The organism is Dyella sp., from assembly GCF_035486915.1.
GTDB lineage: Bacteria > Pseudomonadota > Gammaproteobacteria > Xanthomonadales > Rhodanobacteraceae > Dyella_B.
In genome coordinates this window covers 1-51,690 of record NZ_DATHMR010000057.1, presented here as the reverse complement: position 1 = coordinate 51,690, position 51,690 = coordinate 1, and the positions used below count along the sequence as shown (strand labels likewise).

The following is a 51,690-nucleotide window of genomic DNA, read 5'->3' as shown; positions in this document are numbered from 1 at the left end:
AACAACGCCTATGGCGACTGGTACCTGGGCTTTAGCATTGTTGCTCACATCGGTGCGGTTCCAGCGCCGGCTGCTCCGCCTGCACCGCCGCCGCCGCCGCAACCGGATTGCTCCAAGCAGTTCCGCAATGGCGTGAATCTGTGCGACAACAAGTGCCCGGATCTGCCGGAAGGCACGATCGTGGGTCCGGATGGCTGCCCGCAGAAGGTTGTAATCGATCTGAAGGGTGTCAACTTCAAGTTCGACCGTCCGAAGAAGGGCGAGACCAACATCGAGCCGACACTGGCCGTGCCGAGCAGCGACTCGCTGGCGATCCTCGACCAGGCTGTGGATACGCTCAAGCGCTATCCGCAGGTGCACGTGACGGTGGCCGGTTACACCGACAGCGTGGGTACGGCTACTTACAACCAGGGCCTGTCGGAGCGTCGTGCGAAGATCGTGTACGACTACCTGACCTCGCACGGTATCGACGCAAGTCGTCTGGAAGGACCGATCGGTCATGGTCTGAACGATCCGATCGACACCAACAAGACGGCAGCGGGCCGCGCTCGCAATCGTCGTACAGAACTGCAGGTTCAGCAGTAATTGGACTTCAAGCAATAGGGAGAAGCCCGGCATATGCCGGGCTTTTTCTTGCGCTTAAATACATGGTTAAGAACTGTATTGCAGTGTAGCTAACGTGTTGCGTAGCTGAACAAAGCTTCACCGGTAACGCGTATGGCATGAAAGACTGGCGTACGAATCTCTTAACGGTTTTGCTACACTTCGCCGCGCTTGCTGCTAGGCACATCAAGCAGGGTAGCGATTAAGTCCCCCGCAACCTAATTGAGTTCTGCCGCGCGATTTCCGTCTGGGGTTGGAATGGACGCGAACACTAATAATCCGAGGAGACACCTGATGAAACGTAAGGGCCTGTATTTTTTGATCGCTCTTGCCCTGGGCGGCGTAGGTGCCGTTCACGCGCAGGACAACACCGCTGCTCCGGCCAGCAGCAGTGACACCAGCAGCACGAGCAGCACCAGCGCCCCGGCTTGGCCGAATGGCTTCGATGATCGTTGGTATATCGCTCCTTATGTGGGCGGCTACTACAACGACACGGACCGCAATACCCGCAGCCGTCAGTTCTTCTACGGCATTGGCGTGGGCAAGTTCATTTCGTCGAACGTGTCCGTCGAACTCTTTGTCGATCGCACCAAGCGCAAGGCAGACAGCGATGTGTTCGGTCAGGGCAACAACTGGTCGAACAACAACTACGGCGTGGCCGCACGCTACTTCTTCGGTGACTGGAACTCCTGGCGTCCGTACCTGATGGGTGGCGTGATGGGTAGCTATCACCACAACCCGCTCGACAAGGGCTGGGATCCGGCCGCACAGGCTGGCGTGGGTATCTCCAAGTCGATCACCGACAGCGCTGAGTTCCGCGTGGAAGCGGCTTACCGCTACGACTGGGACGACAAGACCCAGCCGCAGAAGAACGGCTACGGCGACTGGTATCTGGGCTTCGCCCTCGTTGCACACATTGGCGCCGTGCCGGCTGCTGCCGCTCCGGTTGCTCCGCCGCCGCCGGCTGCTCCGGACTGCTCCAAGCAGTTCCGCAATGGCGTGAATCTGTGCGACAACAAGTGCCCGGATCTGCCGGAAGGCACGATCGTGGGTCCGGATGGCTGCCCGCAGAAGGTGGTGATCGACCTGAAGGGCGTGAACTTCAAGTTCGACCGTCCGAAGAAGGGCGAGAGCAACATCGAGCCGACGCTGGCGGTGCCGAGCAGCGACTCGCTGGCGATCCTGGACCAGGCGGTGGATACGCTGAAGCGTTATCCGCAGGTGCACGTGACGGTGGCCGGTTATACCGACGGCGTGGGTACGGCGACGTACAACCAGGGTCTGTCGGAGCGTCGTGCGAAGATTGTGTACGACTACCTGACCTCGCACGGTATCGACGCGAGCCGTCTGGAAGGTCCGATCGGTCATGGTCTGAACGATCCGATCGACACCAACAAGACGGCCGAAGGTCGTGCTCGCAACCGTCGTACGGAACTGCAAGTACAGCAATAAGAAACACAGGAAGGGAAATGGGAAAGCCCGGCTTCGGCCGGGCTTTCTTTTCTGTACATGCCTTGGACTCGATGGCGTGCATCGCGATGGAATTGGCTAAACCGCTTGAGGCGTTGACGACTTACCAGATCTTTACGCGGTTATCCGGAGACAGATAAAGCTTCTGTCCAGGTTGCACATGGAACGGTGCATACCACCCGTCGATATTGCGCACAGCCTGCGCACGAATGTTGTCCGGCGCATGCACATCCGTCGACAGACGTTGACGCAGCTCGGCATCGCGAATCTTGACGCGCCAGCTTTGCGCGTACGCAAGGAAGAACCGTTCGTCGCCGGTGAGGCCGCCGATCACCGGAGCGGGCTTGCCGTGCAGCGATCGATGATAAGCAGCGTAGGCCACGGCGAGCCCGGCAACATCGGCGATGTTTTCGCCAAGCGTCTGCTGACCATTGACGTACAAGCCCGGCAATGCCTCGTAGTGGTTGTATTGCTCGACAAGTTTCTGCGTCGTTGCCTTGAAATGAGCGGCGTCTTGCGGCGTCCACCAGTTTTCCAGTTTGCCCTGGGCGTTGAACTCGGAGCCGAGGTTGTCGAAGCTGTGACTGATTTCGTGGCCGATCGTCGCGCCCGTCGCACCGTAATTCACCGCCGCATCGCCATGCGGGAAGAAAAACGGCGGCTGCAACACGGCAGCGGGGAAATTGAGCGCGTTTTGCACCGGAAGATTCACCGCATCCACCAATTGCGGCGTCATCCACCATTCGCCGCGATCAACGGGTTTGCCGAGTTTCGATAGCTGGTAACGATAACGGAATTCGATCGCACGCTCGTGATTGCCCAGCGCATCGCCTGCTTGAACGACCAGCGCGCTGTAGTCGCGCCATGTATCGGGATAACCGACACCAACGCGTAACGTAGCCAGTTTTGCCTTTGCTTTGGCACGCGTGGCGGGAGTCATCCAGGCAAGCGTATCGAGGCGTTCGTTGAATGTCGCGATCAGGTTTTTCACCATGTCCTGTACTTCGACCTTCGCCTCCGGCGGAAAATACTTCTGCACGTAAACGCGCCCTACTGCGTAATCCAGATCGCTGCTGGTCGCATCCACGGCACGCTTCCAGCGCTCCGGTTGCGCGGGTACGCCTTCCAGCGTGCCGGAATAAAACTTGAAGTTGAGATCGGCGAATGCCTTGGGCAATAACGGCGCAGCCGAATCGATAGCGTGATAACGCAGCAGCTGCTTCCATGTATCGATGGGCTCGCTACCCACCAACGCGGCAATCGCCGTCGTTGCGGCCGGTTGCCATGCATCGATCTGTTTTTGATCGCCAAGACCGGCGGCGTTGAAGTATGCGGCCCAGTTCATGCCTGGTGCTTTCTGCGCGTAGTCGGCCATCGTCCACATGTTGTTGGCTTTGTGGATGTCTTCGCTATCGACAAGGCTTTCCTGTGCCTGTGCAATTTTTGTCTCCAGCGCCATGATGGCTGCTGCCTGCGTATCGGCGTCCGTCGTGCCGGCCAGTTTCAGCAAAGCCCCGACATAGGTCAGATATTTTGCGCGATCCGCCGCCATCTCCGGATCGTGCGACAGGTAGTAATCGCGGCTGGGCATGCCTAGGCCGCCTTGCATCAGATACGCGATGTTGTGCGACGGATCTTCCAGCCCTTGCGCGATGAAAAGTCCGAACAGGTTTTCCGTCTGAAAATTGGTCGCGTTGATCGGATCGACGTCAGCGCGCATTTGACTGCCGAGTACACGCGCAAGGTCGTCACGGGTCTTGATCGCATCGATCTGATCCAGCTCGGCTTTGATCGGCGCAAGACCGCGTTTCTCGACACCGGCCTCGTCCATATAGGCGGCATAGAAATCGGCAATCTTGCGATTGCTGGTGCCGGCCGCGGGTTGTGTTTTCGCCATGTTCTGGATCAGGTCGGCCGTGCGCTTGGCGGTCAGGTCTTCCAGTTCTTGTGTGGGCCCGGTCGCGGAGCGATCGGCAGGAATTTGCGCTGTTTTTACCCAAGCACCATTGGCGTAGCTGAAAAAGTCGTCACCCGGTTTCACCGAATGATCGATATAGGAAAGATCGATACCGACATTCATGTTGCTTGCAGCGGTTGTTTGATCGGCACCGGAAACAACGGACGCTGCGAGGAGGGCCGCAATACCGCTCATGACAGCGACGGCCAGAAGACTGCGAATGGGCTGCATAGCGGGAACCTTATGGTGTGAGGTCGATCGGGAAACGATAGTTCGAGATGAACGCCGTGGCGCTATGACTTATGGGCTAAGGCGACCTTTGATGCACAGTTACGGCACAGATACTATCTTCATACGCACCCGACAACCTGTCATAGCGATCGATGCCCACCGCCGCCGGCTACTCCGGGACACCACTTGCCAAGAAACTGGGCATCAAGGCATCGATGCATGTCGCGATCTTTGGCGCACCACGTGATTATCCGGCATCGCTGGAACCGCTTCCCGAACAGGTTGTGTTTGAAAGCAAGCTCGGCCCGCAGGTAGAGCTGGTTCAGCTGTTCGTCACTGACAAAGAAGAACTGGCCAAAGCACTTCACGTGTATCGAAAAACCTTGAATCCCGACGCATCCGTATGGGTGTCCTGGCCGAAGAAAGCGTCGGAGGTGGCCACCACCGTCACGGAAGATGTCATACGCGAGATCGCCCTTCCCCTGGGCTTCGTCGATATCAAAGTCTGCGCCGTCAGCGAGATATGGTCTGGACTCAAGCTGGTGGTGCGCAAGGAACTTCGCTAAAAAAAGCGGCGCGATGTGAATCGCGCCGCTCAACGTCACTTGCTGTCTTCCAATTTCTTACACGATCAAAATTGCTTGCGGCGCGTAGCGACATCGTCGGGTGTGACGGTGCCCTGCTTGTTGCCGAAGTGGCCGATGACGTAATTGCTTAGTTCGGCAATTTCAGTGTTTGAGTAAGCATCGCCAAACGCGGGCATGAAGATATTGGGCCCGGCGAAACGCATGTCCGAACCATGTAAAAGAATTTGCGTGACATTGGCACCCCGAACATCATTCACGCCACGCGTGCCCAGCAACGATGCATAAGGTGTCTGCTGGCCTTGCCCGTTCCATTGATGGCAGCTTGCGCAAGCACCTTCGAATAGACGCAATCCAGGATTGTCAGCACTGGCACTGTCGCCACCGGGCGCTGCGTTGTTGGAAGCCATGGCGGGCGCTGCCTTCGCATCAACGGTAACGGGGTCCTTGCCTTCGCGCGCAGGCACGCTGCGCAGATAGGATACAAGCGCTGCGGTATCCGCAGGTTGCAGGAAACGCAGGCTGTTCTGCACGGCTTCGGCCATGGGGCCTGCCGCGGAACCACGCCCCTGGGCATGACCGGTTGTTAGATAGGCAGCGATCTCGCCGTCGCTCCACGCACCGATGCCGTGCGTCTGATCGGATGTGATGTTGTAGGCACGCCAACCCTGTAATTCTTCACCCGCCAGTTCGTTGCCGTGCTCCAATCCAAAACCCAGGTTGCGTGGCGTATGGCATTCACCGCAGTGCTCCAGTGCCACAGCCAGATACTTGCCGCTATTCCAGTCTGGCGATTTGGATGAATCGGCGACAAAGCGCTGGCTCTTGAAGAACGCCGCGTTCCAAAAGCCCATCGCCCAACGTTGGTTGTAGGGGAATGACAAATCATTCGTCTTATTGGGTTCCGATATCTTGGGAAGGCTGAAGAGATACGCCTTGATCGCCAGCACATCGCTGCGGCTCAACTGCGTGTACGACGTGTACGGAAACGCCGGATAGAGACGCTGGCCATCCTTGCGTACGCCTTCGCGCACGGCACGCACGAAATCGTCATCGCTCCAACTGCCGATGCCTGTGGCGACATCGGCCGTGATATTGCTGGAATAAATGGTGCCGAAAGGCAACTTGAAGGGAAAGCCGCCGGCAAAAGCCTTTCCGGAACCCGCCACGGTATGACACGCCGTGCAATCGGCTGCTTTGGTGAGGTATTCACCGCGCGCCAGCACATCGGCTGATGGTGGCGCTCCGGCGATAGCAGGCGCCGTGCCATCGGATGTGTCTGTGCGATTCAAATAAAAGTATGCACCTACGCCAAGCACTGCGAGCAGCACCACGATGATGAGGAAGCGGGTCATGTCACGTCCCTCCCTTCTTGCGCGGAGGCCGACGCCACCGATTTGAGCGCGTCGGAACTCTGCGCCAGCAGATTGCGGTCCACCGGCAACGTGTAAAGCCGCACACCGGTCGCCGCAAAGATGGCGTTGGTCAATGCAGGCGCGGCGATGGCGGTGCCTACTTCACCCAAACCGCCCGGTGGTTCACCATTGATGACACGATGTACTTCAACGGTCGGTGCTTCGTTGATGCGAAGGATTCGATAGTTGTTGAAGTTGCTTTGTTCGAAGCCACCATTCTTGACCGTGATGCTGCTGTACAAGGCTGCGCTCAAACCGAACAGGACACCGCCTTGCACCTGTGCTTCGATCGAACTGGCATTGACGGCAATACCGCAATCCAATGCGACCACTGCGCGTCGCAGACGCACCTCACCTTGCGGCGTCACCTCGGCCTCCACAATCGCACACACATGACTGCCGAACGGTTCGCCCAATGCGATGCCGCGTGCTGTTCGCGCCGGCAGTGGCTGTCCTCCCCAACCGATTTTCTCGGCGGCGAGGTTGAGCACGGCGAGCGCCCGCGGACTTTTGCCCAGCAACGCACGCCGGTATTCAAGCGGGTCTTTATTCGCGCGATGCGCCAGTTCGTCCATGAAACTTTCGATCACGAACAAATTGTGCGTGGACCCGACACCACGCCACCAGCCCACGACGAGACCTGGCGGCATGTTGTGGCGAATCCACTCTACCTTGTTGTGGGGAATGTCGTACGGGATATCGGCGGCGCACTCGATGGCATCGCTGTCCATGCCATCCTTGCCCATCGCCCCAGGCGCGAAACGCGCAAGCACGGAGCCACCGCTGGTGCGATAGCCGTACCACACAGGCTTTCCGTCGGCGTCGATGACCGCTGAAATGAGATCGTGATACATCGGACGAACGATGTCGCGGTGAATATCTTCTTCGCGCGTCCACACGACTTTGATGGGATAGGAAACCTGCTTCGCAAATGCAACGGCTTGCTGCACCCAATCGGTTTCCAGCCGTCGACCGAATCCACCGCCCAGATATTGGTTGTGAACAATCACCTTATCGATCGGAAGACCGGTGATCCTGGCACCCTCCTCGGCCGCACGCATGGGTACTTGCGTACCCGTCCAGATTTCGCATTTGTCGGCCGTCACCCAGACGGTGGCATTCAGCGGCTCCATTGTTGCGTGTGCGAGCATGGGCGATTGGTATTCCGATTCCACGAGCGTGCCTGACGGCTTGGGCCCCGTGTCGCTCGCCACAATGGACTGACCGTTGTGCGCGCTATCGGCCAACGCATCACGCAATTGTTGCGTGTTCAGCGTGGCATTCGGGCCGTGATCCCAGGTGATGCTCAAGGCTTGTACGCCTTGTTTGGCAGCCCAGAAATGTTCGCCGACGACTGCAACGGCATCGTCGATACGAAGCACATCGATGACGCCGGGAATGGCACGCGCAGCTTTGTCGTCTACGGCAGAAACCTTGCCACCCAGGGTCGGGCAAGAGACAACTGTCGCGACTTTCATACCTGGCACGCGTACGTCGATGCCGAATTGCGTTGCGCCCTTGATCTTGTCTATCGAATCGACGCGCCGCATCGGCTTGCCGAGCAACTTGAAATCTTTTGGATCGGTGAGTTGTACCTTGTCGGGCATCGGCAATTTTCCCGCAGCCGCCGCCACTTCACCGAATCCAACACTGCGTGCGGAAGGTGTGTGATGAATCACGCCGCGGTCCACTGTGCATGTCGAAGGATCCACCTTCCACTGCGAAGCCGCCGCCGTCACAAGCATCGTGCGCGCGACGGCACCTGCTTCGCGCAACACCTGCCAAGTGGCTCGCGTACTGGTTGAGCCACCCGTGATCTGACCACCGAGCGCGGGTATACCGTAAAGCTCGTCGCTTGGCGGCGAGTGCTCCACGGTGATTTGATCGAGGCCGACACCGAGTTCTTCGGCGAGCAACATGCTGCAGCCGGTGTAAATGCCCTGCCCCATTTCCACCGTAGGCATCACCAGACGCACGGCACCGCTGGTGTCGATGCGAATGAAGGCATTCGGAGCAAACGGGGGATTTCCATCGGCCATCGCTGCCGCTGCGTCGCCAGGTTGGCGACGCGCATTGATCATCGCCGATGCGGTGCCTGCGCCACCCAGCCACAAAAACGCGATCGCCAAGCCGCCGGATTGCAAAGCATGTCGACGGCCAAGATCGACCACATCGCCATCGCGCGGAGTGCCTGATGTCGTGCTCATGACGCGGCTCCTTCGGGAGCACTCACTATCGTCTGCAGGATTTCCAACTTGCCTGTCGCGGCCTGTTTGATCGCTGCACGTATGCGCACATAGGTGGCGCATCGACAGATGTTACCCGCCATGGCTGCATCGATATCCGCATCCGTCGGGTTGGGGGTGCGCTGCAGTAACGCAGCGGCCGACATGATCTGTCCGGACTGGCAGTAGCCACACTGCACGACATCGACATCCAGCCACGCCTGCTGAATCTTCTGGCCGCTGGGTGTATTGCCCACTGCCTCGATGGTGGTGATGGCCCGGTTGCCAATCGCGCCCACAGGAAGCACACAGGAGCGCACTGGCTGGCCATCCAGATGCACGGTGCATGCTCCGCACTGGGCGATACCACAGCCGAACTTGGTGCCTGTGAGGCCGATGACGTCGCGCAGAACCCAGAGCAACGGCATGTCCTCGGGAACGTCCACCGGATAGGACTGGCCATTGATCGACAATGACAACATGGAGACCTCCGCACTGCGTCGATGAGACACGTGCGCGCCCTGGGCCTTCACGAAATCAGCACAGAACGCGGTAACCGGTCGGACTTGCTTCACACAGCCCGCCCGAGGTTTGCATGGGAGCAAACCCGTCGTAAAAAGCCGGTATATCAGAAGCGGCAGGCAAACGATAGGATGATCCACGTAGGCTGCAAAGCGATCTTGAAAACGCGGTCCTTCGCGCCAACGATGGCATAGAGCGTTATATACCTCGCACCATGACGTTCTGGTTTTTGTCTCCCTCTTCCGGCTGGCGACAGGACTGATGAATTCGGCACATGAGTTGAGCACGTTGATCCACGCGCTGCGCATGCTGCATCGCGATGCATCGTCCAAGGCTGCCCTGGCTACGCTCACGCGCACGCGCGGTTCCACCTTCCGTCGCGCCGGTACGCGCATGCTGGTCTTCGATGATGGCCGCGTCGTGTGCGAACTTTCCGGCGGTTGTCCGCAACGCGATATCGTGGCCAGAGCCAAGGAAGTCATTGCGAACGCAACGCCACGAGTGGTCAAGTACAACGCGCAATCGGGTCTTGATGTACTCATGGAGATGGGATGCGGCGGCGAACTGGAGGTTCTTATCGAGCCGCTGCTCACCATTCATGACACCGATTTCATCGATACGCTGACAACGTGTTTCGATCGGCGCCAACCCATTCATATGGCAACGCTGTTCGCTATCGATGAAGAGGTTGTCATGCCGCGGCGGCTGGTATGGAATGAGCACGCCACACTGCATGATTCCGTGAATGAGCAAGCGCTAGCCCAGACGATCATTGCAAACGTCGCGTCTATGAACTCGCCAAAGACGACAACGTTACGCCTACCTTCTGCGCAGGGAATCGCGGATGTTCTGGTCGAAGCGATAGCACCGCCCCATGCGCTGGTGGTTATCGGAAGCAGCGCCGCGGCGCGCGCCTTATTGCCCCTGGCAAGTGCGTTGGGCTGGCAGACAACGCTGGTGGATCACGATCCGGCAAGGCTGAACGTTTCCGACCTTCCGGAAGGATTGAAAACCGTTTGTGCCTCTCCGTCGAGGCTTACGGATGCACTGCCCCTCGACTCGCACAGTTCCGTCGTCGTCATGACCCATAATCTCGAACACGACGTCGCCTATCTGGGCGCATTGAAGGATGCTCCCGTTGCTTACCTTGGCGCATTGGGTTCGAGAGAACGCGTCGCGCGCATGCGCGACAACACGGCGCTGGCAGGCTTGCATGTGCACGCACCGGCGGGCCTGGATATCGGCTCGGAAACGCCCGAAGAGATTGCGCTGGCAATTGCCGCGGAAATCATGGCGGTGATCAATCAGCGCAGCGGCGGTTCCTTGCGCGACAACGACGGGACGATTCACTGATGTCGCAACAAAGCAGCCACGCATCGTCACCGGTGATTTTGCTGCTCGCTGCGGGTGAAGGCAGCCGCTATGGCAACGTCAAGCAATTGGCTAGGATCGAAGGTGAGCCGATGGTGCGGCGTGTGGCGCGCATTGTGCTCGAAACGGCATTACCCGTTGTCGTCGTCACCGGTGCTCATGCGGAAAAAGTCGAGGGCGTCATCGATGATTTGCCGCTTCATATTGCTCGTTGCGCCGACTGGCAGCTCGGCATGGGTCAATCGCTCGCCACCGGTGTTCGTTTTCTCGATACACACTTTCCAGAAGCCTCGGCCGTTTTGATCTGTCTGGCGGATCAGCCGCTCTTGAGCGCGGGCTCGCTTCAACCATTGCTGCAGCGCCACGCGCAGGCACCTGAGCGCCTTCTGTCTACGGAACGCAACGGGGTTTGCGGACCTCCAGTGCTGTTTCCCCGGGACTGTTTCGCGCAATTGATGACTCAGTCGGGTCCTCGTGGCGCTCGCGATGTGCTGGAAAATCAGGCAATGCGCGTAGAGGCCTTTGCTTCGGGAGAGACCATGGATGTCGATACGCCCGAGGACCTTGAGCGCGTGCGGCAGTGGCTTGCTGACGTCAGTCTTCGCACCGGGATGCATTGAGGCTGGCATCGGTAGACCGTCCGTTCATCTAGGAAGGGATACCTTCGGCAGGACGAGCGTCGCCTCGGTGTTCATGGTTTTGCCCATCGTTGTACATGCTTTCGGTTGACGAACCCAGCATGGCTGGTAAGGCGAAGTGATGATCAGGCAGCAGATACCAAGGCTCGTGTCATTGATGGCGCTTGTTTTCGCGCTCGGCGCCTGCTCGTCCATCCGTGACGATTACGTCAAGAAACCTTCGACGGCGCTCCCTCCGGCGACAACGACACCGCGCGGTAGCTATATCCAGGCAGCAACGAACCAGCACCCGGAGGACTCTGGTTTCCGATTGCTGATCAGCAGCACCAATGCGTTGATGAGCCGCGTTTCCCTGGCCGATCACGCGAAGCAATCCATCGATCTTCAGTATTACATCTTCGAAAACGACGCGACCGGGCGGCTCATCATGCAGCGCTTGCTTGCCGCGGCCGATCGTGGCGTGCGCGTGCGTCTGTTGATCGACGATCTTGACTTGAAACACGAAACGGGCGTGCTGGAAGCGCTCAATTCACATCCCAACATCAAGGTTCGGCTGTTCAATCCATTCACAACACGCAGGCCGTCCATGCTGTCGAAGGCGTTTCAGCTATTGACGGACTGGGACAAACTAAATCGCCGCATGCACAACAAGTCGTTCATTGTGGACAACAACGTTGCCATCGTGGGCGGCCGTAATATCGGTGACGATTATTTCCACGCGGGCAACGAGACGCATTTTCGTGATATGGATGTTCTTGCGATCGGACCGGTAGTCAAGCAAGCCTCCGATGCCTTCGACGCCTACTGGAACTGCGATGCCGCCTATCCTGTCACCGCGTACAAGGGTCATCACACAAGCACCTACAATCTGGACAAGCTGCGCGCTGAGCTTAATCACGATGCGCGCACGTTCGCACAGTCCGATTACGCGCAAGCGGCCGTAGACAAGCTTCCCAACGGCCCGACCGATGACAAACCCGGAGGTTGGTTCTGGGGCCCAGCCACGCTAGTTGCCGATCAACCCGAAAAAGTCACCGAAGAAAGCGGCGATAAGTCACTGCGTATCGGGCCGCAGATAAAAGCGCTTACCGATCAGGCACAGCACAGTCTGCTGCTGGTGTCGCCCTATTTCATTCCAGGGGATTCCGGCGTGCGTTATCTGAATGCGATGAGTCAGCGCGGTGTGGCCATCAAGGTGCTGACCAATTCGCTTTCGGCGACGGATGAGCCAGAAGTGACCGCGGCCTACTCGCAGTACCGCAAGCCGTTGCTCGCAGACGGCATCACGCTGTACGAGCTTCGCCCGCTGCCCAACGAGGAAAATCCGGCCAGTGCAGAAGGTCGTTCCTCCGGCTTCAGCCTGCACGCAAAGACTATCGTCGTGGATCGACGCTATGCCTTTATCGGCTCGATGAACATGGATCCGCGCTCGAAGCTGCTTAATACCGAGATGGGCGTCATTATCGATTGCCCGCCGCTGGCCGACGCGGTCGCGACGCAATTCTTCGACAAAGCGACGTCACCCCAGAACTCCTATCAGGTCGTGCTGGTTGGGCACGACGCAACGCATACCGGCCATCTGGAATGGCATGCCGAGAACGACGGCAAGCCCGTTGTGTTCCATAGCGATCCGGACGTGTCGGTGGGACGTCGTGTAGAAGTCCTGTTCCTTAAGATGCTGCCTATCCAGAGCGTGCTCTGATGCGATCAAGATTGCACAGACCTTTCGATTTCTTGCGCACTGGATGCGTGCCGCGGCCGTCACAATCCGGTAAAGTGCGCTTGTTCATGCATGTTTCGCTGAACAATTCGCTTGCGCTGTCGCAGCGCAACAAATTTGCTGAGCGATCTGCGGGAAGCAGGGTCCAACGCACAGGTAAAGCAAAACAGGCTCGGTTTGAATCGATCGACGCCTTGGCGACAACGGGACAGACTACAAGACGCTTTTCGCGTAACCACGACTATCACGTTTGTCGACGGTGACTCCACTGACCTGGTGATGGTCGTGTACAGCATCAACCCGGTGCCCTTGTCTGGGGAGATTTTTCGCACCGGTAGCGATTGGCTTGAGGAGACTTACAAACTTCGCAATTCGTGGAGCGCCAGCTCCGTTCATTTCCGGGGAGGTTCTTGCAATGAGCAACGAACAGACAGTCGCGCGATTCTCGAATCCGGCGCCGCTGGGTTTGGCCGGATTTGCATTGACGACGTGGTTGCTGAGCATGATCAATGCCGGTTGGTTCACCGGCGATAGCATGAATATGGTCCTGGCGGTCGCACTCGCCTACGGCGGCACCGCGCAGATCATCGCCGGCGTGATGGAACTGCCACGCGGCAATACCTTTGGTGTCACCGCCTTTGTCAGTTACGGCGCGTTCTGGTGGTCGTTCGCGCTATTCGTCCTGTTTCTTCACGACAAGGTACCCGGTGCATTTGTCGGCTGGTACCTGTTTATGTGGGGTATTTTCACGTTCTACATGTGGATCGCTTCGCTACGCGCCGCGCGCGCGTTGCAATTGATCTTTCTCGCTTTGTGGATCACGTTCTTCTTGCTTGCAGCAGGCGAATGGACCGGCATGGCTGGTTTACATACCGCCGGCGGTTACGTGGGTTTGATCACGGCTTTGCTAGCGTTCTATTTGTCGGCAGCCGAAGTAATCAACGAGACGCACCATCGCGTGGTTCTTCCCGTTGGCGCTCCAGGTGCTTCTCGATAAACCGGCGTGAATGCTCGCGCATTCACATCCCTACGGTTTCATGAAGGGAGACATCCATGAAACGGCATGCATTATTCCTGGCCCTCACCGCCCTTGGGCTAACCGTTACGGCCCCAGTTTTTGCACAATCGCAAAGCAGAGACGCGCAGATCAAGGCGCTCAAAGCCATCGTCGAAAAACAGCAACAGCAACTCAACCAACAACAGCAAGATCTGGCGACGTTGCACGCGGCACTGACGCAATTGCAGAGTCAGCAAACGCAACAGCAAACGCAGATTCAACAGACTCAGCAAGTGCAACAGACGCAGGCAGCCGCCATTGCCGCCGTACCGCCGCCATCCAAACCATCGTTTACCGCGGGCAATGGTTTGTCGGTTTCTTTCAATGGCTTTATTGACGCCACGGCGTTCTCGCAGACCAAGAACTACACCTTCGGCAATGGTCAGAACGCGGAATATCCGATACCGGGATCGAAGGGTTCGCTGAGCGGTGTCGATGTGCGCAACACACGTTTCATGTTTGATTTGACGGGTGCCAAAATCGCTGGCGACTGGACCGGCGGTGCGCACCTGGAAATGGATTTCTTCGGTGGCAATAACGGCACCGGCGCGTATTCGCAGCAACAACCGCTACCGCGCCTGCGTCAGGCGTACATGGTGTTGGAAGATCCAGTCACCGGTAGCACGGTAAAGATAGGCCAGATGTGGGACTTGATGTTCCCGTTGGACGACCTACCCGATTCGCTGAGCCATATCGCGTTTCCGCTGGCTTATGGCGCCGGCATCATTGGCTGGCGTTTCCCGGGCGCCATCTGGTCGCAGGATCTCAATCACGGTTCGACCGGGCCCGCGTGGCGTTTGGACGTTGGCGTGTTTGAAGGCAATTGGAACGGCCCAGGCAGCAATATCAATTACCTGACGGCAGGCAATGCAGGTTTCCGTCCGCAAGTGGAAGCGAAACTGCATGTCGAACAGGAAAAGGAATGGATGTTTTTTGCTGCCGCGCATTACAGCCAGATCGATCTTGCCGGTGTAGGGGGAACAGAGCCGACGCCGGTCAAACGTGAATTTGGCAGCGAAGCGTTCGAAGTTGGTGGGCAATGGACACCCGGACCTTGGGTGTTCAAGAGCGTGCTTTACACCGGCCGAGGCATCGGCGAGATTTTTGGCGACCTCTCCCAGTTCGGCGATATCAAGGATGACGGTGGCTACGTATCAGGCGGCTACAAGTTCACGCAACACTGGAGCGCGAACCTGTTCTACGCGCTCAGCAAACCGACTGCGAGTGACGTGATTCGCTGGATGGGCAATGGCTCAACCGGTTTGTTGAAAAATCATATGTACGCGGCCAATGTGGAATACACCGTCGGCGACTATTCGTTCGCGCTGGAATGGATTCACTCGATCCTCCTGACGACGACCAATGGTGACAACCGCATCAACACTAGCGGCAATCAGGTTAATCTGAGCGCCTTCTACAAGTTCTGACGATGTGACACGAGCTGGCCACGGATGGCCAGTCGTCACTCAACGGGCAGTTGCTTGCGCCGATGTGCTGGCTGACGGCGCACCGCTGGACGCATCGGCGCCGTAACCACCGCCCAAGGCGTCGATCAAGCGAATGGACAGATCAGCCTGCAGCGTCTGCAACGCAGCCAACTGCTGCTCGGTTTGCAGCAGTTGCTGACGGCTGATCAGCGGCGTCAATGGCCCCGTCACACCGCCCTTGTAGCCTTTGAAAGCATCGTCCCAGCTTTTCTGGGCGTCGATGTGCGCACGCTTTTCCAGTGCAATTTGCGTGTGTACCGAATTCAGTGCGGAAACAAGATCGGAGACCTGATTGATGGCGCCGATCAAAAGCGTGTTGTATCGCGCGACGGCTTCATCGTAACCCGCATTCGCGGATGCAAGATTGGCGCGCAGGCGACCGCCATCGAAAATCGGCAGGCTGAGCGCGGGGCCGAATTCGTACTCACGCGCTGGCAGCTGCAGGACGTTGACGTTGCCGACTGCAACAAATCCCGCCAGTGCGCTCAAGCTGATGTTCGGAAGAAATTGGGTTCTGGCTGCCTTGATGTCCAGCGATGCCGCTTCGACACGCCAGCGTGCGGCGACCAGATCGGTGCGGCGGCCCATCAGGTTTACCGACAGTGCGTCGGGCAAAACAAGCTTGCCTCCATCGAGCATCTGCGGCCGTCCGATATCCAGCCCGCGGTCAGGCCCCTGCCCCAGCAATACGGACAAACTGCTGCGTGCCGCATCGATGGCGCGATCGGCCTGCGCCTTTTCTTGCTCGGCGCTCGCTGCTTGCGAGTCGGCTAGCGCTTCCTGTTGCGGCGTGCCAAGGCCGCCCTCAACCAGTCGGTGCGTCAATGCGAGATATTGCGCCGTGCGCTGCTGCTCGTGTTCGGCGACATCCTGTACTGCGAAGGCGTAGCCAAGGCTCACGTAAGCGCGCGCAACATTCACCGAAAGTTCGATACGCGCCGCATAGGCATCGAGTTCTGCGGCGCGACTGCGGCCAAGTGCCGCTTCCCATGCATCGCGCTTGCCGCCCCACAGATCCAGATCCCATGAAAAACCCGCGGTAACGGTCTTGCTCCACGCGAACGAACCGATGGCGTATTCGGGGAAAAGCGGATCTTTGCCTGAAAGCCTCGCACCAATGACATTGGCATCCAACTCGCCTTGCGGCGCTCGTGCTGCGTCGAGACTTGCGGCCACTGCTTCAGCCAGCTTGGCACGTGCCTGAGCCTCGTCGAGGCTCGGATTGGTGTGCAGTGCCTCGTTGATCAGTTCCGATAGCTGCGGATCGCCGAGATCCTCCCACCAATCCTTTTTCGGCCACGCCGTGGGGCTTAGAGTGACGTTGGCCAAGCTGCGCTCAGTCTTCAAACTGTTCACATCGAGTCTTGCACCGGTGGGATGCAAGCCGCCCGGCGTCACGCAACCTGCCAGTGCGACGCACAACGTCGTTGCCATGGCTATGGGTCCGAAGCGATGCATGTCAGTCATTGCCGGATGCATCCGTGGTTGCCCGTGATGCGTCGCCATGCTCTTTGTGCCCGTCCGGATGCACGATCAGCGTGGCCGTCATGCCTGCCACCAGCACGGTGCCCGCAGGCATATGATCGGTGTCGATGCGTATTCGCACCGGAACGCGTTGTGCAAGACGCACCCAGTTGAAGGTGGGATTGACGTTGGCTAGCAGGTCCGCACCCAACGGATCGGCCGAATCGGTGATACCGCGCGCAATGCCTTCCACCGTGCCATTCAAATGCGTGCCGCCGCTCATCAGGCGGATATCGACCGGGTCGCCAACGCGAATATGCGGCATTTTGGTTTCTTCGAAATAGCCATCGATCCAGTAGGAGTGACTGTCGATCAGTGCGAGGCGAGGCGCGCCTGCCGTCGCATAGTCACCCACGCGCACAAGCAAATTGGTGACGTAGCCATCCACCGAGGCGCGCACGTTGGTCCGGTCGAAATTGAGCTGCGCGGTTGCAAGTTCGACTTCGGCCTGTTTTACGGCGGCCAGCGCCAGCTGCTGACCGGCCATGGCCTGCTCTTGCCCCGCTTGCGCCTTGTTCAAGCCGGCGCGTGACGCATCGGCTGTTGCTGCCGCATTGGCACGATCTTCCGTGGATACGACATCCGACAGCGCCTGACGGCGTCTGGACTGCGCAGCGTACATATCGAGGTTGGCGCGGCTTTGTTCCGTGCTGGCTTTCGCTGCATCGATATCGGCACCCGCCGCACGCAATTTCGCCTGGGCCGCCGCAAGATTGGCCTTGGCCTGATCGAGCGCATCCTGATAACGCGCCTGGTCGATGACAAAAAGCACGTCGCCCTTCTTTACTGTCTGGTTGTCGACGACGTTTACCTGAGTCACCAAACCGGGCACGTCCGGAGCGATGCGCACGATATAGGCCCGGATACGCCCGTCTCGTGTCCAGGGCGAAAAAAAGTAGTGCCGCCAAAGCGCCCAGCCGATTAGCACGGCCAGCAGCAACACAAAAGCAGTTAAAGCAACACGGATGTACTGGGCAGTTTTCATAGAGGTCACAGTCGGGACATTCGCCATTAATACAGCAGCAGCGCAATGCTGCCGAAGATGCACGCGATCAGGGCCAACCGGAACAGCGCCGGATGCCAGACATAGCGATACAGGCCAAATCGGCCGATCACCATGTCGATTAAAAACAACAACAACAGCGAAATCAGAAACCAGACCAGCAATCCGGGGATTAGCACGCCGTCGATAGCGATTTCACGTGGCATGACTGACTCCATCGCTTTGGTTTTTTCGTGGCATATAGTCGACAAGCACAGATTTGTCATCCAACAACGCCAGTCGAATCAGGTGTAAATGCACAAGCAACGGCTGCGTGCCTTCGAACTGGTTCAATTGCGAAATCGAACCGATGAGTGCATCGCGCGCCTGTATGTAAGCGGGCGTTGTCGGGTTTTCGTACAGTTTTGCCAGCGCACCGATGGCCGGCGCAATCGCACGGTGAACGCCCTCTGGCCATTGCCGCTCGGCAAGGTCATAGCGCAGCTGGATCAGCGCACGCCCGGTCTCGTGCACGGAAAGCGCCCACGCCAGTAATGAACGGGATGCGTCGCTCCCTCGCTCGGTCTGCGCCACGATCTGACTGAAGAGGTCGTGATTTGTGCTTTCAAAGCGATCGAGCAATCCAGGCAATGGAGCTTCAGCAGCCACGCACACTTGCCGACGCAGACGTTCGAATTGGCGGCGAAGAAACCATGGACTGCCAATGGTCGAGGGCACAAAGGTGAAGGCGATCGATGCCGATCCGACACCGACCAGCTGAGCAACTGTCTCGTTCAAGAAGCGAACCGGGTCGTACACCATCGGGTTTTTCAGGGCGATGAGATTGGTAAACCCGATCAGATACCCCGTACCGATGCCCGTCGTCGACGGCCGTGCCATCAGCAATGCACCGATCATCAGGAATGGCGCGCAACCAGCGACCAGCAATCCAAAGCCATCCATATTCGTGAGCACGTAGAACTCACATAGGAAGCTCGCGGACGCACCCAGCACATAGCCGATAAGAAAAGAGTTGACGGCCTTGATCGGGTTTGGGCTCGATGCGAACAATCCGGCAAAGACAGTGGCGATCACCATGGCTGACGCACCAGAGGGCCATGCCAAAACGATCCAGAATACAGAGAGCGCCGCCATCGTCATCGAAGCGCGAAGTACCGCGAGCCCTGCACCATAGATATCGTTGCCACGCGTGAAACGGATTCGCACCGCGGAGCCAGTAATGCCACCCGGAGTCTGCAGTAGCGCGGCCGTATCGGTAAATGCGTACAGTTCATCGGCGAAGCGATGCACCAGGTCTGCGCCGGTGTCGAAATCCTGGATGTCCTGATCGGTTTGAAGGCTTGCGCGCATGACGGCTATGTGATCAGCGATCGTGTGACGAGCCGCATCCAGTCTTGGCAGGATGCACTTTGCCGACGTATCGGCATCGATCGGTATATCGAGTGCCTCGCCCAGCGGCGCATAGAGTTCAATCAGCGCCTTGGCAGGTACGTTGCGCCCATTGCGCTGAAGCCGATTGATCAGATGATGCAAGGATTGCAGGCTGGTCGAAGCTGCCATGAAGCGCTGATTGAAAAGCAGGATGTGACCGCTACGTGCGCGTGCCTCGGGATCTTCGAAGATCACGGAGCTTCGCATATCCTCCAGCGTTACCGCATCGCGCACAAAGCGCAGATGCGCATTTTCAATATCGCCGCGCGCTGTCTGGCCGGTCACGGCTCGCTCTACGAACTGCATGAAGTGAGCAAATTGCTCTCGCGCCGTCCGTCGCATGATGGCGCGGATGTGGCTAGGGAACACCACGTCGTTGACGACACCGGATACCAGAATGCCGAGCAACACTTCGCTGACGCGCGCCACCGCCGCATCGAATACGGCGGGCGGATTGTTGACGACGGGAATGACAATGAGGGCCGCGGTATAGCCCGCCAACACAAAGCCATAAGCCTTGAAATTGCGATTGAGCGTTGCCCCACCCGCGCACAGGCCGACCCATAGCGACAACGCCCCAAGAAACAGTACGCGTTCCTGCGGGAAAAGACCCACGATGACCAGCGCAGCCAACGCGCCAACGAGCGTTCCGATTGCACGGTAGAAACTCTTCGCCAGCACCATGCCGGACTGCCGGTTGGCAACAAGGATGGTGGTGAGCATGGCCGTGGAAGGCTGGTCCAGCGCAAAACGCATCGCCAGCCAGCCGGTGAGGAAAAAAGCCAGCAAGGTCTTGGCGACAAAAAGCCAGATTTGGGTTTCGTCACGCAAAGTCGTGACGACGACATCGCGCGTCGTGGGTGTCACTGCATTGACATCGGTTACGGACATGACGATGACCGCCTCAATCTGCCAATCCGCTCAAGAACTTTTTCAGAAGCTTTTCAAGCTGAACCTGTTCGGAGACAGCCAGATGACGCCCCTGCCTTACCAGCAACCCACAAATATCCGGCAGAAAACTTTCGATCAGCGCCAATCCTTTTGGCGTCAAACTCAGTTCAACCTTGCGCCGGTCGTCTGCACTAGCATTGCGGCTGATCAATCCTTGATCGGTCAATTCATTAGTTAGCCGCGTGATGTTCGCCGATTTTTCGCCCGTTGCATCGGCCAGCTCCGAAGGCGACATCGTACCGCTGGCCGTGCCATACAGCATCATCAGCAGGTTGTACTCCGGGTGGTTCACGCCATACGGCTTCAACAACGCGTTCGCTTCGTCGTTTAGCAACATATGGATGTGCTTGATCAGCCGCACTAGCACGCCGGGTCGACGCGGAAAATCGGGGTAACGGCGGCAAGTGACGGCCAGGCGCTGCTCCGTGGACGCAAAATCGCTCATGGCCGCACCCCTTATTATTCAGTTATATATATTTTATAAATGTATTATATAAAAGTAAATAAGCCGATGCTGCCTCAAGGGCAGGCATCGGCTGAGTAGTCTGACGGATTTATTCAGGCGGCTGCGGACAACGCGCTACGCGCCTGCATCGCCAATTCAAATGAGCGCTTGCGCGCAGCATGATCGAATATGTTGGCCGTCACCATCAATTCGTCCGGTTGATGGCGTTCGATAAACGCGGCCAGCCCTTCCCTGACGGTCTGCGGATTACCCACGACGGCGCAGGCCAGCGCACGTTCGACGCCGAATTTCTCGGTAGACGTCCAGTAGGTCTCGATGTCGTCAATCGGCGGCGGAATCAAGCCAGGCCGGCCACGGCGCAGATTGATGAAGCTCTGCTGCTGCGTCGTGAACAGCCGCGTCGCTTCTTCATCGCTCTCGCTGGCCACCACGTTCACGCCGAGCATGGCGTAAGGCTTGCTCAGGCGTGACGACGGCTTGAAATCGCGCCGATACAGCCTTAGAGCCTCATCCATCTGATCAGGCGCGAAGTGCGAGGCGAAGGCAAATGGCAGGCCCAACGCTGCGGCAAGCTGCGCACTGAACAGACTGGAGCCGAGCAACCAGACAGGCACATCCAATCCGGCGCCCGGCACGGCGCGCACGGCTTGTCCCGGCACGGCGGGCTCGAAATACGCGAGCAGTTCCTGCACATCGTTCGGAAACGTTTCTGCGCCCTCGTAGTAACGGCGCAAGGCGCGTGCTGTGGGTTGATCCGTTCCCGGTGCGCGCCCCAGCCCCAGATCGATGCGACCCGGATACAGCGAGGCCAGCGTTCCGAACTGTTCGGCCACCTGCAATGGCGCATGGTTGGGCAGCATGATGCCGCCTGCCCCGACGCGGATGCGCGACGTTCCACCTGCGATGTGCCCGATCAATACCGCCGTGGCCGCGCTCGCGATGCCAGGCATGTTGTGGTGTTCGGCAAGCCAGTAGCGCGTGTAGCCAAGCTGCTCTGTCCAGCGCGCCAGGTCGAGTGAGTTGGCGAAAGCCTGCTGCGTGGTGCTGCCTTCGGTAACGGGAGCGAGATCGAGTACGGAAAAGGGAATCATGGCGAAGACTCGTTGACCAGCTCCCTATGTGGGGGCTCGTCGCGAGGTTTCTATCCCTCCTTGCGAATCGTTTAGAAGGCCTGCTGCTGCGGATATTCGCCGGTGAAGTCGTTATCCCAGAGGAAGTTGGTAAACGACACCGTTACCGACATCTCCAGACCTTCTACAAAGTGCCAGCATCCGACCGGCAGGAACAGCACCTCACCGGGATTCAGCACGCAGGAAAGCACTTGTACGTTGCGCATACGTGGGTAACGTGCCAGGTCGATCTGACGGCCGTCCACATGGGTAAAACAATGCTCATGGTTATAGACATGCCCGATCTCGCACGCAGGCATCAACAAGATGCGCTTGCGCCCCATGACCTGGGCCATGAAATTGTTGGTGAGATCGTGATGGAACGGGGTGATCGTTCCCTGCGGGCCGAACCACAGGAAGCCTTGTGTCGCGCCTTCGCCGGTCAGGTATTCGGGAATCTGCACGATGTCGTCCCATAATTCGGCGAGCGCGGTGCGGTTTTTTCCTTCGTTATAGGCCGTCATGTAGAAATCGTTGCTGCGGCCTGCGTTGCGCACCAGCTCCACATAATCGCCAAATGACATCGTTTTACGATGCGCTGTCTTGCGTAGCTCGTATTGCGCATCCGAATCGCGACCGAACTGAATCTCCACGTCGCGATCGCCGCAGCGATCCTTGAAGTAATCGAGACTCCACTTGGACATCGCAGGCCAATCTTCCATCATCCCGGTGATGATGACGGGACGACCGGCGGTGTAATACGCGTCGAGAAACTCATCACGCGAAAGCTTGTGGCGGCGAGGCACCTCGGCCTCGCGCAGGCGATTCATGCGACGCTGCGCGTCCAAGATCCAATCGTGTTTGGCCAGGCGGTTGCGCAGTCGTTGCGCGCCAACGATGTAAGGGCTGGCCATGGCCCGTTGCAGCTCAAGCACGGCTTCGTCGTGCGGAATGCCTGCACGCATCATCTGCTCGTAAATGTCCTGCGGCGGACCGTCGAGCAAAAGATTCTCGGCGATCCAGCGACGCCACTCGTTGTCGACGTGAACCACAGGTCTCAATTCGATGGTTGCCATGACATCCCCTCACCATGCCGCACGGCGGTTTTTCACCGAGCTTAGCGCAGTCTTCGATATCGGGAAGTGGATGCCGTCACCGGATTTTTGCCTCGGCCAAGCCGGCCCCACGACTGACCGCACAAGGTGAAATTACTTCATATAAATTACATAATTAATTGATATATATAGAAATATATTTCTAGAATTTACTTTAAGTATCAAGTTTGACGTGCGGTCCACTTCAGCCATGGAACAGTCGCCCATTACCCCGCCGCGGGCCCGCGTGAAAACACCTCTATCGGAATGCCAAGGTGAATGTGTCAACCGAAAGCAGTTTGCACCGCCATGTTCAACGTACTGCCTTTGCGTACTTTGAATACGAAACCAACCCCGACAACGGCCTTGTGCTGGACAAGAACGCACCCGATTGGCCCGCGAGCATCGCGGCAACCGGTCTGGCGCTGGCGTGCTATCCGATTGCGGTCGAGCGCTCCTTCATGGATCGGCGCACCGCAGCGAAGCGCACGCTGGCGACGCTGCGCTTCTTCAAGGCAAGTCGTCAAGGAGAAGACGAAGACGCGACCGGCTATCGCGGCTTCTATTACCACTTTCTCGACTTCCAAACCGGCAAGCGCGCGTGGCACTGCGAACTTTCGAGCGTCGATACGGCATTTCTGATCGCCGGCATGCTCGCCGCAGCGGCCTATTTTCAGGACGACACGTCAGAGGAACGCCAGATACGCGAACTGGCCGACGTGCTGTATCGCCGCGTCGAATGGGATTGGTTGCTGGACGATGCCGATCGCATCCGTCATGGCTGGAAGCCGGAGAGCGGCTTTATCCCTTTCGATTGGAAAGGGTACGACGAATCGTTGTTGCTGCACGTGCTGGCCTTGGGCTCGCCGACTCATCCGGCACCCCCTAGCGCCTATACCCATTGGGCTTCCACCTTCAGCTGGAAGAAGTGCTACGACATCGAATACCTCTACTCCGCGCCGCTGTTTACGCACCACCTCTCGCATGTATGGCTGGACCTGAAAGGCATCCAGGATGATTTCATGCGCAAGCACGACATCGATTATTTCGAGAACAGCCGCCGCGCCACACGCATACACCGCGCATACGCCATCGACAATCCGCTCGGCTTCAAGGGATACGGTTCGCACGGCTGGGGTATTACGGCAAGTGACGGCCCTGGGCCCGCGACACGGGTCATCGATGGCGTGCAGCGAGAGTTCTTCGATTATGTGGGACGCGGCGCTCCCTACGGCGTGGACGATGGCACGCTCGCACCGTGGTCTGTTGCTACATCCCTACCCTTTGCGCCCGATATCGTCGAGCCAGCCGTGCATTACTACGTGCACAAGCTCAACCTGCACGATGTCCATCGCTACGGATTTCGTTCCACGTTCAATCCGACGTTCGGCGAACCAGGTAGTCCATGCGGCTGGAAATCAAAGTGGCATTGCGGCCTGAACATCGGTCCTATCGTCACGATGATCGAGAACTTCCACACGGGCATGCTGTGGCAACTGATGCGCGGCGTGCCGTGCATTACCAATGGCCTTCGCAAGGCCGGCTTCAACGGTGGATGGTTGGATGAATCAGCTGCCTAGCGCGGCATCGACAATCTTCTGCGCCTCGTCCAACAACGCCTTGAGATGCGCGTCGTCCTTGAAGCTCTCCGCGTAGATCTTGTAGATCTCCTCCGTACCGGAGGGGCGCGCAGCGAACCAGCCGCTGGCAGCGATCACCTTGATCCCGCCAATTGCAGCGTTATTGCCAGGCGCGCGATCGAGCACCTGCTCGATCTTCTCGCCCGCCAGTTCCTTGCTATGCAGCTGATCGGGAGAAAGCTTCGACAGCTTCGCTTTCTGCTGTGCGTTCGCCGGCGCCTCGATGCGATCGGAATAAGGCTTGCCCAACGCCTGCGTCAACTCGACATAAAGCTGACCTGGGTCCTTGCCTTCGCGTGCTGTCATCTCGGCGGAAAGTAGCGCCGGAACGATGCCATCCTTGTCGGTGGTCCAGACACGCCCATCGCGGCGCAGCAATGACGCGCCGGCACTTTCTTCGCAACCAAAACCCAGCGAACCGTCGAACAGACCATCGGCAAACCACTTGAAGCCGACTGGTACTTCATAAAGCTTGCGACCAAGGCGCTTGGCCACGCGATCGATCAGCGACGTGCTGACCACGGTCTTGCCGACGCCTGCCTGCGCGCTCCAATGCGGACGTTGGCGGAACAGGTAATCGACCAGTACGGAAAGATAGTTGTTCGGCTGCATCAAGCCGCTGCTGCGTGACACCACGCCGTGGCGATCATGATCGGTATCGCATGCGAACGCGACATCGTAGTCGTTTTTCAGGCCGATCAAACGTTGCATGGCATAGGGCGATGAAGGATCCATCCGGATCTTTCCATCCCAGTCCACCGTCATGAAACTGAAAGTCGGATCGACGGTTTCACTGACCACGGTCAAGTCGATGCCATAGCGCTCCGCAATCGGCTTCCAGTAATGCACGCCCGCGCCGCCGAGCGGATCGACGGCCATATGCACGCCTGCATGGCGAATGATGTCGAAGTCGATGATGTTGGCAAGATCGTCGACATAGTGCGTGAGGTAGTCGTGCTCTTGCACGATGCTCGCGTGACGCGCTGTCGCAAAATCGATGCGTTTGACGCCTTCCAATTGCTTTTCCAGCAATGCATTGGCGCGCTGTTGAACCCAGCCCGTCACATCGGTTTCCGCGGGCCCGCCATTGGGCGGGTTGTACTTGAAACCACCGTTGTCGGGAGGATTGTGCGATGGCGTGATGACAATGCCATCCGCAAGACCTTCCGTGCGGCCACGGTTATAGACGAGGATAGCGTGAGATACAGCGGGCGTAGGCGTGTATTCGTCACCGGCCGAAACCATCACCGGAACGTCGTTGGCGACCAGCACCTCCAGCGCACTTTCGAACGCCGGGCGCGAAAGCGCATGCGTGTCGATGCCGATGAAAAGTGGGCCGGTAATGCCCTTCTGCTTCCGGTAATCGCAGATGGCCTGACTGATGGCCAGCACGTGCCATTCGTTGAAACTGCGGTCGAATGACGACCCGCGGTGACCTGAGGTGCCGAAGGCCACGCGCTGCGATGCTTCCGACGGGTCAGGACGCAGATCGACATAAGCATCGAGCAACTTGCGCACATCGACCAGCATGGATGAGGGGGCAACTTTCCCGGCGTTCTTGTCGACCTTCGCGTTCACGTACTGTCCTCAGGCATCCATGGGTCCGACCATTATGAGCGATGGCCTGCGAAACACTGTTAGGTGCGTGTGTGCAACGCCCGAAACAGTCGTCGTCCGTTCAGGCAGCCGGTGTCATGGGTGTACGCGCCAAGAGCGACGCGAGTTCCGGCAGATCGCCGATGCGGGAAATGGTGTGATCCGGCGCGGGCTGGATGGTCGCCATGTCGGCCTGCGCGGCATAGTGTCCCTGGCGCACGAACACCGTGGTGAGCCGATCGCCTAGCTGGCGTTTCATCGCAGCCAGAATATTGGGTTTGTCGTCCACCATTACATAGTGGCGCGCCGGGTAGCGAGCCTGCATGACATCAAGCGCTTGTTGCTTGTGTATGAAGATCAGCACCTCGCCACGTATCACCTGATAGATGCCGGCACGCTCAACCTTGTGCGGCTGAAACACGATATCGCCATCCGAAAGAATGACTGCTTTCCCCAGCGTGTTGAGATGCTCGATAGTCGACAACGCTTCCGGAAACACCAGCTTCTCGAAAGGATAGTGGAACAGCCAGGACGACATCGCCAGCAAGCCGGGACGGTCGTCATTGTCGCGACGAAAGCGCTGCAAGGCGCCGAGGTAATCCGCGTAACCCACCGTATCGCGCAGTTGTTCGTAGAGCGACCAATAACGGTCGCATTCGTCCTGCCCGAACAATTCTTTCATTTGCGCCCGAAGATCTTCAGCGAAACGATCGTTGTCGAGCAGCGTGTTATCGACGTCCAGCAGAAACACAGTAGAAGGAGTGCTCATACGTTTACTTACAGGTGAAAGTCGACACGATGTTCGCCGCCGTCATCGACCAACGGCAAGCGATCATTATTGATGAGTTCGCCATTGAGAAGAATGCGACGCGGACCCGACTCTTCCGATGACGCGTGCACCGCAATCTGATAATCCGTCTCGCGATGACGGTAACTAAGATTGTAGCCCTTCCAGTCCGACGGAAGAACCGGGTCGATGTAGAGCACTTCGCCTTCCACGCGCAAACCCAGCAGCGACTCCATGATGAGGCGATACATCCACCCTGCCGAACCGGTGTACCACGTCCATCCGCCGCGTCCCTGATGGGGCTTGCCAAAGTACACATCGGCAGCCATCACGTACGGCTCGACCTTGTAGACATCGATGTGATCGCCGCCGCTGCCGTGCGTGATGGGGCTGATCATATGCAACAGCTCCCACGCTCGGCGCGCATCGCCCATGGTGGCAAAAGCCATCGTCGCCCACACCGCCGCGTGCGTGTACTGACCGCCGTTTTCGCGAACGCCCGGTACGTAGCCTTTGATATAGCCGGGGTCCAGTGGCGTCTTATCGAACGGCGGGTCCAGCAGTTGGATGATGCCTGCTTCACGCTTGACCAGATGCTTGTCCAGCGACTCCATCGCTTGACGTTGCCGTTCCTTCGATACGGCATTGGATAGCACGGACCAGCTCTGTGCGATGGAGTCGATCGTGCACTCTTCGTTTTGCTTGGACCCCAATGGCGTTCCATCATCGAAATACGCGCGACGGAACCACTCACCGTCCCAACCGTGCTCTTCCAGGCTGGCAGAAAGTTTTGCCGCCTCGTCTTCGCATCGCTTTGCAAACGCTTCGTCTTGGTGACGACGCGCCGTTTTGACAAACGAGGTCAACACGTCGTGGAGGAAGAAACCCAGCCAGATACTTTCGCCTGTGCCCTTTTCACCCACACGATTCATGCCGTCATTCCAGTCGCCCGTGCCAATCAACGGCAAACCGTGCGGTCCACGCGCCATGCTCCTTTCGATGGCGCGTACACAGTGCTCGTATAGCGTGGCGCTCTGCTCTGAGCGCACAGGCAAGTCGTAATACGATTCTTCTTCGGGCTTGACAGGGCGCCCTTCGATGAAGCCGATGCGTTCATCCATCACGCCCGTGTCGGCGGTGATATGCACGTAACGGCTGGTGGCGAGCGGCAGCCACAGGTAGTCGTCGGAGCAATGTGTGCGTACACCACGATCCGACGGCGGATGCCACCAATGCTGTACGTCGCCTTCGAGGAATTGATGCGCAGCACTCAGCAACAGGTGCTGGCGTGCGTTGTACGGGCTGGCGTGCACCATCGCCATGGAGTCCTGCAACTGATCGCGGAAACCGAAGGCGCCCCCCGATTGGTAGTAACCGCTGCGACCCCAGAAGCGCGATGCAATGATCTGGTACATCAACCAGCCATTCGCCAAGGCATTGACGGACGGATCGGGCGTATTGACCTGCACTTTGCCGAGCGTCCAGCGCCAGTGCATACGCACTTCTTCCAGCGTGACGCTAGCCGACGACGAGCCGCGATAACGCTTGGCAAGGTCCGTAGCGCCTTTCGCATCGTGTGCAGCGCCGAGGCGGAAGATCACTTCCCGCGTGTCGTCCTTGGCCAGCTCGAACGGCACCTGTATCGCCGCGCATGGATCCAGTCCGGGACCTAGCCGGCCGGACAGCCCCGCACGCGCCATCGCTTCGGGTGTACGCAGACTGCCATTGCGGCCAAGAAATTCGGTGCGGTCGCCGGTGACGCTGCGCGTTACCGCGTCCGTATCAAAGAACGCCACCCTGCCCTGGAAGTCGGTGTTGTACGCATTGCGCGCCAACAATGCGCCCGTCACCGGATCGGATTCGGAAACGATATGCATCGCGTATTTGGTGCGCAAATCACCAAGCACCCATTCCACGTAACCCGTCGCGGACAACCGCCGCGCACGACCGGACCGGTTATGCACGCGCAGCACCGAGAACTTGATGGGCGCATGCAAGGCGACATACACCCACAGCTCGGAATGAATGCCGTCTTCCTCGTGTTCGTAAACCGAGTAGCCAAAGCCATGGCGCGTGATATACGTACCCTTTCCACGATGCGGTAACGGCGTCGGCGACCAGTAGTGTCCGTTTTCCTCATCGCGCAGATAGATGGCTTCGCCGCAGGTATCGCGAATGGGATCGTTATCCCACGGCGTCAGTCGGAATTCGTGTGAATTTTCAGCCCATGTGTAGGAGCTTCCCGCCTCGGAAATAACGCAACCGAAATCGGGGTTGGCCAGTACGTTGACCCAAGGCGCGGGCGTGGGATGGCCGGGGTGCAAGGCAATGACGTATTCGGTTTTGTCGGCTGTGAAGCCGCCATATCGGTTGGTCAGCTCCAACGTGTCGAACAGCGCTTGTGTGTCGTCTTGCGCCGCTGTCTGCTCGCTGCGTGGCGTGCGCGAAATCGTAAGACGCGGCAGCTGCGATTCCACGCGACGACGCTCGATCTGCTCGGCCAGCGTGCCTCGGTTGTCGTAAAGAACGATGCGCGCCACCGATTGCACCAACACGCGGTCTTCGACGGACAACTGTTGCGATGGACGCACAAAGATGCCGCCCGGACGGTCAACGAGATTGGCTTCCGTGCCCGATGCGATAAGGCCGAGAATAAGATCCTGCAACTGCTGACGATAGCCGGCCAGATCCTCGTTCCAGATCACCAGATCGACCGCAAGCCCCTTGAGGCGCCAATACGCATGCGCCTGCACCAGTTGCCGCACAATGTCGATATTGGCAGTATCGCCAATGCGCAGCAGGACGATCGGCAAATCGCCGGAAATCGCCTGCCCCCACAAGCCGGATTGACCGCGCCGGTTGGCGATCAGCACGCTCGATTCGGCGCGAAGCAACGTGTTTGCATAAAGAATGGAAGCCGCCATGCGCTCATAGAGACGCGCGTCCGCATGCGTGGCATTCAACTGCTGCAACAGCACTTGGCTGTGCGTCCAGGCAAGATCGAACACACGATCCGACAGATGACGATCCCGGTACTTCTCGGCAAGATGCTGACACGCATCGCGACTGTCGGCCATGCCCGTGACAATATCGACCGTCGCAGAATGTTCTGGCGGCAAAGTAATGCGCGCGCGAATGGCGATGATGGGATCGAGCACGGGGCCGACGGTGTTGGACAGCGCGTCATGCGACGGCAAGCGACCCAACGCTATCGGCTTGGCGATACTTCGGCCGCGACCGATGAACTTCGCTCGGTCCGTTTCATACGAGATGAGGTCCACATGTGCATCGTGCACCGTCATGACGTGACACATCCATGGCACGCGCTCGTCATTGGAACGCGGCCGGCGCGTTCCGATAAGCGCCTGCGCCGACTCTATCCATTCGGTTTCTACGAATAGATTGCTGAATGCGGGATGCGCCGCATCCGCCGACGCTGGCGCGATGACCAGCTCGGCATACGTCGTGATTTCGATGGTGCGCGGCTTGCGCCCACGATTGGTCAGCCGAACGCGACGCAGTTCGATGTCGTCTTCGGGGGAAACTACAATTTCCGTATGCGCGTCGTAATTCTCCATCCGCACGCGGAATTCCGCGCGCGCATCGGAGAAAATGGCCTCGAAATGATCGGGCTTAGCCAAGGTCGGCTGATACGTCGTCGACCAGAATTCGCCGGTCTCCACGTCGCGCAAATAACAGAACTGTCCCCAATTATCGCTGGTGATGTCTTCATGCCAGCGATTGATCGCAAGGTCGCGGCAACGACTGTAACCGGCGCCGGAACTGCTCACCATCACGTGATAGCGGCCATTCGACAGCAGCTGCACGGCCGGGCGCGGCATGTTGGGGTCCTGAAAGACGCGCAGTGTCGTATCGGCCGATGGGTTGACGGGATTCATCATTTGCAGGCCGGTTGCACGAAGATATTCGGACGCTGCTTTGGGGACGCGTTCTTGCAACAGCAGCGCGTTCGCACGGAATTGAGGGTCCGTATCGAAACGCTTCTGCATCGGCTGATCCAGCAGCATGTAAGCCAGCGATAGCAGGCTCATGCCCTGGTGATGCGCCATGAACGAGCAGACAACCACCGACGTCTGCCCATGTGGCACGCGCGCTGGCGTGTAATCGATGGCTTCGTAGAAACCAAACCTCCCCAATCTTCCTTCGGAGAGCAATCGCTCGAGGTTGGCGCAGGCGTAAGAAGGCGCCACCATCAGTGCCATCACCGAGGCATAGGGGGCAATGACAATGTCTTCGCCAAGCCCACGCTTCAAGCCGAGGCCAGGTACGCCGAATGCGCGATATTGATAGTTGAGGTGCACATCGACGGTGTTGTAACCCGATTCGGAGACGCCCCAAGGCACGCCCGTCTGCGTTCCATATTCGATCTGTCGGTCGACGGCAGCACGGCAAGTGCGATCAAGTAGCGTGCCCTCATAGCTGGGCATGACGAGCGTCGGCATCAGATACTCGAACATCGAGCCCGACCATGACAGCAGTACGGGCTCACCGCCCGTCGTCGTCAGCAAACGGCCCAGTGCAAACCATCCCTCCTGCGGCAACTGGCCTTGCGCGATGGCCACATAGCATGCCAAGCGCGCTTCTGATGCAAGCAGATCGTAGCAACCGGCATCGAGACGGCGCTCGTCCACGTTGTAACCGATCGACAGCAGTTTCTTGCGATGTTCATACAGAAAACTGAAGTCCATCACGGCCAGATCGGACACAACCGACGCCAGATGCATGATGAGTTCGCGACGAGCCAACGGGCCTGCCGATTCATCGCTTGTGCCTGAACTGGCCGTCGCTATCAGCACCTGACGCAAGGTGGGAATGTCCGGCAGTTCCGGATAATCGGTCGTCCAGGCAAGCGCAAGTTCCATCTCCTGTCTTATGTCCAGGATCTGTTCGCGCAACCGTTCGTACCAGAAGTGGGTTTCGGACGCTTCGTCGCCTTGAAGCTGCGGCCGCAATTCCTCCACTTTCGTTTGAAACTCCAGCACATAAGCGGCCATGCGTTCAAGCGAATGCGGCGGATTTTCCAGCGTTTCCAGCACATGGGTGCGAAGACTCGTGAGTGCGCTGTTGGAACGTCCGCCCGGGGCCACCTCGCGCAGGATCGTCAGCGTATCGCGCAGTCCTTCCAACAGGCTCACATCGAACATCGGCGCATCGAGCAACGCCAGCAGACCGGGGCGTAGCGTTAATAAGTGCGCGGCCAGGTTTCCGCTGTCCACCGATGAAACGTAGTGCGGCGCGAGCGGACGTGCCGTGGTCGTGTCATACCAATTGTAGAAATGACCGCGATAACGCTCCATACCTTGCAGCGTCTGCAATGTCTTGCTGACGCGGTCGAGCAACCGCCCTGTGGTGATGAAGCCAAAATCGTGAGCAGCCAGACAGGACAACAGCCCCAGGCCGATATTGGTGGGTGAGGTCCGGTGTGCCACGACGGTCGTGGGGACTTCCTGCATGTTGTCAGGCGGAAGCCAATTGTCGTCCGCACCGACGTAGGTTTCGAAGAAGGCCCAGATTCGCCGCGATAAGCCGCGCAAAAACTGCAGCTGCTTTCCCGATGGCGTGAACACCACTTCTCTGCGCTGTTCGCTGGACCAGCGTACGAGCGCCGGTGCCACCAGCCAAAGCAGCACGATCAACGCTGCCGGCGCCCACGCGTGCGTGTGATTGTGCCGCAGATGCCATATCCATACCCCTGCCACAACGGCCAGCACGGGGTTGATCCACATCACGCGATAGATGCGTGACATGGAGGAATCGGCATCTCTTTCGACATCGCGCGATGTTCGCCACTGAAGCAAATTGCGGCGACTGACCAGCATGCGCCACAAGGTTCGAAGGATGGCATCGAGGCTGTAATAAGCCTCATGCGGCAACGCCATCAGTCCGAATGCCGCTCGCATGAAATGCTGCCCGGTGGAAATCATCGCCACCTGCAGATGCGAACGCATGGAGATGTCGTAAGGCTTCTGCACGAGCGCCAACAGCGATGAAAGCAGCGGCAACGTGAAGAGCAGCGCGAGAATCGCTATCGTCCAGGTTATCGGCTGCGCAAAGCACAGCCAGGCAACCAAAAATAGTGCGACGAAGGATGGCGCGACGAGGCTACGGCGCAAGTTATCGAGAATCTTCCAGCGCGACAGGTGACTTAGCGTATTCGCTTTCCAATGCCCTTCCGGCGTTGGAACGCGCGGCCACATCCACGGCAGCAGTTGCCAGTCGCCGCGAATCCAGCGATGGCGTCGCTGATAATCGCTGATATAGCCAGAAGGGTATTCTTCATACAGCAGAAGATCGCTCAGCAATCCTGATCGCGCATAACAGCCTTCGATCAAATCGTGACTGAGGATCGTGTTGTCGGGGAAGCGGTCTTCCAATGCCTTGACGATGGCATCCACTTCGTAAATGCCTTTGCCAATGAACGAGCCTTCATTGAATAGGTCCTGGTAGACATCGGACACCATTCGCGTGTACGGGTCGATGCCAACCTCGCTTCCGAACAGCATGGCGTAACCGGAACGCGCCGAACTGGGAAGGCTGATGCCGAGCCGTGGCTGAAGAATGCCGTAGCCGCGCACCATGTGCTCTTTCTTTTTGCTATAGATCGGCCGATTGAGCGGGTGCATCATCGTACCGATGAATTCTTGCGCGGCATCGCGCGGCAACTGGGTATCCGCATCGAGCGTGATGACGTATTTCACCTTGCGCAACACGTCGGCCGCCCCGATGGCCACCTCAAAAGGCGATGTATCGCCCGTACTGAGAAGATTGTTGAGATCGGTCAACTTTCCGCGTTTGCGCTCATGTCCCATCCAGACCTTGTCGGCTGCGTTAAAGCGACGTGGGCGATGCAGAAAATAGAAGCGATCGCCGGTACCCGGCGCATATTTCGCATTGAGCGATTCGATGTGATGTTTGGCGAGTTCTAGCAGTTCTTCGTCGCCATCCGCATGCTCCGAGGCGGCGTCCTTGTAGTCACTGAGCAACGCGAAGTGAATATGTTCGTCGCGATTGGCGAGGAAGTGCACCTCCAGTGTTTCCACCATGTCTTCCACGTCTTGCGTGTTTCCAAGCAAGGTGGGCACGACAACCAGCGTGCGCCCCGTCTCCGGGACACCGTGCGAATAATCCATGCGCGGCAACATCGCGGATGTTGTCGTGACGGTGACAACCCAGTTCACCAGACCTAACGCAAACTGACTGGTCGCCAGCAACGTGGGCGCAACAAGCAGTATCAGTCCCCAAAGAGGAAAATCATTCTGCGCCGCCACACGAATAATCGGCGCGGTAAATGCCAGCGTCAGCACGACGATCATGCCTACATAAAGCAGCAACGGGACACTGAATAAAGCGCGCCGCATCGACATCAACGTGTGAAAGCGATAGCCCGCTTCCCGCTCCAGAATGGGAAGCCCTTTATCGATAAGGTAATACCCGACGTGTGCTCCAATACCGGGCACCGCGCTGCTCGATGCACAGTTGTGCGCGAGCTCAAGGGCAACCTTGGCGACCTCGACCTCGTTGCGATCGCTGGACCTTGCAAGACGCTCCACCACGTGGCGGTACTGATCGCGCGTTGCAAAATCCATATCCGCGTAGACGCCAGCTGGGTCCTCCCGTAAGGTTTGCTCGACGATACTCAGCCGCTCGACGAAGGTGTGCCAATCGATCGCACCCAGGTGGCGAAGGCTGGTGATGCTATTGCCTATCGATACCTGGTTGGCAGCCTGCTCCTGCGCTTCAAGCTGCAGCTCGTGCTCGATACTGGACCCGGTTTCGGCGAGTCGTTGCTCCACCCACGTCAGCGGCAGCGCAAGCACGGCGCTCTGTCCTTGCAGGCGGCGGGCAAGCTCCGCCACGAAGGCGCTGGTCATGGGTGGTTTCGAGCGCGCCATATCGGCCACGCCGATCACCACACTCTTCGGATCTCGCTCAGCGATTTCGGTAACGATATCGGCCCACTTGCTGGCCTGATCGCGATAATTCCAGTCAGCCAGCACGCGTGCCGCGGCACGCCGCAGGTTTTCGATCAAGGCGAGGCGAAGCATGATCGGAATCGCCCATAGCTCGCCGATGGTTAGCGGCTGCACCGTCTGATACGCGTCCATGAAGCGGCCGAGGCTTTCATCGTCAACGCGCCCGTCGCCGTGCGAGATGATTTCCAATGCAAGGACATAGACACGCGGCACACCATCCGGATCGTCTTGTGCAAGACGAGGCAATTCCCGGTTGTAGCTCTTAGGCAGATGTCGCTGCGTAATGCGAATCTGCTCTTCGATCAGATAATAGTTATCCAGCAACCATTCGCCCGCAGGCGAAATTCGGCGATTGCTCTTGGCGGCAGAGGTAAGCGCCTCGCACGCTTGCAGCAGTATGCCTGCGTTCTCATCGAGTCGCTTGAGCAAACGGTCCGACGACGAGCGTGGACTGAGTTTGTGCTGCTTGGCGAGCGTAATGCCGTGCTGCTCCATCTGTTCGGCACTGAACAGCTCCGCACGCAAGGTCGGCTCAATCGCTTCTTCGCCCGCCACGGACTCGGCGTGTCGAGCCGCCGGATGGGTGTGGAATGCGGTTTGCAGCAAAGATGGCTTGTCGATCCTGAACATTGCTCCCGTCCGGTTTTCGATACCACCTTCCGACAGGAACGGTGTAATGCCCTGTCGTTCATCACACGCCTTGGGGCGGCGTGCGACACGGTGCGCTGAAAGTGAAAAAAATAGACTTCAGCGCGTGAAATCTAAGTACGCAGCATGTTGTGACGACCGAAGAATCGGGCTGCGCCGCCGCCTTCAGATAGGCCAGCGTACAGCATTCGGCGATACGCCTGTGCAAGGACTTGCGTCCAAGCCGCCCAAAGCCTGAAGATCGGCCTAGGGATTGACACCGACTGTCACCGACAAAGGGGATAGACATGCGATTGCTTCGAGTAATGGGCTGTCTGGCATCTCTTGTTCTGGTTGCTGCATTCCTCCAGACGCCCGCAATTTCCGACGTTTCAGCCAAGACGGCGCATGTAGCGCAGCCGTCAAGCGACACCTTGGCGACCATCCAGAAGCGCGGATCAATACGTGTTGGGGTTGCGGTGAATGCACCCTGGGTGTTGCACGACAAGAACGATCAGTGGATCGGCCTGGATATCGACCTGATGCAACAATTTGCACAGGACATGCGCTGGAAGATCGAGTTCGTGCCAACCACGTGGTCAACCGCCATCGACGACCTTCGCGCCGGCAAATTCGACGTGATTGCCGCCGGCCTCAGCGTCACGCCACAACGCGCGCTGCTGCTGAAGTACACGCAGCCGTATGCGAGCTTTGCGCTGGGTCTGGTCGTCAATCGTAAGTCGCTGGGCAAGGATGACTTGCTTACCCTTGAAACGGGTGCAGGCAAACACCGCGTGGCCGTGCTGTCGGGTACCGTCACGGCATCCACCGCCAAGGAATACCTCGGCAACAGCGAATTGGTGGAAATCAACGACGAGAGCAAGGCCATTCAAGACCTGCGCAACGGCACACTGGATGGCCTGATTGCCGAGCAACCGCTGCCAGATGCCCTCGCCCACTCCTATCAGGATCAACTGCGCACGCTCGACGTGAGCGCATACGGTAAGACCGCACATGCGTTCGGCCTGCGTCGCACCGATCAGGATCTCGTCGACGTGCTCAACGCGTGGTTGGTCTACGAAGATGCCACCGGCTGGATTCAGTCGCGCGAGCAATTCTGGATTCATAGCGCTGCCTGGATCGAACTGATGTAAGCGCGCTAGAGCGCCGTGCCGCTTTCGATGAAAGTGGCACGGCGATGCGCTCAATCGAGCGCAATCAGTAGAAACCTTTCTGCACCTGAAACCAGAATCGCGCCGACCTGCTGGAATTGTCTCCTACCAGAACCGGCCGGTTGCCTACCGGCGCCGCAACGTCGGTGCTTATCACCCACTCGTCCGGTGCAGCCCAATGCAGGCCGATGCCCACGCTGTTGAGCCGCGCGCTGTTTTGACCTGGGAAAAAGGGTTCCTTGTAGGCCTGCACGTGACCGCTATCGACGAATATCGACGCTTGCCACGGACCGGGCATCGGTGCGAAGGCGAAGTCGTGACGATATTCGATCGTTGCCAGATTGCCTTCCGCACCGGATACGGCGCCTACGTCGTAACCGCGCACGGTATTGGGACCACCGAGATAGAACTGCTCGGACGTATCGAGATTCTTGTTGGCGATCTGTCCGGAAAACCCGAAATAGAACGCGTTGGTGACATCTAATTGCTGCAGGCGTGACACGGAGTAATCGAACTTGGTGTAGCTGCCAGCGGTGCGTGCACCAATGTAATCGATGAATTCCGAATAGAGATTATTGAAATACAGACGCCCGTACGTGCCGCTGATATTGAAATTGGTCACACCCGTCGAATCGCGCTGATCGCCTGCGACAGTTGCCGTCCATGAATTGGAGTGACGGTTTGTTTCGATATCGGCCACATCGATATCGTCGCGCAAACGCTTGTGATCGAATTCGATCTGCGCATACAGGTTGCCGCGCGTATTGCGAATAAAGGGCTGCGACAGATTGACGCTTGATACCTGCGCTTTGCCGTGCGCATGCAGATCGGAAAGGCCATTTCCCAGCTTGTAATCCAGGTCGGTGGCAGCCAAACCCAATACCGTACCCTGCCCATCCAAAAGATACCGGTAACCGACGCGGCCGTAACTCATGCCTGCACCGGAGCTGACACCGCTGAAATCCAGCACGTCACCTTGATGGAACAGACCGTTTACCGCGAACGAAGCGCTTAGGCGTACGCGATCGGTGTAGCGGTTGCCATAATCGTCAAGGCCCACAGTGCCCGTGTAACGCGGCGCAGAGGTCACGTCGACGACGAGATCGGAAGTGCCCACTTCAGTACCTGGCCGCATGACGGAATTCACGATGGCGCCGGGTACGTCAGTCAGTAGCAGCAAGCTCCTTTCCAAAGAATAATCGCTAATCGCCTGCCCCGATTGCAGCGGCGCAAGCGTGGCGTTGAGTACGTGATTGGCCACCTCGCTCTGGTTCTGCAGCACGACATTCCCGTAGTGAGCTTCGACGACCGCGATGCGCACAACACCGTTCTGAAGCGTTTGAGCGGGCACATAGGCCAGATCCAGTGGATAACCGTCGTCGTGGTAGGCCTGGGTAATGCGATCGGCCAGGGCGTCCAGATCGTCCAGAGATAGGTTTTTACCTTCCGACGATGCAACCAGCGCATGCAGCTGTGCAGTGGGCAGCAGGGTGTTGCCCGTAATCTCGATTTGCCGTACGAGGAAGGTTCCGTTGCTAACGGCCTTGTTGCGAGGCGGCCGCTGTACGTTCAAATTGAGATTCGATGACGGGATGGGAACATTCTGTGGCTGGTTCTGCTGCAGTATCTGGCCACTGGTGGGCGGCGTGACACCCCGAGTTTGGGCGCTCGCGCACGCGGCGCCCAGCACAAGGGAAAGCGCAATACAAAGCGGGCCGAGCTTCGGTATAGCGTGTGGCATCCGGGTCATACGGGGCTCCAGGACAATGTGTTGTCATCGGGCGCCCCAATGTGCGCCACGTTATCGACCTGCTCAGGGAGAAGCATCCGCAGGCAACTTCACGCCTCCGTTGATGACGTTGATGGGAAGACCGGAACGGAAATCCGAACGAATCACGTTACGTTCGACCGGGCGATGGCGTTTCTTCTGGTTACCAGTGAAGACGCCGACTGCACCCGTATCGGCCACACCGTATGGCGTGGCAAGCGTTGTCGGATCGAGCGCGCCATCGATCTGTGCCAGCCAACTGCCCTGCACGCCTGTGCCCAACGAGCCCAGGCCCGTCACATCGGCATCCGTGGTGGTAACCGGATCGGTGATGACGTAGTCCTCAGCATACGGTCCGGTTGCGGCGATGCCGGACACCGTCACGAGTTTGTCATTGCCCACGTATGGACTTCCAAACAATGCCGACGAATCCGTGAAGTTCACGGGGAACCCTGGCAGCACGCCTGTGCTGCTCAGTGAGACGGCATCGTTGTCGGTACCGTTGTAGGTGCGGTTGGTACCCAAAGCCGAAATGTCGATCGGCAACGGCGTAATGTTGGCGGTCGTCGTCGTCGTCGTGTCGAAGATATAGTTGCCGGCATCCGCGCCGCTGGCGCTAATGCCGTAAATCGTTACCGTCTTGCCATTGCCAACGTTTGGATCGCCAAACAGCGACGATGAATCGGTAAAGCTCACCTGATCGCCAGGCAGGATGCCAAACGGCGTGAGCGAAGTGATGTCGTTGTCGTTGCCGTTGAACACCTTGTTGGTGCCGGTCGCATTGAACGAGATCATCAGCGGCGTAATGTTGGCCGTTGTCGTCGTCGACGTATTGAGCAGAACATAGTTGCCCGCATCGGCGCCGCTATCGGCGATGCCATCCACCGTCACGATCTTGCCGTTGCCGACGTTCTTGTCGGAGAAATCAGCCGACGTATTGCTGAAGCTTATCTGGTCGCCGGGTATCACACCGGTGCTGCTCAACCCGACCGTATCGAGCGTGTTGCCGTCGTACACTTTGTTGGCACCCGTGGCATCGACCAATATGCCAAGCGGCGTGATATTCGCGGTTAAGCCGGTAGGCTGCACCAGGATGTAGTTGCTCGCGTCAGTGCCACTCACGGTCATGTCGGCCGTAACTGACTTGTTGGTTCCCACGTTCTTGTTGTCGAACGTACCCGCGGTGTCGTTGCCGAGCGCGACATTGTCGCCCGCGAACACGCCGTTGAGCATCGAGCCGCTAAGCGTGGCGTCGGTGGTGCCATTGTAGACGCGACTGTCGGCGGTCGTGCCTGTCACGTACAGCGTGGCTGGTGTGATCGTGACCCAGTCATCGCCGCCTGCGAACGTGTAATTGCTGGACAGTGCAGAACCGTTGCCCGTCAGCGTAAAACCACTCAGACCGCTAGCCGAAAACGGCTGTTGCACACCCACATTCTTGGTGTCCAGCATCCCCGTTCCTGTCAGCGTCAATGTCTGGCCGCCCACACCCGTCAGCACACCGTTGGTACCGAAGAGGCTGGCATCGGCATCTGCCGTGGCGTCATACACGCGCGTGCTGGTGAGATTGAGCACGGCTGGATTGATGGTCGCCGACGTTGCGGCAGTCGTATTGAACGTGTAGTTGCCCGCATCGGGACCCAGGGCGGTAATTCCGTTCACCGTGATTGGGACGTTGCTACCTGCATTGGGGCTGCTGAAGTTGGCGGAAGTGTCGGTAAAGCTTAGAACGTCGCCACCTATGAGGCCCGAACCTGTCAACAAGACCGTCGCGTTGGTCGTTGCATCGTACGTCCTGTCTTCACCTGAGGCGCTCACCGTGACGGCAAGCGGCGTGATGGTGAACGTGTCAGTGCCGCCAATGAGCGTGTAATTGCTACCCAGCGCCGAATTGTTGCCCGTCAGCGTGAGATCGTTCAAGTTGAATCCCGACGCATTGGTATAACTGCCTACGTTCTTGCTGGACGTGAGACCCTGCCCACTCAAGGTCAGCGTATCGCCATTGATACCGTTCAATACGCCGCTGGTGCCGAAGAGATTCGCATCGGCATCGGTATTTCCGTCATAGACGCGCGTGCCCGTCAGATTCAGCACATAGGGCGTGATGTTGGCCTGCGTGGTCGTGGTGGTGTTGAAGGTATAGTTCGAAAGATCCGTGCCGCTTCCGACAATACCGGTGACGTCGATCGGTACGTTATTAGCGGCGTTCGGTGAAGTGAAGTTGGCCGCGGAATCCGTGAAGGTGATGGTGTCGCCCGGGAGCACCGCAGTACTACTCAACGTGACAACCGCCGTGGTATTGCCGTCGTAAACCTTGTTATCGCCCGTGGCGGTGACAAGGATGGAAAGCGGCGTGATGTTCACCGTATCCGTGCCACCCACCAGCGTGTAATTGCTGGCCAGCGAACCCGCGTTACCCGCCAATGCCAGCGTGCCCAGATCGAACGCGGGCGAGCCTGTGTATGTACCGATGTTCTTGCTGTCAGTCGTTCCACTACCGGTCAACGCCAGTGTCTGGCCAGCAATACCCGGAATCACGCCGTTGGTACCGAATGAACCGGGATTGATCGTAGTCGTGCCGTTGTAAACCTGCGTACCCGACAAATTGATGATCGCCGGCGTAATGTTCGCGCTGGTCGTTGCCGTGGTGTTGAACGAGTAATTGCCCGCATCCGCACCGCTGGCCGTGATGCCGTCCACCGTGATGGGTACGCCGATACCCGCATTGGCCGTACTGAAGTTGGCGGACGTATCGCTGAAGTTGATCGTATCGCCCGCAATGATGCCCGAACCGTTCAGGCCGACCGTGGCCGTTGTCGTGCTGTCATACGTCTTGTTGGTGCCGGTTGCATCGACGACGATCGGTTTTGGCGTGATATCCGCAGTGATATCTGCCGGCTGTTGAATGATGTAGTTGCCGGCGTCGGTGCCGCTGATAGTCATGTTGGTGCTTACGTCGATGCCATTGCCGGCATTCTTCGTGGCGAACGTACCATCCGTGTCATTGCCGAGCAGGACGTTATCGCCAGTAAACACACCTGTCAGTGTAGAGCCACTCAAGCTCGCAATCGTGGTGCCGTCATAGACTTTGTTTGAGGCTATCGTTCCGTCGACAGTCAATATCGCAGGTGTAATAGTCAGCGTATCGGTGCCGCCAATAAGCGTGTAATTGCTGGCCAGCGTCGACCCGATGCCCGTCAGGCCGAGATTATTGAGGTTGAATTGAGACGTACCCGTGTAGGTACCCACGTTCTTGCTCGAAACGATGCCGGCCCCATTCAGCGTCAAGGTCTGGCCCGCGATACCCGTCAATACGCCGCTTGCACCGAAGAGGCTCGCGTTGGCGTCGGTGTTTGCATCGTACACGCGCGTGCCGCTCAGATTGAGAATGACCGGCGTGATATTCGCGCTCGTCGTGGTTGACGTATTGAAGGTGTAATTGCCCGCAGCCGTGCCGCTGGCAGTAATACCCGATACGTCAATCGGGATATTGTTTGCCACATTGGGACTGGCGAACAATGCAGATGTATCGCTGAAGGTGATGTTGTCGCCGGCGATGATGCCACTGCCACTCAAGGTGACCGCAGCATTTTCAGTAGTGTCGTAGACCTTGTTTTGACCCGTAGCCGAAACGATGATGGAAAGCGGCGTGATATTCGCCTCAAGGCCCGTGGGTTGAACGATGGAATAGTTACCTGCGCTGGCGCCGCTTAACGTCATAGCCGTTGTAACGCCGATATCGTTTCCGACATTTTTAGTGGCAAACGTACCACTGGTGTCGTTACTCAAGGTCACCGTATCGCCGGGCAGCGGCGACGAAAGCGTCGCTCCGGTAATGGTAGCGACCGTGGTCCCGTTGTAGATCTTGTTTTGCGCCTCTGCCCCACTGATGGTTAGCAGATAAGGTGTGATCTGCAGCGTGTCCGTGCCGCCGATCAAGGTGTAGTTACTGGCCAATCCGCTTCCGTTGGTGAGCGACAGTGTACCGAGACCGAAGTTACCACCCGTGTACGTGCCCACATTCGGGCTGGTTACCACGCCCGAGCCGGTCAGGTTCAATGTTTGACCCGCCACGCCCGCGACGACACCACTGGTGCCGAACAATGCTGCGTTCGCATCTTCAGCCTGATCATAGACGCGCGTACCGGAAAGATTGATCACACGAGGCGTGATGTTGGCAACCGTCGAGGCGGTTGTATTGATCAGAGTGTAGTTGCCGCCATCCGTGCCGCCTGCCGCGATGCCCAGAACACTGATGGGAATGGCGGTACCGACATTGCTCTGGTTGAAATTCGCCGATGTGTCGCTGAAGGTGACGGTATCGCCCGCCAGTACACCGGTACTGGAGAGATTGACATTCGCAGTCGTCGTCGCGTTATAGACTTTGTTCACCCCCGTGGCGCTGACCGAGATGGCCAGCGGCGTGATGTTTGCCGTGATCGTTGTCGGCTGCTCGATGATGTAGTTGCTGGCATCGATACCGCTAATGGTCATGTCGGTACTGACCGGCTTGTTGGTTCCCGCGTTCTTGTTGTCGAACGTGCCGGTGGTGTCGTTACCGAGCGTGACGCCATCACCCGCAAATACGCCACTGAGTGTCGCGCCGCTGAGGTTGGCAACCGTCGTGCCGTTGTAGACTTTGTTTGCCGCGACCGTGTCTATCACGGTAAGAATGGCAGGCGTAATAGTGACCCAATCGGTCCCGCCCACCAGCGTGTAGTTGCTGGCAAGCGTGGCACCGATGCCTGCAAGCGTGAATCCGCTCAAGCCTCCGCCGGCAAATGGCTGCTCGTTGCCGACATTCTTGGTCGACAACGTTCCCGTACCGCTCAGCTGCAAAGTCTGACCATTGATACCGGACAGCACACCGGCATTACCGAAGAGTGCCGAGGCGGCATCCGTGTTCGCATCGTAAACGCGCGTACCGGTCAGGTTGAGGACAACCGGGTTGATGACGCCGTTATCGCCGACGGCTGTTGTGGGAAGAATGTAATTGGCCAGATTCGTGCCGGGATTCGGACGGTAATCAGGCGACCCCAATGTCGCATCCACTTCCAATCCTGTACCGGCATTGGGTGTGGCGTAGCTTGATGAAGATTGCTGCGGAATCGTGGCGCCTTGCCCGGTCACGAAGCCGCTGATCGTGTAATCCGCTGCACTTAACTGCGCTGCATCGGTGCCGTCGTAGGTCTTGGTTGGGTTACCTGTAATCGTGACCGTCAGGGGTGCTGGCGTAATGTTGGCCGTCAAACCCGGCTGCGAGATAATGTAGTTGGATGCAGAAGCACCACCAATGGTGAAGCCGCTGGTCGATACAGCCAGACCGTTACCCACGTTCGTCGTACTGAATTGTCCGGTGGCACCCGTGGAGGTTAACGTGACGGTGTCACCGGCATAAAGGCCGTCCAACGTCGCACCCGTCGTGTTGAGGCTATCGAGTGTGGTGCCATCGTAAATCTTGTTGTTTGCGATAACACCGGCGATCGTCAACATCGCTGGCGTGATGTCCGCCGTCAAGCCCGTCGGTTGCACAAGCGCATAGTTGCCGGCTTCCGATCCGCTGATGCTGAAGGTGCCGGGCGTGACGGACAGGCCGTTACCCACATTCGATTGTGAGAACGTGCCGGTGGTCGCCGGCGCCAGCGTCACGTTGCCGACGTCCGTAGAAACAAGGCCAGCCAGCCCTGCCGTGCTGACATTGAGCGTGGCCGCTGTCGTGGCGTTGTACACCTTGTTGTTGGCCGATACACCCGTGATGTACAGCGGCGCTTGCGTAATCGTACCCGGACCTGTCGCTGTCGTTGGCAGGAAATAGTTGCTGAGCAGCGTGCCTGCGTTGGCAGTGTAGTCGCTCGATGCGAGATCGGCGGTGACACTTTCGCTACCCGCATTCGGACTTGCGTAATTGACCGACGATGTCGGCGTCGCCGTCGCGCCCTCGCCATTGACGAAACCCGTGAACTGAATGTTGGCCGAGGTAATCGTAGCCACCGTGGTACCGTTGTAGACCTTGGTGGGATTGCCAATGATGGAAGCTATCAGCGGTGCCGGTGTGATGGTTCCCGTGCCAAAAGCCGTGATGGGGAACTGATAGTTGTTGAGATTGGTGCCGGGTCCGGGCGTGAAGTCTGCTTCGATCATGCTGGCCGTCACCGGCTGCGCCCCGACATTCACCGTTGCGTATTGTCCGGTAATCGTCTGATTTACCGTCGCGCTATCGGTGCCCTGGAAACCGGACAAGGTGAAATCGGCGGCGGGAATCGTCGCAACATTGTTACCGTCGTACACCTTGGTGGGATTGCCGGTGATCGCTGCGCTGAAACTAAACGAGATCGGCGCGGGCGTAATGGTACCGAAGCCACTCATCAAGCCTGGCAGTACGTAGTTGGTCAACAGCGTGCCGGAACCCGCCAAGTAATTGGACGCGCTCAACGTTGCACTAACCGGCTCCACGCCCGCATTTGGCGAACCGTATGTACCGCTGGTCTGCGTTACCGTAATGCTTTGGCCAGGCAGCAATCCTGTAAGCGAATAATTGGCGCTGTTGAGTGTGGCGTCCGTGGTGCCGTCGTAGACCTTGGTCGGGTTGTTGACGATGGAACCCATCAACACGATGGGGTTGATCGTCCCCGAACCCGTCACCGATGCAGGGAAACTGTAATTGGAAAGCGACGTGCCCGATGCAGCCGAGAAATCGGATGCCTCAAGGTTCACCGTGATTGGAATGTTCGTGCCGGCATTCGGCGAGGCGTAGTTAGCCGAACTATTCTGCACCACAGTGGCGCTTTGACCTGCGACGAAACCGCTGACCGTGAAATCGGAATTAGGCACAGTCGCGGCGATTGTCGCGTCGTAAATCTTGGTTGGATTACCCGAGAGCGTGACAGTCAACGGCGCAGGAGTGATATCGGCAGTCAAACCGGATGGTTGGCTGAACGTGTAGTTGCTCGCCGCGGTACCGCCGATGCTGAACCCTGTGGCGCTCACCGCCAGATTGTTGCCAACGTTCGATTGATTGAACGTCCCTGCGGCACCGGTATCCGAAAGCGTCACGTTGTCACCGGCAACAAGGCCGCTGAGCGTGGCGTTGGTAAGGTTCAAGGTATCTGACGTGGTCGCGTCATAGACTTTGTTGTTGGCGATGACGCCGGAAACAGTCAGCGCTGCCGGCGTGATGTTTGCGCTGAGGCCTTGAGGCTGCGTCAGCATATAGTCGATAGCCTTGCTTCCCGTGAGCGTGTATCCACCCGCCGTCACCGCAAGACCATTGCCCACATTAGACTGACTGAATGTACCGGCCGCACCGGATGTCACCAGGGTGACATTGCCAGCATCGCCCGAAATGATGCCGTACAGACTGGCGTTGCTGCTGTTGAGCGTGCCCAATGTCGTGCCGTTGTAAACCTTGTTGTTGGCTAGCACGCCGCTGATCAACAACGGGGCCGGGGTGATGGTGCCGGGTCCGGTGGCCGATGTCGGCAGAATGTAATTGCTGAGAGTCGTGCCGACATTGGCGGTGAAATTCGTCGATGCGAGCGTCGCGGTAATGGTTTCCGTTCCCGCCGTAGGCGAGGCAAACGCAGACGGTACGTTATTGGTGTTGACGACCGCTCCCTGCCCTGCAACGAATCCCGCGATGCTGTAATCCACCGCAATCGCTGTCGTGCTCGTCGTGCCGTTGTAAACCTTGGTCGGATCATTGGAGACCGTAGCGGTCAGCTGCTTGGGCGTAATCGTGCCGACCGCGGCGCTGGGCGTCGCGCCGGACAGCGTGTAACCGTAAGCAGGCAAGCCACCGGACGTGGTGACGGCGATGTTGGATATGGAGCTTGGTCCAGTCACAGAGATGTTCGTACCCGCGTTTGACGTCGCATAGGCACCTGTCGCTGTCGAAATCACATTGCCGTTTACCAATCCCGTCGTCGTGAAATTGGAACCGGCAAGCGTAGCTACCGTCGTGCCGTCATAGATCTTGCTCACGGTGCCCGTCAGACCCGTAATGCGCAGAACCGGCGCCAGGCTGTAGAGGAAGCCGTTACCCGTTCCAATCGCTGCGGTTTGATAAGGGGCGTTGTACTGCACGAAAGAAGGCGTAAGGCCGCCGGTCGTATCCAAGGTCGGATTCGTCGAATAAATCAGCCAAGGTGACGATGTTCCCGTACTAACTGCGGTACCAGTGGAGTCGTTGACGAAATTCGCCGCGGTCGCGAGCGTGACACCTGCAGCACTGGTAATCGTGGCGCCCGATGCGATCGTCAGATTCGCACCATTGGCGACCATCGTAATCTTGCCAGCGCCGCTCACCGACGCAGCGACATTCACGGCGTGATACGCCAGTAGCGAAAGATTGGCGGCTGAGTTCGTCCAGCTGATCGGTGCATTAACATCGATATCGCCCGCACCCGCCGACTGCACACCGATGCCGCTTGCACCCGTCGCCGTAGTTTGTTCGGTGACGCTGGTACCGCCGTTGAGTGTGTTGTCGATCGTTGTCGCAGACGCGGCATCGATAGTCAGATCAGTCGGATCGACAAGCCACGTGCCGGCGGTTCCGTGAGGTGCTGCCGCTGTAATCTTTGCGTTACTCGCAAGATTGAAATTAGCTGCGGATGTTTCGATGGAGCCACCGCTGCCACCGCTCGGCGCACTCGCATCCAGTGTGCCGCCGACGTTGACCGTACCCGCTTCCATGCCGCCCACCAACGTGATGACACCGTTATGGTTTTCGACGGTCTGCGCTTGAATGATGCCGGTGTTGTTGACCGCGCTGGCCAAAATCGCGTTCTTGGCACCCGCTGTCATGATCACGTAGCCGCCATTGGCCTCGATCAATTCGCGGTTTTCCGCCAGATTGTTCAATGTGCTCTGATCGACTTGCACATGCAGCAGTTGATCGCCCGCGAATGTCAGCGTGATGGCGCTCCCACCACCTAACGCCACGGTGCCAAGCTGCGCGCTGACCACGCCCTGATTGGAAACATTGTTGCCAAGCAACGCAACATAGCCACCTTTGGCAGCCGTAATCGTGCCCCGGTTTACAATGCTGCCCGTGCCGTTGCCGCTGAACGTGCGGGTATTGGACGACAGCGCGTTGTCATCCACATCAAGCGTCGAGGCGACCAAGCCACCGACATTCACTTGCGCGCCCTGCCCGAACAGAACGCCGTTGGGGTTGATCAGCCACACCTGCCCATTCGCATCGAGATGCCCGTAGATCTCGCTTGGCGTACTGCTGAAGATGCGATTCACCGCAATCGAGCTGCTACCCGGCTGCACGAAATCGACTGTCTGATTCGGTGCAATGTTGAAACTCTGCCAGTTCAGCGTCAGCGTCGGACTGCTTTGCTGGATGATCGTCGTGTTGCCCAGCTGCTGGATCTGGCCGGAACCGGAGGTTATCTGACCACCTAATGGACCGCCGCCGGCGTAAACCACGCTCGCGGCAAACAGCGACGCTGCCAGCACTGACAGCATCAATCCACGCTGGCCGATCGTTCGCTTGCGCGACATCGGCGCACGCGCATCATTCTTCGCCAGCTCAGACGCGACGATCCACTGCGCGCTGGTACGGTTCCAACACAGTCGATAGATATGGTTCATGACTCGATGCACCGATGCATGGATGACTCCGAAGCACGCGTGCAGGCAGAGGGCTCGCGTTGCCACGGTCCGGTAACAGCAAAGCTTCATGTGACGGTCGAGACGAAAGCGATCGGCTTAGATCGCTCAAAAGACGGCGCAAGCGCCTGAGGAGTGTCGCATTGACGTGAAGAGGCACATCGCAGGGCATAGCGTCCGCGTGGCCGGCGGATTGCTCCTGCCAGCGCGCATCCTTGCGTGTGAACAGCGTGGGGAGCCAGCCCACTGGTGCCATTAGGGTTCCCTCAATGACGAGGTAGCCACGGCATGCCAACGTTGCAGGCGATGCAGGGCCGTCCGGCCATGCCCCCTACACGGCTTCTCACAAAACTGAATTAGTGACGCTGGCTTACAGCGCTAATCTAAAATCCACAGTCGGATTCTAGACCCAAGAATTTGAAAATAACAAGGAATTTAGACGTCCAAACACATTATTCACATTGATGAACATGCATTGCAAAAAAAGAGAAACCCAGTGAATTTAATGCTGGATTCTTTCAGCGATGTGAGGTGAGTCGCCCTTCTCGCGCGACTCACCTCCGTTACGCTGAATCAGAGCGTCTTGCGCGCTCAATAAAAGCCTTTCTGAACCTGGAACCAGAAACGCGTCGACGTGCTCACGTTCGGACCTACCAACTGGGGTGTATTACCCACCGGTTTGGCGATACTCGTGCTAAGCAACCATTCGTTCGGCGCCGTCCAGTGAAGGCCCACGCCAACGCTGTTCAAACGCGCTGAATTTGTCCCGGGCAGAAAGGGATTCTTATAAGCCTCGATATGCCCGCTATCGGCGAATATCGACGCCTGCCACGGACCGGGCATCAGCGAAAACGTGAAATCGTGACGGTATTCGATCGTGGCGAGATTACCTTCTGCACCCGAAACAACACCGACGTCGTAACCGCGCACGGTGTTCGGGCCGCCGAGATAGAACTGCTCGGACGTATCCAAATTCTTGTTGGCGAGTTGGCCGGAGAAACCGAAATAGAGCGCGTTGGTCGTATCGAGCTGCTGCAATCGCGAAACAGAATAATCCCATTTGGTGTACGTGCCCGCCGTGCGTGCACCGAAATAGTCGAAGAACAGCGTCTGGAAGTTGTCCAGATAAAGATGTCCGTAAGTACCGCTGATATTGAAGTTCGTCACGCCGGTCGAATCGCGCTGGTCCCCCGCGACGGTGAGCGTCCAGCTATCGGAATGGCGATCGGTTTGGATGCCGACGATATCGATGTTGTCGTGCAAACGCTTGTGATCGTATTCCACCTGCGCGTACAGATTGCCTGCCGTGTTGCGAATAAACGGCTGGGAGAGATTCACGCTCTGCGTGGTTGCCGTGCCGTGCGCATGAAGATCCTGCAGACCGTTGCCAAGCTTGTAGCTGAGACCCGAAACGGCCAAACCTAGCGTGGTGCCCTGCCCATCCAGTAAATAGCGATAGCTGAGGCGCCCGTAGTCCATGCCGCCGCCAGAGGTGACGCCACTGAAATCCAGCAGGTCGCCTTGATGGAAAAGGCCGTTCACGTCGAACGTGCCGCTCAAGCGCACGCGATCGGTATAACTGTTGCCGTAGTCATCCAGACCTAATGTGCCGGTATAACGAGGCGCGGATGTCACGTTCACCGTCAGATCGGACGTCCCCACCGCTTCACCCGGACTGACGACTGAACTAACCAATGCACCCGGGATATCGGTCAGCAGTAACAGACTGCGCTCCAGTGTGTAGTCGGTCACCGACTGACCCGATTGCAGCGGCGACAACGTTGCATTGAGCGGGTAGTTGGAGACCGCACTGTTGTTCTGCAACGTCACCTTGCCGTAGCGTGCCTCAATAACGGCGATGCGTACCACGCCATCCTGCACAGTCTGCTGCGGCACATAGGCCGAATCGAGCGGATACCCATGCGCGCGATAGGCCCCCGTTATGCGGTCGGCGAGATCGTCCAGATCATTTAGCGTCAGATTGCGGCCCTCACCCGATGCGATCAAGGCATGCAAACGTTCGGTCGAGAGCAACGTGTTGCCGCTGATATCGATGCGACGCACATAGAAGCTGGCCGTACTCGTCGAGCGCGGCTTGTTCGGCGTCTGCATTTGCAGATTGAGATTCGATGAAGGCACCTGCGTCTGCGGCTGCACCTGCTGCAAAATCTGACCGCTGTTGGTGGGAGGCGTCACACTATGCGTTTGCGCGTAAAGCGCATGACTGCTCAAAGCCAATGAAAGTGCGAGGGCGAGCGAAGAAAATCGGGGAATGCGCTGCATGGAGGTCATGAGTAAACAGTCCGGCAAGAATGGGGCTGCCGGGTGCGCCGCAGCGCACCCGGTCGTTTTGATTGTCAGGGCGATGCATCCAGCGGCAGGCGCACACCGTCACCATCCACCTGCAGCGGGAATCCCGAATGGAAGTCCGAACGAATACGATTGCGCTCGATCGGCTTGTGCTGCAGCTTGTGGTTACCGATATAGACGCCCACCGTATCCGATGCTGCCGAGCCGTAAGGCGTGGCGAGCGATGCCGGATACAGCGTGGACTGCATCTGGGCGATCCATCCACCGTCGATACCCGTTCCCGCGTAACCCACGCCTGTGATGTTGGCATCGGTCGTCGTGACAGGGTCAGCGACGATGTAGTTACCCGCATCCGGTCCGGTCAAGCTGATGCCCGAAACCGTCACCGGCTTGTTGTTACCCACGTACGGATTGTTGAAGTTCGATGATGTATCGACGAAGCCCACCTGATCGCCGCTCAACACACCGGTGCTGCCCAGCGTAACGGTGTCGCCAACCTTGCCGTTGTAGGGACGGCTCGTACCGGTGGCGCTAATCGTGATCGACAGCGGCGTAATAGAAAGCGCATCGGTGCCACCGATCAGCGTGTAGTTGCTGGCCAAACCGCTGCCATCGGAAAGCGTCAACCCACCGACGGTGAACTGCCCCGCTCCCGAATATGTGCCGACGTTCTTGCTCGCGACCGAACCCGAACCGCTCAAATTCAGCGTTTGGCCGTTGACACCCATAAGGACACCGTTATTGCCAAACAAGTTGGCATTTGCATCGGTCTGCCCGTCGTACACACGCGTGCCACTCAGATTGATAACGGCTGGCGTGATGTTCGCCGTGGTCGTCGTGGTCGTATTGAAGATGTAGTTACCCGCATCCGCACCGCTACCGGTAATGCCGGACACGCCGATGGAAATACCGTTGCCAGCATTAGACGTGCTGAAGTTCGCAGAGCCGTCATTGAAGGTGACCTGATCACCCGCGAGAACGCCGCTGCTGCCGAGTCCTACCGTTGCTGTGGTGGTGCCGTCATAGACCTTGTTATTACCCGTTGCATCCACCGTAATAGCGAGCGGCGTGATGGACAGCGTGTCGGTGCCACCGATCAGCGTGTAGTTGCTGGCCAGGCCGGTTCCGTCGGAAAGCGACAAGCCGCCTAAGTTGAACTGACCCGTTCCGGTGTACGTACCGACGTTCTTGCTGATTACCGAACCCGTGCCGTTCAAATTGAGCGTCTGACCGTTAACGCCTGTCACCAGACCACCGTTACTGAACAAGCTGGCGTCCGCATCGGTTTGTCCGTCGTACACCCGAGTGCCGCTCAGATTG

General features: G+C 58.2%; 28 protein-coding genes. 10 read left to right on the top strand and 18 right to left on the bottom strand.

Annotated features, from left to right (window positions below; translation table 11 throughout):
* Together VK725_RS05045 and VK725_RS05040 are read left to right on the top strand one after the other, a co-directional pair.
* Nucleotides 1-585, top strand: a 585-nt coding sequence (locus VK725_RS05045; protein ID WP_325316966.1) for an OmpA family protein, incomplete at its 5' end; no start/stop codon positions are given.
* A 312-nt stretch (nucleotides 586-897) separates the two neighbouring features.
* Nucleotides 898-2,055, top strand: coding sequence for an OmpA family protein (locus VK725_RS05040; RefSeq protein WP_325316965.1), 1,158 nt, complete (start codon nucleotides 898-900; stop codon nucleotides 2,053-2,055).
* 121 nt (nucleotides 2,056-2,176) lie between these two features.
* On the opposite strand, the gene VK725_RS05035 is transcribed toward VK725_RS05040, so the two are convergent.
* A complete protein-coding gene (locus VK725_RS05035; protein WP_325316964.1) occupies nucleotides 2,177-4,261 on the bottom strand; it encodes a M13 family metallopeptidase in 2,085 nt (694 codons plus the stop codon).
* A gap of 152 nt (nucleotides 4,262-4,413) precedes the next feature.
* Between VK725_RS05035 and VK725_RS05030 the strand changes: the two genes are divergently transcribed.
* On the top strand, nucleotides 4,414-4,827 hold the full coding sequence (locus tag VK725_RS05030; RefSeq protein WP_325316963.1) for a DUF3052 family protein: 414 nt from the start codon (nucleotides 4,414-4,416) through the stop codon (nucleotides 4,825-4,827).
* Nucleotides 4,828-4,892: 65 nt separating this feature from the next.
* On the opposite strand, the gene VK725_RS05025 is transcribed toward VK725_RS05030, so the two are convergent.
* The 3 genes from VK725_RS05025 to VK725_RS05015 are packed head-to-tail and all read right to left on the bottom strand — an operon-like array spanning nucleotide 4,893 to nucleotide 8,967.
* On the bottom strand, nucleotides 4,893-6,200 hold the full coding sequence (locus tag VK725_RS05025; RefSeq protein WP_325316962.1) for a cytochrome c: 1,308 nt from the start codon (nucleotides 6,198-6,200) through the stop codon (nucleotides 4,893-4,895).
* Nucleotides 6,197-8,467, bottom strand: coding sequence for a xanthine dehydrogenase family protein molybdopterin-binding subunit (locus VK725_RS05020; RefSeq protein WP_325316961.1), 2,271 nt, complete (start codon nucleotides 8,465-8,467; stop codon nucleotides 6,197-6,199). Before VK725_RS05020 ends, VK725_RS05025 begins: the two co-directional genes overlap by 4 nt.
* The gene (locus tag VK725_RS05015) at nucleotides 8,464-8,967 is read right to left on the bottom strand and encodes a (2Fe-2S)-binding protein (RefSeq protein ID WP_325316960.1); all 504 of its coding nucleotides are present in this window, start codon (nucleotides 8,965-8,967) and stop codon (nucleotides 8,464-8,466) included. The genes VK725_RS05020 and VK725_RS05015 overlap by 4 nt, the downstream gene beginning before the upstream one ends.
* A gap of 301 nt (nucleotides 8,968-9,268) precedes the next feature.
* Between VK725_RS05015 and VK725_RS05010 the strand changes: the two genes are divergently transcribed.
* From VK725_RS05010 to VK725_RS04990, 5 genes are all read left to right on the top strand, one after another.
* On the top strand, nucleotides 9,269-10,360 hold the full coding sequence (locus VK725_RS05010; protein ID WP_325316959.1) for an XdhC family protein: 1,092 nt from the start codon (nucleotides 9,269-9,271) through the stop codon (nucleotides 10,358-10,360).
* A complete protein-coding gene (locus VK725_RS05005; protein WP_325316958.1) occupies nucleotides 10,360-10,998 on the top strand; it encodes a nucleotidyltransferase family protein in 639 nt (212 codons plus the stop codon). Before VK725_RS05010 ends, VK725_RS05005 begins: the two co-directional genes overlap by 1 nt.
* Nucleotides 10,999-11,173: 175 nt before the next feature.
* The gene (locus VK725_RS05000) at nucleotides 11,174-12,718 is read left to right on the top strand and encodes a phospholipase D family protein (RefSeq protein WP_325316957.1); all 1,545 of its coding nucleotides are present in this window, start codon (nucleotides 11,174-11,176) and stop codon (nucleotides 12,716-12,718) included.
* 433 nt (nucleotides 12,719-13,151) lie between these two features.
* A complete protein-coding gene (locus VK725_RS04995; protein ID WP_325316956.1) occupies nucleotides 13,152-13,733 on the top strand; it encodes an acetate uptake transporter in 582 nt (193 codons plus the stop codon).
* A gap of 56 nt (nucleotides 13,734-13,789) precedes the next feature.
* The gene (locus VK725_RS04990; protein WP_325316955.1) at nucleotides 13,790-15,220 is read left to right on the top strand and encodes a hypothetical protein; all 1,431 of its coding nucleotides are present in this window, start codon (nucleotides 13,790-13,792) and stop codon (nucleotides 15,218-15,220) included.
* Between the two features lie 39 nt (nucleotides 15,221-15,259).
* Here the strand turns inward: VK725_RS04990 and VK725_RS04985 are convergent, their stop codons facing one another.
* From VK725_RS04985 to VK725_RS04955, 7 genes are all read right to left on the bottom strand, one after another.
* Nucleotides 15,260-16,747: an efflux transporter outer membrane subunit gene (locus VK725_RS04985; RefSeq protein WP_325316954.1), complete on the bottom strand. Its 1,488-nt coding sequence runs from the start codon at nucleotides 16,745-16,747 to the stop codon at nucleotides 15,260-15,262.
* On the bottom strand, nucleotides 16,740-17,789 hold the full coding sequence (locus VK725_RS04980; RefSeq protein WP_325316953.1) for an HlyD family secretion protein: 1,050 nt from the start codon (nucleotides 17,787-17,789) through the stop codon (nucleotides 16,740-16,742). Before VK725_RS04980 ends, VK725_RS04985 begins: the two co-directional genes overlap by 8 nt.
* A 26-nt stretch (nucleotides 17,790-17,815) precedes the next feature.
* The gene (locus VK725_RS04975) at nucleotides 17,816-18,013 is read right to left on the bottom strand and encodes a DUF1656 domain-containing protein (protein ID WP_325316952.1); all 198 of its coding nucleotides are present in this window, start codon (nucleotides 18,011-18,013) and stop codon (nucleotides 17,816-17,818) included.
* Nucleotides 18,003-20,129, bottom strand: coding sequence for an FUSC family protein (locus VK725_RS04970; protein WP_325316951.1), 2,127 nt, complete (start codon nucleotides 20,127-20,129; stop codon nucleotides 18,003-18,005). The genes VK725_RS04975 and VK725_RS04970 overlap by 11 nt, the downstream gene beginning before the upstream one ends.
* A gap of 13 nt (nucleotides 20,130-20,142) precedes the next feature.
* Complete coding sequence (locus tag VK725_RS04965; protein WP_325316950.1) at nucleotides 20,143-20,634, bottom strand: MarR family transcriptional regulator; 492 nt, start codon at nucleotides 20,632-20,634, stop codon at nucleotides 20,143-20,145.
* Nucleotides 20,635-20,747: 113 nt separating this feature from the next.
* Entirely contained in the window at nucleotides 20,748-21,746 is a 999-nt protein-coding gene (locus VK725_RS04960; RefSeq protein WP_325316949.1) for an LLM class flavin-dependent oxidoreductase, read from the bottom strand.
* Nucleotides 21,747-21,817: 71 nt separating this feature from the next.
* Nucleotides 21,818-22,840, bottom strand: coding sequence for a cupin-like domain-containing protein (locus tag VK725_RS04955; RefSeq protein ID WP_325316948.1), 1,023 nt, complete (start codon nucleotides 22,838-22,840; stop codon nucleotides 21,818-21,820).
* Between the two features lie 293 nt (nucleotides 22,841-23,133).
* Here VK725_RS04955 and VK725_RS04950 point away from each other — a divergent pair, with 293 nt between their 5' ends.
* Nucleotides 23,134-24,438, top strand: coding sequence for a glucoamylase family protein (locus VK725_RS04950; protein WP_325316947.1), 1,305 nt, complete (start codon nucleotides 23,134-23,136; stop codon nucleotides 24,436-24,438).
* Here the strand turns inward: VK725_RS04950 and pgm are convergent.
* From pgm to VK725_RS04935, 3 genes are all read right to left on the bottom strand, one after another.
* Nucleotides 24,427-26,076 (bottom strand): phosphoglucomutase (alpha-D-glucose-1,6-bisphosphate-dependent), encoded by a 1,650-nt coding sequence (gene pgm / locus VK725_RS04945; RefSeq protein ID WP_325316946.1) that lies wholly within the window; start codon nucleotides 26,074-26,076, stop codon nucleotides 24,427-24,429. The two genes, VK725_RS04950 and pgm, sit on opposite strands and share 12 nt — an antisense overlap.
* A gap of 100 nt (nucleotides 26,077-26,176) precedes the next feature.
* On the bottom strand, nucleotides 26,177-26,863 hold the full coding sequence (locus VK725_RS04940) for an HAD family hydrolase (protein WP_325316945.1): 687 nt from the start codon (nucleotides 26,861-26,863) through the stop codon (nucleotides 26,177-26,179).
* Nucleotides 26,864-26,871: 8 nt separating this feature from the next.
* A complete protein-coding gene (locus tag VK725_RS04935) occupies nucleotides 26,872-35,505 on the bottom strand; it encodes a GH36-type glycosyl hydrolase domain-containing protein (protein ID WP_325316944.1) in 8,634 nt (2,877 codons plus the stop codon).
* A 305-nt stretch (nucleotides 35,506-35,810) separates the two neighbouring features.
* On the opposite strand from VK725_RS04935, the gene VK725_RS04930 reads away from it, so the two are divergent.
* Nucleotides 35,811-36,656 carry a transporter substrate-binding domain-containing protein gene (locus tag VK725_RS04930; protein ID WP_325316943.1) on the top strand — a complete coding sequence of 282 codons (846 nt, stop codon included), beginning with the start codon at nucleotides 35,811-35,813 and terminating at the stop codon, nucleotides 36,654-36,656.
* A 64-nt stretch (nucleotides 36,657-36,720) separates the two neighbouring features.
* Here VK725_RS04930 and VK725_RS04925 read toward each other — a convergent pair whose 3' ends face one another.
* The 4 genes from VK725_RS04925 to VK725_RS04910 all read right to left on the bottom strand — a co-directional run.
* Nucleotides 36,721-38,424: a ShlB/FhaC/HecB family hemolysin secretion/activation protein gene (locus tag VK725_RS04925; RefSeq protein WP_325316942.1), complete on the bottom strand. Its 1,704-nt coding sequence runs from the start codon at nucleotides 38,422-38,424 to the stop codon at nucleotides 36,721-36,723.
* 63 nt (nucleotides 38,425-38,487) lie between these two features.
* Nucleotides 38,488-48,042 carry a YDG domain-containing protein gene (locus VK725_RS04920; protein ID WP_325316941.1) on the bottom strand — a complete coding sequence of 3,185 codons (9,555 nt, stop codon included), beginning with the start codon at nucleotides 48,040-48,042 and terminating at the stop codon, nucleotides 38,488-38,490.
* Nucleotides 48,043-48,651: 609 nt separating this feature from the next.
* A complete protein-coding gene (locus VK725_RS04915) occupies nucleotides 48,652-50,352 on the bottom strand; it encodes a ShlB/FhaC/HecB family hemolysin secretion/activation protein (protein ID WP_325316940.1) in 1,701 nt (566 codons plus the stop codon).
* 65 nt (nucleotides 50,353-50,417) lie between these two features.
* On the bottom strand, nucleotides 50,418-51,690 hold a 1,273-nt coding region (locus VK725_RS04910), incomplete at its 5' end, for a YDG domain-containing protein (protein WP_325316939.1).

What these genes read in the sequence shown, in the direction of transcription:
- VK725_RS05040 (WP_325316965.1), top strand. Translation starts at nt 898, where the DNA reads ATGAAACGTAAGGGCCTGTATTTTTTGATCGCTCTTGCCCTGGGCGGC.
- VK725_RS05035 (WP_325316964.1), bottom strand. Translation starts at nt 4,261, where the DNA reads ATGCAGCCCATTCGCAGTCTTCTGGCCGTCGCTGTCATGAGCGGTATT.
- VK725_RS05030 (WP_325316963.1), top strand. Translation starts at nt 4,414, where the DNA reads ATGCCCACCGCCGCCGGCTACTCCGGGACACCACTTGCCAAGAAACTG.
- VK725_RS05025 (WP_325316962.1), bottom strand. Translation starts at nt 6,200, where the DNA reads ATGACCCGCTTCCTCATCATCGTGGTGCTGCTCGCAGTGCTTGGCGTA.
- VK725_RS05020 (WP_325316961.1), bottom strand. Translation starts at nt 8,467, where the DNA reads ATGAGCACGACATCAGGCACTCCGCGCGATGGCGATGTGGTCGATCTT.
- VK725_RS05015 (WP_325316960.1), bottom strand. Translation starts at nt 8,967, where the DNA reads ATGTTGTCATTGTCGATCAATGGCCAGTCCTATCCGGTGGACGTTCCC.
- VK725_RS05010 (WP_325316959.1), top strand. Translation starts at nt 9,269, where the DNA reads ATGAATTCGGCACATGAGTTGAGCACGTTGATCCACGCGCTGCGCATG.
- VK725_RS05005 (WP_325316958.1), top strand. Translation starts at nt 10,360, where the DNA reads ATGTCGCAACAAAGCAGCCACGCATCGTCACCGGTGATTTTGCTGCTC.
- VK725_RS05000 (WP_325316957.1), top strand. Translation starts at nt 11,174, where the DNA reads ATGGCGCTTGTTTTCGCGCTCGGCGCCTGCTCGTCCATCCGTGACGAT.
- VK725_RS04995 (WP_325316956.1), top strand. Translation starts at nt 13,152, where the DNA reads ATGAGCAACGAACAGACAGTCGCGCGATTCTCGAATCCGGCGCCGCTG.
- VK725_RS04990 (WP_325316955.1), top strand. Translation starts at nt 13,790, where the DNA reads ATGAAACGGCATGCATTATTCCTGGCCCTCACCGCCCTTGGGCTAACC.
- VK725_RS04985 (WP_325316954.1), bottom strand. Translation starts at nt 16,747, where the DNA reads ATGACTGACATGCATCGCTTCGGACCCATAGCCATGGCAACGACGTTG.
- VK725_RS04980 (WP_325316953.1), bottom strand. Translation starts at nt 17,789, where the DNA reads ATGAAAACTGCCCAGTACATCCGTGTTGCTTTAACTGCTTTTGTGTTG.
- VK725_RS04975 (WP_325316952.1), bottom strand. Translation starts at nt 18,013, where the DNA reads ATGCCACGTGAAATCGCTATCGACGGCGTGCTAATCCCCGGATTGCTG.
- VK725_RS04970 (WP_325316951.1), bottom strand. Translation starts at nt 20,129, where the DNA reads ATGTCCGTAACCGATGTCAATGCAGTGACACCCACGACGCGCGATGTC.
- VK725_RS04965 (WP_325316950.1), bottom strand. Translation starts at nt 20,634, where the DNA reads ATGAGCGATTTTGCGTCCACGGAGCAGCGCCTGGCCGTCACTTGCCGC.
- VK725_RS04960 (WP_325316949.1), bottom strand. Translation starts at nt 21,746, where the DNA reads ATGATTCCCTTTTCCGTACTCGATCTCGCTCCCGTTACCGAAGGCAGC.
- VK725_RS04955 (WP_325316948.1), bottom strand. Translation starts at nt 22,840, where the DNA reads ATGGCAACCATCGAATTGAGACCTGTGGTTCACGTCGACAACGAGTGG.
- VK725_RS04940 (WP_325316945.1), bottom strand. Translation starts at nt 26,863, where the DNA reads ATGAGCACTCCTTCTACTGTGTTTCTGCTGGACGTCGATAACACGCTG.
- VK725_RS04935 (WP_325316944.1), bottom strand. Translation starts at nt 35,505, where the DNA reads ATGTTCAGGATCGACAAGCCATCTTTGCTGCAAACCGCATTCCACACC.
- VK725_RS04930 (WP_325316943.1), top strand. Translation starts at nt 35,811, where the DNA reads ATGCGATTGCTTCGAGTAATGGGCTGTCTGGCATCTCTTGTTCTGGTT.
- VK725_RS04925 (WP_325316942.1), bottom strand. Translation starts at nt 38,424, where the DNA reads ATGACCCGGATGCCACACGCTATACCGAAGCTCGGCCCGCTTTGTATT.
- VK725_RS04920 (WP_325316941.1), bottom strand. Translation starts at nt 48,042, where the DNA reads ATGAACCATATCTATCGACTGTGTTGGAACCGTACCAGCGCGCAGTGG.
- VK725_RS04915 (WP_325316940.1), bottom strand. Translation starts at nt 50,352, where the DNA reads ATGACCTCCATGCAGCGCATTCCCCGATTTTCTTCGCTCGCCCTCGCA.